The organism is Domibacillus indicus (assembly GCF_023715895.1).
In the GTDB taxonomy this organism is placed as follows: domain Bacteria; phylum Bacillota; class Bacilli; order Bacillales; family Domibacillaceae; genus Domibacillus; species Domibacillus indicus_A.
On sequence record NZ_JAMBOO010000033.1, the window covers coordinates 1 to 45146 of the forward strand.

A 45146-nucleotide genomic window follows, 5' to 3' on the forward strand; every position below is an offset into this window, starting at 1 on the left:
CACCCTTAGCAGGGGCGCCTCTTCAGCCTCTTGAGTACTTCCCCAGATTGGCTCCGCAGGCAAGACTCGAACTTGCGACCGATCGGTTAACAGCCGATTGCTCTACCACTGAGCTACTGCGGAATAATCTGCACTAGCGACAGATTTAAAATCTTATCATACTTAAAATCTAAAATCAATACTTTTTTAAAAATATTTATTACCAGCTTTCTTTTATCAGCATTTCCGCCTTCTAGCAGAGTGAGACACACACCTTTGGAAATCACCGTGTAAAGCCTTGACTTTATCTCGAAGGGTGGCACTTATCAAAAGTAGAGGATATATGATCTGATTAAAGCAGAATATAGTGCCTATCTTCTTTTAACATACATCTGTTCCCTTATTAATTTAAATACAAATATTTATTTGTCAGAATACACAACATAGCAAAATTAGATTTTTGTTGCATTCATTCAGTAACTTTTAAATGATCTTTCGCCCATTCTGTCCTAGTGCAAAATAAATTCCATGTTGTAAGGTTTGAAAACAATCAAATTTAGAAAAATTCATGTCTGATTGAGATATAATGCTGCTTAATTCAGGAGAAATCCCAACAAGGATTATTTCAGTTCCAATAAGGCAAGCCGCAGAACCGATTTTCTCAATGAGACTTGCTGTATACTCACTTATACCTTTATCCAGTCCGGTTAAGTCCAGAATAAGATAGTTTGCCTTGTAGCTTGGAAGGTTATTTAGTGTTTTGACAACAAGTTCTACTGAACGCTCTTCATCATATTTTCCTATCAAGGGGACTACAACGATGCCATCAAGAACAGGAATAAGAGGTGACGAAAGCTCTCTCACCAGTTCATTTAGTTCTTTTGTTTTTTCTTCTGCAAGAGCTTCTAAACGGATAATCTCATCTGCTTCCTTTTTTCTAGCTAGCTGATAAATATTATTTGAAATCGTCACATCTGAAGGGAAATACTCAATGACACTGTATTCATGCCCTTCTAGTTGATGCTGAACTACTTTGTACCAAATATTTGTACCGAACAGTCCTGTGAATATTCCTGCGTAGTGGGCAGGGAGATAATTTCCACCCTTCGTCTTTCCTTGCGCCAGATGAATTTTATATTCCCAACTATCCTTAATATACGCTGTGAATGTTTTGGTTTCAGTGTTCAAATCTTCAATAGTGGTCCGTCCCCAGCCAGCTGAAGCATATGCATTGGTAATTAATTTTGCTATTTCAGATATATTGACATCCTTTAAATTCTTGAAGTACTGCCCTGCCACTAGTCCCTGCCGAAACCCTGTTGTTTCAAAAACCACGTTTGATGCTTCTTCGCCTGAAATTTCTTCAATCGTATCAAAGAACATTTTCATTGCAGAAGAAATCCAGAAAAGAACAGCATCCTCTCCTTCAAATAGAAATTTCCCTCCTTCTATGTCCCATTTAAATTCAAATCCACCTATATTGATGTTTGAATTTTCACCCATCAATTTACCCCACTTTCATCTTAAATATTTGTCCTCTAAAAAAACATTAATTCCATTATAGTCATTTTTCATCTTCAACTGTTTCATTATTTAAATCAACAGTAACGTCTAATAAAAAAGCCTTTTTCTAAAAAAATGCCCTCTTTGATTTTGTTACCAGTGTGAAGGGAGCAGAAACGACCCATACTGTTAAGGCAAGGCAAATCAAAAACCCATTAGGGAGTGATTGATCATGTCACGCAGCAATCGCAATCGTCTATTGGCTCCAGGTGCCCAGCAGGCTATTGACCAGATGAAGTACGAAATTGCTTCTGAATTTGGTGTTCAGCTAGGTGCGGATACAACAGCACGTGAAAACGGTTCTGTCGGCGGTGAAATCACGAAGCGTCTTGTAGAAATGGCGAAACAGCAATTGTCTAGCCGTTAGGAAACACACAAAACTGAATAGCAAGAAAAAAGATATCCCTTCATCCTGAAGGGGTGTCTTTTTAAAGGCTCTGTTAAAACCTGTTGTTATAAGAAAAGAGAGTTTGTTGCTTTACTATTTGTTAATAGTTCTTTTTGCTTCCCCTACGATATCTAAAATAAGAATAGCTCTTCTAAGGGAACTGCGATTTTCTGTGTATTTAAATTCATCTATTTTGTCGCTAATGTCCAGCCATGCTTCTAATTCTTCTGGGTTATCCAAGTCACATGCTATATGGAAAATAGTTTCTGCAGTTTCAATTGCATCTAATTCACAGGTAACTATTTTTCGGGCTAAGTAGCAAATATATTCAAGGGCCGCTTCTTTATAAGAAGGCTTTTGGATGTTCAGCTCCTTTAAGGTGCGATAAAAATAGTCTTCTACCTCAAATATATTGTTTGTGCTTTTGAAAGACGAAAGAATGCCAAGGGACACAGAATCCTTATCGTCCTCCAACATGTTAAACGCCCACGGTACATAATCTTCAGACGTAATGCAGCGGTTGAAAATTTTGTAAAATAAAGCATTTGTATTCATGCTTGAGTCCCCTTTTATGAACATTAAACTTTAACAGAGCCTTTTTAAAAGGATATGTTTAGAGCAGCTTAAAAAAATGAGCGCCGCATTCCTTTTTAAAATCTTTAATTTAGGTGGAGAGGTTCACATTTAGCAAACATAACAATTTAGGGATGAGTTCTTTAAAAAGATAACAAATTTGAGATAAAAAAGGATTGTGATTTGCTTATACCCTTGAAAGTAATAAGCAAGTGTTCTTTTACACGATGTTTGGGACTATTCACAAAGCATCCTGCCCTAAACACGTTAGGTTTTGGTTTGTCTATCCCAAAAGTGTTAGGTTAAATTTTATCCGTCCCAAAAATGTTAGGTTTAAGTTTATCCAGTTAAAAGAAAAACGCGGCCCAAATGAGCCGCGCAACGTTAAGATTTCTTTCTGACACGTGTTTTACTCCGCAATTTAATCATTTCACGAATCGAGTTCATTAATTCGTCTTTGTGATTCTTCCAATGCTTCCGGGCCTCTTTGTCTGAAATGTTTAAGTGTTCTTTAAAGATTTCAACTGCTTTATCTTCAACGAACCAATCAGGAACCATTTCTGCACTGTTTTGATACTCGGCTATAATTACATCCAGTGCATTTTGCAACATATCTTCTGGCGGGGCATCCTCTACTCTGGACAACTTATTTTGTTCTTCATACTTGGCCATTAGTACTTTTTCGATATACCGGACATGCTGTTTGATGTTTCGCCCTTTTATTTCATCCAGCACCTCTAACATCAATACATCTCCATACTTTTCCCACGCTGAGATGGTTTCCTCGTCCACAAAAATTCCTTGTTCTTTTAAAAGACGCTTGGTCCGACGAACAAATTCTCCATAAACAGCAGGTTTTTCTTGCCCTTCTTCATCTTGATCAGAGTCATTAAACAAAGCAAGCTGTTCCTGCTTATACTGGCTGTTAATCGTAAACTTGATTTTCTCTACTTTTTTTCCTTGCTTAATTTCCTCAAACTCAAAAGATAAATGCGTTTTTTCCTTCAATTCTTTCTGAGAATGTTTTAAAATCCTTTGCTTAAAGTTTCCGTACTCAGGATATTTCTCCGTTACACCAAGCATCAAGCGAAGTTCTTCCAACGCAATGGTCCGATGCCCAATTTTCTCATACTGTTTCAGCAGCTCAAAAAGCCTGACAGAATAACTGCTCTTAAGCGGCGCAATCACATCAAATGGATAATTGGTAAAGCGCTCTTCAAGCTGTAAAAGTAAATCTTTAATAAGAGTGTTAAAAACAATATGTACGGTTCCTTTTTCGTAAACAATCCCGGAAAACCACGGGAACCATCCAATTTTTTCTTTTGATTTGACTTTAATACGCCGTGTGGACAGTCCATCCGCTATTTTTTCTATTTCTTTATGATAATTATTTCCTTTGACTCCTGCTGCAGCAAGGAACTCACTTACTTCGAAGCTGTAATGAGGAAATTGTGTATCGTTAAGCTTAATTTTGCTGGCGGCATATCGAATTATTTTATGTTCAGACATTTTTAAATCCGCTTCGTAATATGCCTCAATAAGGTCATTGGACTGAACAACCAACCCTTTGTTTTCTTTCTTTTTGGCCATATTCACTTACCACCTTTTGGAACATTCCGGCTGATATTAATGGAATTATCTCACTTATTTGTTCCAAAAGAAAGCAATAAACCTAACATTTTTGAAAAATGTTAGGTTTCCTTATTTATCTGCTGTCTTAGCCTTCGCCTGTCCCAAATATGTTAGGTATAAACCGAATTTTCTTTATGCAAAATAAAGCCTGAAGTGAAGCCTTGAGAACCCTTGGCCATTGAAGTAATGGTGATCTGCAAAGAGAGGATTTTAGAGGTGTTATCCTAAAAGTGTTAGGGTTATCCCAAAAACGTTATGGACTATCCTAAATATGTTATGGTTTGTCCCAATTTTGTTATGGAAAACATCCCAATTCCGTTATGATTTATCCCAAAAATGTTATAGTTCATCCTAATTTTGTTATCTTTTATCCCAATAACGTTATGTATAGAAGGCTTCAATGCTTGGTACCATTGGTTTTTTCCAGGTCTAAAACAGTAAAACAATAAAAAACATAAAAAACCAATTATAGTTAAAACACTTAAAACATAGATCTTTGTTAGTTTATTCAACCCTTATCGATTACATGCTTTTACAAAAATAAAATAAAGCAGCTGATACATTTTAAGTTTTTCCCTAACGTTTTTGGGATGTTCTAATTTCTAAGCCTAACATTTTTGGGATGAGATGAAAAAGCAGTTATGTTTTGATTGTTGTTACGCATTACCTTCTTAGGCTTTTTTGCACTCCTCTTATTTTTAAGAATAAAGCGCAATTCCAACAAGTCCAGAAAATACAATGACATAAACCGAGTGCGTACACATCTTTGTTCGTTAACGTCTATAGCCGGTTTTTTCTTTAGGCTGGTCAATAAATGTCCGGCCTAAGACAGGGCCTGTTGCATCGATAACCGAACAAACGCAGAATTCGTCAGTCCGAGCTCTGCCGCACATCGCACACACTTTTTGCTCTTGAATAGCCGTTTTCGTTAAAGTGACTTTATTTTCATAGCAGATGGCAAGGAAGAATTTCTTTCCCCGCTTAATCAGCTTAGATTGTTCTCTTTCCAGTCCCAGACACCCCGTTTATAAAGGTTCTGCCCTTTAAATTCGACATCTATCCATACCCAGTCATTCTGTGGAACACCTTGATTTGTGCGAACGTATCAGATGTTCTGCTGAACATATTCCCTCGATAAAAACAGGGAACTTTTTACGCATCACTATTATGAAAAGTTTTTTTGTATGGTCGCTTCATCAACCACAAAAGTATACCTAGGCAAAAGTGTGCTTTTGCCTAGGTATACTTTTGCTTAGGTACACGCATGCTTAACAACTTTTTGATGCTCCTTCTATTGGAACCTTAAGTATATTTAAAATTAATTTCAAACTTTTCATGGGTATATTTAGAGGTCTTAACATCCGCAATCTAGTGAAAAACCGGAAAGTATCCAAATCGATTCATGATGCAGGCTGGGGATTCATATTGAACTACCGCCCACTTACCTGAGGGTTGAAGTGGGGGATTCCTGGGCAAGAGGATCTTCGACCCCCAGTAATCAGGCTAACCCCGTATTCCAACGGTTTTATGACCAAGATTAAATAGACTGAAGTGAAAGAAGCCGCAGGGCTTCTTTTTTAATATTCAGGCTCGCATTCAGGTCTCGATCGTGACGCACGCCGCAGGAAGGACACTCCCACACCCGGACAGCGAGATTTTTTGCATCCTTATGCTGGTGGCCACACCCGGAACAGAGCTGGCTTGATGGGAAGAACGGATCGACTTTTATAATCGTCCGTCCGTACCACTTCGCTTTGTAAGTGAGCATTTCGTTGAACCTGGACCATGACGCATCGTGAATCCCCTTGCTTAGTTTTTTGTTTTGGACGAGATTCTTCACTGACAAATTCTCCACTGCGATCACTTGGTTTTCATGAACGAGCCTGGTCGTCAGCTTGTGAAGAAAATCTTCTCTTGTGTGTTTGATTTTTTCGTGCAGTTTAGCAATCTGGGCTTTATTTTTTTCCCACGATTTCGAACCTTCTTTTTTACGTGCAAACGCACGCTGAAGAAAGGCTAATCGCTTTTCGTATTTTTGATAGTATTTAGGGTTGGCAATGGATTCACCGTTGGAGAGCACGGCAAACTCTTTTAATCCCAGATCAATGCCAACGGCATCGTTGGTGCTTGGTTTGTACGGGGAATAAGGCATCTCGCAAATGACCGAAATAGAATACCGGCCGGTGCTGCTTCGGCGCACGGTGACACGCTTAATGTCACCTTCAATGTTTCGGGACTTTGAAAAACGAATCCAGCCGAGTTTCGGCAGCTGAATGCGATGGTCCACGATTTTAATATTGTGATTTGTCATTTTGGTTGTGTAGCTTTGGACCGGTTTTTTCTTGCTTTTGAATGTCGGATGGCCCTTAAAGTCATACGCCGTTGGCGTATAGCCTTCTGCACATTTTTTAGCGGCTCGTTTTTTTAATTCTTTTTTCGGCTGTTCCTTATATTTTTTGAATCCTTCGTACTGATATTCGATGCTTGCCTGAAGAGCAATACTGTCAGAACCAGACAACCATTTGAACGTTTCTTTTAGCCCAGGGAGGAGCTTTTTAGCGGCTGTTTCTGTATACCGTTTTTTTGTTTTTTCGAAACTCTTGATATTTTCATTTAATATATAATTGTAGACAAACCGGCAGCAGCCGATCGTTTGGTTAATCAGTTGTTTTTGCTCGTCACTTGGATGGATTTTAAACCGAAAGGCTTTAAAATGAAGATTCTTTTTTTCATCTGTTTTGGTTTTTATCATTTTCCTCACCCCCCTGAACATTTGTTCTGCACCTAATTATACCATTTTAGCAATAGAGCGTTCAAGGAAAAAGAATGACTGAAAGAGCAACGATTCATCCCCCACTTAGCAAGCTTGAAGTGGGGGTGTTCTCGCCAAAGACGATAAAACCGATCTTATGCAAACTTTATCTTTCTGAAAACCCCGTTGTATCAACATTTTGACGACTATCTCAAAATAACCTTTATTCATTTTCTATACATCCGCATTAAATCAACGTTTTTCATCCTGTTTCACTTTTGATTAGTACAGTTTTATGCATAAATAATGTGCGCAATTTTACTCTGATCTTTTCCGAAGATCAGATATTTTTGGGTTACCCTTTTACTTTTCTTAAAACGCTGAAATCGGTTTACCATAGGCATTCGATAGGTAAACGGAACAAGCACCTAATGCTTAACTAGCATATTTATATTAGTAATCTATAAAAAAAGGGGGGATAACCATGCCGAAAATTTTTAATATTCACAAAGATAAAGATTGCTGTAACTGTGTTAAAGATATGGCCAAACAGCTCAAGGAACATGAAAGTGAATTTGCGCTTATTTTTGAAAAAAACGCTATTATATTGGCCAGAATAAAAGAAGTAAAAGGTGACATCGTTATTTTAGAACAAGTACTCAGCAAACAGATTTTCTTTAGTGGCGGTCAAACAATAGCGTTTGGTACTGCTGAATTAGTTGTAAGTATTTGCGAAATCACAGAGTTTGCTGCTCCGTTAGAACCAGGCCTGGTTGAAGTGGCGTTAAAAAATCTTAAAGTTTGACACTCCCACAGCTAAAGCCGCAAGCCCTTCACCTTGCGGTGAAACGGGTGGGATTCTGAAGTGCGAATGCGTTCACTGTCCATTTCTGTTTAGAACTCGCCTTCAGTTAAGGGCGGTGTCATCAGCCGTGGGAGTGTCAAATACCATTGTTAAATGAAAATTTGAGTACGCTTAAAAACGCCTAATAGCTGTATGAAAAAAAATGAAAAAAGTCAGGCATTCGACGATTGAATTGTCGAATGCCTGGCTTAGTTAAAACTATCTAGACTTTTTCAATGCCTCCATTATTTGAGGCGGGATGCTTGGAAATTAATGTATTACCTTTGGAATCCGTTTAATTGCTGTTCAGCCATACGTACTAAACGTTTTGTGATTTCTCCGCCAACTGAACCGTTAGCACGTGATGTAACGTCTGCGCCTAGTTGTACACCGAATTCTGATGCAATTTCATACTTCATTTGGTCGATGGCTTGCTGTGCTCCTGGTGCGACTAACTGATTATTGTTGTTGCTTGGCATAACTGTTCATCTCCCTTTTTTTAATTAGCCGGGTACTAACGGAGTTGCACCGTTGCGATTAAATCGTCTGGACTTCCAGATGAAGAACCCGATGTGATTATGTGACTAGTATGTATTGAATCTGGCACTTTATCCGCGTTATTCTTATTTCAAGAGAGTTTTTTCATTAAAATATTTTCCAATAATCTCACATTTTGTAACGCAATAGTGAAAAAACATATGAGGGGAACAAGTGAAAGCAAAGTAAATGTTAGCATCAGGCATATTATTGTTGGCTGGCTTTAAACGATAGTGTTGGTCCTTTTAATTATGAAAAGATTTTACCTGCTGAAATATCCACTCTATCATTTCCTCATTTTCATAAGCGAGGACCCAGGATGCATGGTCATAATTCATTTCTGTCCCGTATTCTGTATATATTGTCTTTCCTCCCGCGTTTTCAATAGCATTTATAATGTTTCTTGAATATGAAACAGGTATTACCGAATCATCTTCTGCATGAAATGCCCAGATCGGCTTGTGATCGATTAGATGGACCTTAGCTGGATCAGCTCCTCCCGCTATCGGAACCATCGCTGCAAATAGATCAGGGTGTTCCATATTCATATTGAACAAAAAATTAGCGCCGCACTCCCCTTCAAAATCTCCGATTTAGTGGGGGTTAGGCGCTAAGGTCTTAATTCTTCGCCTATTCTTCAATATATTTTTTCATTAGACCCATTGCCGCTTCTTATTTATCATCACTCACACTGATTTTCTTTTCGTTTTACAATTGATTTCCATTTTGATACGATCAACCTATTATAAGGACTAAAAAATGGAAAGGAGGGTTTGGTGATGAAAGTTGCGAAGTCGCTACTGCACAAAATTACAAATCAGACGGATATCTTCAATGCTACGCTGGATATTTACAATGATGCTCTGTCCTTCGTCATCGGGGTTATCGACAAAGAGTTTGATCATACCGACGGCCTGACAACCAAATCGATTGTATCGGCAGTAGAAAAACTGATTCACGCAACCAAATCAAACCCTCTTCCAAAATACAAAGAGTTTAACGAACGTTTTTACAAGTTTCCTTCCTATTTCCGCAGAAGTGCCATTGCCTCTGCTTTCGGAAAGGTAAAGAGCTTCCGCTCTAACTATCAAAACTGGGAAGAAGAGCAGAAGTATGCTCTTTCCGAAGGAAAAAAGTTTAAAAAACAGCCTCCGCGGCTACAGGAGGAACATAAAGAATTTCCTGTTTTTTATCGAGGGAACATGTTTAATAAAACATCCGATACATCTGCACAAATTAAGGTGTTCTATCAGAATGACTGGGTATGGATGGATATCGAATTCAAAGGACAAGACCACTACAAATGTGGTGTCTGGGAATGGAAAGAAAACAACCCTAAGCTGATTAAGCGGGGAAAGAAATTCTTCCTTTCCATCAGCTATGAAAGTAAAATTACTTTAACAAAAACACCTATTCAGGAACAAAAAGTGTGTGCAGTAGACCTTGGACTGACGAACTCTGCGGTTTGTTCAGTTATCGATGCAACAGGCACTGTCTTAGGCCGGACATTTATTGACCAGCCTAAAGAAAAAGACCGGCGGCAGATCAATGGGTACCAGCAGCATATTGTCCGCCATACTAGCCATGAAATTGTCAAATTCGCGGCAAAGCATGGCTGTGACGTTATCGTATTCGAATACCTGGGCAGAATGAAAATCCCAAAGGGGTTTTATGGAGCCAGGAAACTTCGTTTCAAGCTTCATAGGTGGCGGAAAATAGGCATCCAGAACAAAGTGGAAGAAATGGCGCACTGCCTGGGCATGCGCATTTCCCGGATTAATCCGCAGAACACCAGCGTCCTGGCGTTCGACGGCTCCGGAAAAGTAGAACGGAACCCGAAAAAAGACCTTGCCACGTTTTCAACGGGCAAAGTCTATCATGCGGATTTATCAGCTTCGTATAACATCGGCGCCCGTTATTTTATCCGGGCTTTTCAAAAATCCATCTCGGAAACGAAATGGTTGTCTCTTCAGGCAAAAGTTCCTGAGCTGACAATAAGGACATTCCAGACCTTGTCTTCGTTCATTAGTCTCCATCATGCACTCGGGCTTCCGCAGGAAGCTTAACCAGCTGGTGTTGTACCGTATTCAAGATAAGGGATGCTCCATCAAAATCTTTGATTTAGGTGGAGAGGTTCACCATAAAACAGTTAAGTCTTAAGCAGATCTTGTGGCCTGGGCCTCAATAGCTTGTGGTGTCCAATAGACGATGTATGGGTTCAGTTTCGGTTAAACCGGCCTTCTATAAACTAAAACATAGCCAGCTATGCTGCCCAGTAGTCTGCGTACTGCGTATGTATGATTAGCTTCTTCTTTCTTTAAGATGGCGTGCGCAGGTCTCTAACAAACAAAAGTGTACCTAATCAAAAGTATACATTTGATTAGGTACACTTTTGTTTAGGTATACTTTTGATTAGGTATACTTCTACTTACCATGTTTTCATTATTCTCCCTAAACAAATTCATTCATAAAGCTCTTGAACAAATTGTGAAAAAGTATGAAAAAATGCTGCTGGAAAATCCCGATGCAGATATTAAGCAAATTATAGACAGCCGCAAATCCTCTGCAATGTCTAAACTAGATAAAATAGAATCTGTTCGAAACCAGCAAAATCATCCCTCTTTGTCAGAAGCGGATATTTCGCACCAAACGGTAAAAGATATATTTAATGAGTGGAAAGCTCAAATCATAGATGTAGATGTGTACTAGAGAAAAGGATATCTTCCTTTCTCTTTAAAACATAAAAGGGAATTCTTTATACTTCACTATTAGGAAAATCATTTGGGTGCGAACACTTCATCCACAACAAATGTATACCTAACTAAAAGTGTACTTTTGACTAGGTATACTTTTAGTTAGGTATACGTATGCTTAATGACTTTTTTATTCTCCTTCTAAATGAATTTTCTTTTATAATATTTAGGGATACTCTCTGAAATGTATAAAATTTTCCACAAACGGACGATACTATATATGGGGAGGGGGGTTGGCCCCTCCTTTCATCTTGGTGTAATAAATCTTACTTTCTGCCAATTGATTATTTGCTTTTCATGACCACTTTCAGAGTTTCAGATGAAAATGTTTCAATCTCGAGATAAATATTCTATAATTTACCTAATATGTTTATTTAAGTACAGGAGGACTACCATGACTTACAATAAAGGTGCTTTTTGCGAATTAGCGGATCGTATTGAGCAAATACGACAGCTTATGATTACTGCTGGCCTCCAGTACGGTCTTGGCAGTCCTGAAACGCTGCGCTACAGCGAGCAATTAGACGAACTGATTCTTCAATATCAATTTCAAAATAGATGATTCGCCTTAAGCCGAAATGTGTTTTGCTCTAATAAGATTCCCATTTAAAATTAACAGTCCTTTTGTGTTGTGAAACCTTGGTTCCTATGCGCTCCTCTGTCTCACACAAATAGGCTTTCCGTTCTGCCCCATCTTTCCTTCAAGCCATATTCACTGGGCTTTTTTGTGAAAGCTGTTCTTCTACCCACTCGCTTCCGCTTTTAACATAAAAACCAGGCCTTTCCCGCGCAGAATGTACTTCTTGCTGCAAAACGGCTCTTATCCTTATATCCCCACAATGCAAAAGGCCCTCCAAATGCTTTAGTGATTCAGTCATCACGATCATCCGCTCACCGAACTCTTTCCACTTTAAAAACACCAGGAGATCTTGAATATCTTCCTTTGCAGAATAGATATAAAGCGGCTTGTTTTTATAAAAGATTACCCCTTCAAACGGATTGACGGCTGGAGAAATACGGGAGCCTGGAAACCACTCATACAGCTGGAAAAACAACAGCTTTCCCAGCATATCTCCCGCCTCATACTTCAGCCAGTAATTGTTTTCGTATCCCGGTATACCAGCCACTTTTGCCCCATTGATACCCAACGTATAAACAGGTATCATTTGCTTGTTCTTTTGAATGTCGTGACGAACCAGTTTTTTCTCCAGCACCATTTTCTTCTTCCGCTTTTTATCCAAAGAAAATAACCGGGAGAGCTGCAGCCCTCCGATTACGCCAATGCAGGCGAGCGCTTCAAGCGCCTGCCTTTCTTTTGGTGATTCACCGTTTACATGCTTGTCCGGCTTGATGTGCTCCGAAACCCTTGTCCAGTTAAGTTTCCAGTTATGTTGGAGTGAAAACGGGCTGATACTCATGGCTCTCCGCTCCTTACAGCACCCGCGTAATGCGCGAGCGGATTTGCTGCTTCTTTACATCAGTTTCGAGTACACGGACAAGCACACGGTCCCCTTTTTTCACATCCTGGAATTTTAAGTGCCTCGACAGGCTGTCCACACCCGGTTCTAAGTTGATAAACACACCGTATTCACGGACACCTGAGACGGTGCCTACGTATTCGTTCCCTTTCAGATAGCGGCCGGCACACAATGGCCACGGATTTCCCTCCGCTTCTTTTGAGCTGACTTTTACTCTCGTGTTTTCTTTATCAATCTCCATTACCTTTACCCTTAAGTGGTCACCAGGCTTTACCTTTTCCGTTAAGTCATCAATCCAGCCGTAGGAGATGTCTTCAATCGGAATCTTTACTTCAATCCCGCCAATATCTGCCCGGACCTGTGTCTGATTCACATGGCTGACCACCGCGACAATGATATCGCCCGGCTCAATTCTTTTAAGCGTGATGGACGCAGCCTGTTCAACCGCCGCTTTTCGGGAAGCAGTGAAGATGCCAGCATCACGGTCATAGTTCAGGACTTTAAACAGCACAGGCTGCCCTGTCATGCTGCGCAGCTGGCGAATGGTTTCAACACCGGTAAGCTCCATTGGAATGTAGCCACGGATGCTTCCGACTGAAACGACTGCACACTGTTTACCCAGCTGCTTTTCAATGCCTATGATCGGCGCCTGCAGAATCGTCTGGTTTTGATAAGCGCCGAATACTTTCTTCCAGTTTTCATCGACTTCCGTTGCCCGCACCTTTGACGGGTCGAATCCTTCAATCAGTACCTGTGCGAGATTTTCTGCTGCCATCATTCATCGCTCCTTCTTATTTTTAATAGGCTGTGAACCTGTTAATCCCAGAATCCATCAGATGACTGAGGGGGTGTGAACACTTTTTTCTTCGCCGTTACAGTGTCGGATTCAGGCGTTTCTGTATTCGGTGTCTCTGTATTTGTTTTTTCTTTTTTCAGCGTTTCCGGTGGGACCTCATCTTTGGTTTGAACAGCTTGCTGAACAACCGTTTTTTTCTCTTCAGCTGGCTTTTCAATGCTAGTTTTTTCTTTTGCTGTTTCAGCTTCTTCCTCTTGCCGTACCGCCAATTCTTTATGCTGTAAAGGATTTTCCTCCATAAGCAATTGCTCTTCTTCCATACCTGCTTCGGGAGGTTGAGGAGATTCAGACATAGACAGGGCTTTCTCTTTCTTCCTGCGCTTTTTTTGTATGAAGTGCAGTCTCCGCAAAAGCCACGACCGCTTTCCTTCCCACTCTCTTTTTTCTTTCCAGTCACGTGGCACAAAGGTTCCTTTTGCCATTGCCGGCGGCTGGGGAGTACCGTTTTGTAGCAATTTATGGACAAAATGAAAACGAGGAAGCCCGTCCATTAAGTCTGTGTAATAGAAGCGGTACTCCTCGTTTTCCGTATCCCGGTATGATTCCGGAAAGAATTTCGGGATCAGTATTCGGTTTTTAAAGGTGCCCTGCCGCATAATGACCCGGTCCCGGCCAAATTCTTCCGCAAATTCTTTTGCATCACCCGCAGACAGTCCGCCAAATGTGATTTTGTTGCGGCATGATGTTAAAATGGCCTGCTTCATCGCTTTTGGACCAATCTTCCCAGCTTCTACTTCCAGCTGGCCAAGTGACTGCGTAGCGAAAATACCGGATACCCGGTATTCCGCCGCCAAAGAAAGGAACATCTCGACATCCGGGTTAATGTAGCGGCTGTATTCATCGACAATCAGAAAATGTGGAATACGGGTCTGTTCTGTGCCGGGTCGCCGGAATGTGCCATTTTGCAAATGCATAATGATAAACTGGCCAAAGGCGTCACCTGCTTTTCGCAGTTTGCCAAGCGCCGTGTTCACCGCCAAGACCCCGCCTTCTTCAAAGTGCCGGTCAATGTTGATATCACTTTTGCCGGTCATGATCCTCTTCAGTGATTCATTGCTTGTGATGTTTTCCAGCTGGGCACGGAGCCCGATCACAAACTGCCGGTATTTTTCACGCATGCTGCCAAGGAGTTCCGATTCAAAAAAATGGACAAGATCCGTTAGACCATCCCGCTTCTTCAGCTCTTTCACTTTTTTCTCCAGCTCTTTTTCATCCCGGAGCGTATTCATCACATCGATAATATCCATCTTGTCGCCATGCAGGGCTTTCAGAAGCTTGGTGACATTGCGTGCGGACAGCTCCTGAACGGTTGCAAAAAAGGCATCCTGTTTGCCAAAAAGCCCTTTCAGTACAACAACGGTTGCTTCCGCCACATCATCCATACCGCCTTCCATCGGGTTAAAACCATGACTATGAGGAAGCTCCGGATCAATGTGGGTACAGGGAATGTCCATTTCCGTGCACATTTCATTCACCATCCGTGCGACATCGCCTTTGGGCTCTACCACCGATAACCCGAGAGGCACGCCCTGCTTTTTTTGAAGCAGGAGCTGATAGATCATCGGCTTTAAAATGGTAGCCGTCTTTCCGGAACGGGTGGGCCCCACAACAAGCATATGGGTGAAACAGTCGCTTCCCTGCCAGGTAATCGGGAGTCCGATTGGAATCACCTCTTTTTACATGGATTGTTTTGCGTGAACAGATTCGCCAAGAACAACTGTGACGGTCTTTTCTGCTGGTTTTCTTTTAAATAACTGCCTGACACTATTATTCTTCTCTCCTTTAGCCGTACGCTGGATATTGCGCTTTTTATGTGTTGCCCGGGAAATAAAATGAATGGTGTTCAATACTAAAGCGCCTGTGCCAAGAAGAATCATAGAAATTTTCATCATGCCAGCAGCGGAGAAGAAAGTTTCAAATGTCCAGATTTCATAGATCCAGGCTCCAGCCGTCTGCACTAAAAACAGGGACAGGGCGAGAAGCAGTAATGACGTTCTTTTTTTGCTTCCTGTACGACGCAAGACCGCTACCATATATACGATTCCCAGCATAACTGTGATAATCAAAAGGGCTTTGGAAGAGGGAATATACCATTCTTGGTACATTCCAATGAATCCGGTCACTCCTGCGGCAACAATAACAAATAAAAAAGCCGCTTGCTTCATTCACGGTTCATGCGCAGTTTACGCTTTTCCACTTCTATGACAAAGATCAATTCGTCTTTCATGATCTCTTTCATGAGTCCGTACATTCTTCTCTGAGATGTGCGCGGCATAACAGAAATTTCATCATGCAGCAGATGGCCATTGTCAATCAGCCCGGTAATGGTCTGAAATTCAGGTAGCAAGCTCATATACTCATTCCTTTCTGTGATGTAATCGTCCCGTCGGCTTGGATTTCACTTGGATGAACCTCTTCGTAGTCAAGATGGTGAACGTCCTTGAGCAGTTCCTGGTGAAACTCCTTCATATGTGTCAGTATCAAAATTCGCCTCTGATCCCGATCAAACGCTTCTTTCCGGTATCGCTTCAGGCTGTAAATCTTCATCAAATCTGTATCAAGCAGGCTGACCAGATACTTTTCTTCTCCATCGTGATGCACAATCCGGTCAAATGATGAATAAAGCGGCGGTTTTTCGGAAAGCGGTGTGATGTTATGCGCTGATAGTACACCCAGCATATGTTGTTCATTGGCCATAAACTGAAGATACGTTTTGCCGAATGTGTACGGCATGACTTTTAGCGAGCCGCCCGTAACCACTTCTTTCCCCGGGATTGCTGCTTCTGCAACAAAATCACTGAAGGAAGCCTGTCCTTTCGTGAAAATGATAAAGTTGTGCATGGCGGATTCTTTGATTTCTCTCACCACTTTCATGATGTATTTAGGAAGCGAGCGGCTCATGAAAATATAAAAGCCATACTCTATTCCTTCAGAGCTGGTAAGAGATCCGTGAATATTGTTTCCCCGGTTAAGACCGTACATAGATTTAATTTCCCTGCTGTCCCGCATTGTCCATCCAAAAGGTGCAAGGTCAATCATTAGATCGTTTGCCGAAAGCAAATAAGGCAAAAAACGGCGGGTTACTCGTAACTCCTCCGCTTTTTGCTCTGCTGTAATCCCCTGCTTTTTAATAAGAGAGATGCCGCCTTCTGTTAATGAATGATATGCGCCGACCTTTCTGCCTTTTTCCGAAAGAATAGGAAGCGATTTAATCCAATTCGAATTTCTCATAATGTGCGTTTTCTTATGCGCGTATTGGGAAGTCATCTGAAAATGGCGCATCAACTGCTGTGTGCTGAGCGCGCGGTATTGATAAAGCATGTGCAGCATTTCTATATCCCGCGGCTGAACTCTCTTCACCACCTGCTTTTCTTTCATTTTCTTCCCCCTTTTTTTGTGCTGGGCTGGGATTGTCTAGTCGAACCAATTCTCCATACTTCCGAATTGATTCAACTAGACCTCTTCTTTTGCACCAATACGGTAGAAAGGGCTCAAAACACGATTGTATCCAGTGTTTCCTGCTTTTTTTCGGGTAAGATCTTGACCTTTTCGATCTTTCTTTTTGAACCTCTATGTTACAGAGGCATCCGAAGACTTTTTCGGGTAAGAATGGGCAGGTAAGGTCTGGCTGTCTCTTTTTCGCCCGCTGTTCTTACCCGGAATCTCGCTTCACTTATATCGCAGATCTTACCCATTTTCAGTTCCAAATCCGCCGGTATTCTTCTGTCGTTTCATCAGAAATTTGTTTAGCCTCCTCTTTATCTCTTTTTTGTTTCTCGTATGCATTCTCTTCAAAAATAGCTGTTTTTAACGAACGGTCCGGCTTCATAATTTCATAACGATGATAAGTCTCCATATACGCAAGAAAATTCGCAAAGTTATCTCGGTCTAACACATACATCTGCACATGATTGCCATATGGATCATGAAACCCTTCCTCCATGATGGCTACCTCTCGCCAGCTGTCATCTTGTATGAGCCCGGTCTGGCGAACGGCATCTAATAAGAATTTACGGTTTCGGTTGTCCAGATCTCGGATAATCCGATCTTTAAAGTAATGAACGATAAAAATCGCCGCTTTATCAAATGTATCTTCCAAAGGGAGCTGCCCACACGCCTCGAAAGTGGCCTTGAAGTAATAGTGCCGGATAGCGGCTCGATACTTTCCGTCCTGCTGGTAAAGCGGGAGCTGCCCTTCATAAGCAAATTGATAAACAGGGTAGCCATTAACTCTAAGCGTTTGTGCTTTAGCACCAGGGAAAACTGTAGAGACAGGCGGAAGCAGCACATTGTCATCCAGTTCCAGTACCCGTTCCATTACATCACTCTTCAGCATTTCCATGTACCGCAGCAGCTCCTTTAAGTTCTCGACTTTCTCTTTTATGACACTCACCTCCTTTCATGACGTTAAACGGGCCCTCGTGACTGAAAGAATAAAGGATTCCAAATTAACGTCAGACATCAATTTTGCTCACACGCCGAAAGCCAATTACGTCTGACGTACCTATATGAAAACCTGTGTGAATAAAGGTTTGCTAGGGTAATCATGTCAGACGTCCAAAAATTTTGTGTCCGACGTTTTATGGATAATCCTTGCTGTATCAGCTTTTGTTTGTCTTCCAGCGTCATGAAGCAGTTACTCATTTACTTTTGGCGAGAAATCTTTTACATAGCCCATAGGATCAACCGCTTCTCCGTTTATCCTCACTTCAAAATGAAGGTGCACACCATAGGAATGTCCCGTGTTGCCCATAGTTCCGATTTGCTGGCCGGCTTCAACAGTGGTGCCGGCCGGGATGCCTTTTTTGCTTAAGTGCCCATAGCGGGTTGTGATCCCCTTTCCATGATCAATAATGACTAAGTAGCCGTACCCGCTTCCTTTTAGTGCACCATTCAACTCACTGACAATCACTTTGCCGGGCATAAAAGCTACAATCGGCTTGTCCAAATCGTTTCCCCCTGCAATGTCAATGCCGGCATGAAGCTTCCCCCACCGCTGGCCGTAAAGAGACGTCACGTTTTTGGTGTGGGGAACCGGCCAGGCTATATCTCCTTTTACTTCAACGGCTCCTGCGCTTACTTCAGTCACCCCGCCTGTATAGCTTTCAAAGAAACCCATAACATCTGCGACATATTTCTGGCTGTGGTTGTACGTAAAGACAGCTTTTCTCGGATCGGTTTTTGCACCCGACGCTGCCAGGTAGTGCGCTGTAGCATGAAGCGCATCATCAATGTTCATCGGATCCGCCACTCCGTCTCCATTGCCGTCTACTCCGTAACCGCCGTATTTCTTAATCTGGCTTACATCGAGCATGGTGCCTTTATCGATATTCCCTCGCCCAAGGCCTGAACAGGTTGGATGGCTCCAGCCTGTCCAGGTACATGGCATGAACTGCGTCGGGCCAATGGCGCCCGCGTAACTTTCCGACAGGTTGGAGCTAAAATGGGTTTCCACCCGGTGAATGGCGGCTAAAAGGGTCCAAGGCACGCCGTATGCTTCTCCTGCTTTCTGATAATGTTCTATAAACTGCTTAGGTACTTCATTTTCCCCCAGCTGGCTGAGCTGAACGGTCCCCGTCGTTCCCGTGAATTCAGTGGTTTCTTCTTGTACGTTTGTGATTAGGATAAGCGCAAAAATAAGCACCCCGATGACTGTTATGATCGGTGCGCTAAGGATCAAAGGAATAATAAGCAGCCATTTTTTCACCTCATCTCCCTCCCGGTAAAGTATCACTACTCAAGGTAATTAACCAAAAAATCGACGACCTTATATTCACCTTCCACCTTTTCAAGTTTCAGTTTGTATAGATCCGTTTCTGCTCTTTTCACTCCCTCCGCATCTGTTACTACGCCATTTACTTTTGCATTCCATGTCATCACTTCAGCCGCTGGCGCAAACGGTTCAATAGTTTCCAGTGAAACCAGCTCTCTTTCTACCGTCATAGAAGTGGGCCGCTCTGGACTTTCCATTAACAGTTCATAGAGATCCCTACTGACAGTGCTTTTGCTGTTTCGGATATTTTGAAGCGGATCTTTTCCATCGTAAGGATAAAAATCTGTAATAAATTTTTCAGCCACGGCTTTGGACTCGGCTATTTCTTCTTTTGAGAAAAACTCTTCAAGCGGCGGCGGCTGTTCTGATTCATTAACAGGTGTTGGAGGGATTTCCCCCATATCGCCGTAATCGTCCGCATAGTACTGCTCTATCGTTTCCGGTTCGGCTTTGCTGTCATGGCTTATGGCTTCCTTATTTTCTTGTTGCCTGTTCACTTCTGTTTCAGCAGGCGGCGGCTGGCCGTCCTGTTTTTCTCCTGTAAAAAAGCCCAACACTAATAGCGCAATGGCTACACCCATCACGCTGTTTACAATCCACTGTTTAATGTGACTGTCTAGTTGCTGAAACACGGTTACTCATCCTTTTTTGCATCCGTTTTTAGATGGTAAAGTTCTTCTGCCTGGTCCTCCTGCTCCGTAAGATCATAATCACTGTGTTCGTTGCGTACATCATCTGTCCACTCTCCCGCTTCAACGTTCTCTTTTTGATTTTCTTCTCTTTCAAGCGGATAAAGGACTGACCTCCCTGCAGGTTCTTCTGTTGGCACATAGGTATTATCATTCACATAGATCTCAGCATCTTTAATATCTTCTGCAGGTTCTGCATGTTCTTTTCCTTTAAAAGAAGAAGCTGCTTCTTCTTTTGCCTCATTAAGTTCGTTCTGTGCTGGCGGTATGTGATACTGCAGACTGGCTAAATTCTCATAAGAACCATCGCTGCCAGCAAAAGAAGCATCTATTGCTGATTCTTTCGGCATTTGGTTGTCATCTGGTTTTTCTACAGGTTCATTTTGTTGAGGTTCACTCCAATTTGTGTAATCCATCTCTGCAGCCGGCTCATCACGGTGTGCAGGCTGCTCGGTTGGTAGTGAATGATCTTCGTGTTGATTCGCTTTACCTGTGGGAGAAACTTGTTCTTCAACCGGGACGTCTTGAATAGCCTGCTGTGGATCTGATGCAGGGCGTGGTTCTGGTTCATTTAACTGCCTTTTTCTTTCGTGTTTCTCCTGCAGGTGTGTGAGAACTTGTATTTGGCCAATACCTGACGTTACAGTCTGTATGCTGCCTTCACCTGTGGCAATTTCGCCGACCTTGCTGCCTATGTTTGCACCTGCTGCAATCCCAGTCCCACCTGTCATCACACCGCCGACTACTGCACCTGCTACTGTAGCTGTATTCTGTACGCCTGTTTTAACGGGCCTGGTGACTGCTTCTTGAAGAGATCCAACTTCAGCCCGTAACGCCTGAAATTCTTTAGAACCTGCGGAAAAGATGTTTTTAATCCGGTTTCTAAGAAGAAACATAAGCGCCAGCAAAATGAACTGCAGGACGCAGACGATAATATATTCGGATGCTCCGCCAACTGCAATATTGTTCAAACTGTACACAATTTCTGATATCGCAAAAACCACAATTGCCCCGAAAGAGACAACAATTTTTAAAACCAGCGGAAGGCCTAGCTCAACAAAATATTTCTTTAACACACCGAATTGACCCGGAATCGCCGCAAACAACAATGCAAAGGGTGCGACAGCAGCAATTCCCATAAACCAAAATTGAAATACTAAAAGCAGAAGCGCTAATAAAAAGATAGGGATTGAGCATAGTGCATTTACCAGTAAATATAAAGGTGTGAAAACCGCCCGCTCCATTACAGACCCGTAAGTCATCATATTATTACTCTCAGTCCGTACTTCCTTGTCAGTTACGTAGTCTTGCCTTCCTTGACCTGGAGACAGTGTGAGCAGTTCTTGAATTCTTTCACTACCAATTTCATCTACTTTATCTGTGCCGTACTGCATAAATAAATATGGACGATCTATAAACAAGGTCCATATATTATCCATCATCTTTTCTCTTAACGTTACCTCTTTGGCGCCATCAGAAGTATTGTCTAACTCATCTACAGACGTATCGTTCACAGAGCCAGACAAGACAAGTTGGCTTGCCTCACTAGTAACTTCGTTAATACCTGATAAGAATGCGCTGTAATTAGAGAAAAACAATAGCGCAACTGCAAATGTTAGTACCGTTTTCATCATTTCACCGATTGATTCTACAGCTGCACGTTTCCATACATAGAGGTAACAAGCATACGCAACAGCAAGCACAGCAATAACACCGGCAAAACTTCCGAATAACCCAGATGTTCCTAGCGTAGTCCCTGATATACCAGTAATGTCTAACATTAGAGCCTGAAGTTTTGCGATCAGCTGATCAATTAAATTAAATTCGTACGCAAGGTTTAAAGTCGAGAGCATGAATTGTGTAAGACGTATATTCAACTGAAATAAAAAGTTGTTTACCATATTAACCAATTCATATATTTGACTTATTACTTCATTCTTCAAAGCAGAGCCATTAACAAAACTCCATCCTCTTTGCCACCAACTTTTATTTTCTTCAGCCTCCATTTGTTCTTTATCAAGTGGAACAATGTCTAGCAAGTAGTGACTGTTTTCTTTACTCAAACTTCCGTATCGGACTGAATACAATGTTGAGAAAATCCCACTTTCCTCTACCTCAGAGCTGCTTGTGGTTTCTTCTTTTTTCTGTTCATCAGGACTTTCTTCTGCTAATGCTTTTGTAATTGGATGGATGGCTATTAGCAAAAACAATAGAAACAAGAAGATTCTTTTCTTAACACAGAACATATTTTTGGCATAAAAAATAACCCCTCTTATCAAAATAAGGAGTTATCTAGCCTCGTCCCTCCCTCCATTAAATCAATTCTTAAAGGAGTTATTTATTCACTTTTTTTGTGTTCATGTACTATAGTGCCGTTTTCCTTATCTTCTTCAGATGCGAAGACATCAGCTTTTTCCTCGTTGGAGATTCCCACTGGCTTAGTAATTTTCCATCTGTCCTCACTATCTTTAACCATCTCTATATATTCTGTAGTGTTTTCAGAGAGGTCATTATTTGTAAGTTCATACTTCACTCGATAGTAAAGTGTGTTTTCCCCACCGATATCTTCATAGCGTATGATTTCATAACGGTCTTTCATTTCATCTTCTTTGCCCGGATATAAATGCTCGCCGTCTTTCAATAAACTTGCATTTTCTGCATACTGTATACCTTCATCTGTTAAAAGTTTTTTCATACGGTCATCGTCTCGTTCTACCTTCGATGCAATATACTCATACGCCACTTTATCCGCTGCTTCAAAATTCTCCTTTTCCCCACATCCCGCCATCATTAATAAAATCAACAGCATCACACCAACCAGTAACCAGTTTTTCCGTTTTTTCACATAAACACCTCCGCTTAAACCAATACCCGTTCTTTTTCACGTTTACGCTCTTCTTCTGTAGAAGTAGAAGAATCAAAGGCATCCAGAAGGTCTTTGAAAACTGGATTGATTTTCACGATGGCCGAGCGGCCGTAAATATCCTGAAACAGCGCCTCCCCGCGGTTCAGTCCTTTCAACGTTTCAATGTTTGCTGTTGTCTGCGGCAGGTTTAAGTAATCCAGCATTTCTGCTGCTTCACTCGTCTTTTTCATCCCAAAGCTGAACTTCATGCCGATATTTGCGACATCGTCCCCATAATCCGAGGCATTCTGTGATCCTTTTATCAGGGTGGTATTATAATAGCGCCCCTGTCGGATAATGAAATTCATTAATTCAGCGCCCACAGCACTCCGGTCCACACTTCTAGCTTCATCCTGCAGAATAATTTTATGCCGGGATCGGTCCTGGTTGAACATATACTGCTTTGTAAAAGCGGTCAGCGAAATCATAATAGCCTCTGATATTTTGTGTGCCGGGCGCGGCTGCTTTGTAGAGGCATCCGGCAGCGTCAGGTTCTGCACCATCATCACTTGAAGCGGCTTATCTACTGTCAGCACTCTGTAGTCCTGTCCAACTTCGCCAAACAGAAGCTTGGCCAGCTGATTGCGCCGCAATGTTTCCAACGTGCCTTTCAGCCGCTCAATCGATTCATGCCGGCTTTTTGACATATTTTCGGGTCGCTTCTTGTACAGTTCCTGAAGGTAGGAGATGACAGCACCAATGCATGGATCCTTCACCCGCGATACTTCTTCCACCGCTTCACTTAAGATGGTGTACTGGTCATCCTGAATATGGATGCCCGCCAAATAAGAGAGAATGTCCATGCACACATCTTTGGCTTCTTCCATATTGGTACTTGTGCGGAATGGATCCAGGCACCCGGCATCTTCCTGGCTGCGGCCAAGTGTCCAAAGCGAAATATGCTCTTTCGGAATAAACGGCAGTCCAGCTTCCCATCCTTTCCTGTCTCCCTTTGGATCCAGAATCAATGCCTGGGAGCCGCTTAGTACCGACAAATACGTAAACAGGTTCATAAAAACCGATTTTCCTTTGCCTGTCATACCTGCCACCAGAACAGAAATGGAATCCACCACATTATGGACTCCTTCAAATGCTTTGGCAGCAAGATCCGGCTTAATAAATACGGGCCGCTTAAACTGTTTGGTGTAGCCGATAAACAGCCCGCGGTTATCGCCAATGTTAGTAGTGGCACCAAACATGGCCCCGGCAAGTATGCCTGGGGCCGCTTCAATTTTATAATCGTTATTGTACTGCTTGGATCCCGGTATAGTTTCCATCGCCAGCCGAATCTGTTCTCCGTAAGGCGCCAGAATACTTACGCCAAACCGCGAGAGTTCATTCTGCAGCATATCCGCCCGGGACTTCAAGGTTTTCTGGTCTTTCGCATTTACTCTGAATACGAATGAACAATTGTAAGCAGGCAGGCCGCTTTTTTTGAAGTAGTTTTCCATCTGGATGGCACCCTGTTCCGAAGTAGACACACTTAAGTCCACACCTGTGCCTCCTTTTATCGCTTCCTGCCTTTGGTCCTCAAATTCAAGCCGTGCGTTGCTCAGCTTTTTCCGGACCTGTGTGTTGTGCTGATGGTAGGCGCGAATAGAAACACCTACCGGAAACGGCATTTTGGCTTGAATTTTGTACAGCCACTCAAAACCCGGGTGATGATTCACTTCATCCATCGAGTCACAGACAAGGTACTGCACATACATTTCTTCTACTTCATTTTCAATAATCTTCTTCATCAGCAGTGTTTTCGGGCCTATTTCTTCTATGCTTGCACTCTGCAAATCCAAAAAGGCCTGCTCGTCAGGCCTTACCGCTGTGTGAACAGTGCCGTTTTCTTCAGACCCTTCCACGTATTCACCCGGTACGAAACCGGGCCGGTGCTTTACATCATGATTGGAATTGGTTACCGTAAACACTTTGTCCGCCAGGTATACGGCTTCCTTGGCACTCAGCGGTTTGACTGCCGAAGAAAATCCGCCTGACACAGAGGTTACCAGAGCTTCTGCCTGCTCTTTCCAGGCATCAATTTCTTCCTGCAAAATATCATAAGGCTCCAGCCCAACCGCCCGGTACACAGGCGACTTAAAACCAAGGAAAAATTTCTGCAGGGCATCCAGGGCATTGGTCCCCGCATTTCCCTCTTTGTATTTGTTTTTTTCCGGATTCAGCTGGATGCCTATATAATGAAAGTACTCGCTTGTTTCATTGATCTGGCGCTGCTTCCCTAACACTTCTTTGAGCTGTTCCATAAATGCCGTACCGTTTTCTTTCAGCGGATAGCTAAGGCGCTCCATATCCTGAATGGTCTCATCTATGACCCCGACTGTGTCGGTCGGAGAAGGGGAAACGACAAAATGAAGGTCATGCCCATTATTAGCTAGAAAAGACAGCTGCTGCTGAAAGGGTATCATCTTTTCTTCTGTTTCCCTGAAGTCGTAGCCAAAGCCTTCAACCCGGTAGTAAGCCCATACTGTGCCGTCCCGCCCAAACAGCAGATTCCCTTCAATGTGCTTAATCGGAAATTCCACTATGCTTTTCATCGAGGTTCAACACTCCTTTGCCACTCATTTGTATGTCATATATCCTTTAAAGGAATAGACTGCAGATTTAAACTGGCTTTTGGTTTTTCTCCGCTCCTTAAACGTACAGGATCCCTGGACCGCAAATGTTTTTGGTTTTTCTATCTTTCTTCCTTTATAATAAGTAACCTGCTCCAGCTTCCGGCGATGAAAGCTGATGAAAGAACGAAAATAGGAAATCGGAGAGCGGTTTTCAGTTCCGATATCAGACACCAGCCAGGCAAGCGTTACAGGGATCGCTAATAAAATACCGGCTGGGATCCAGTGCAGAAGCCCTCCAAGGAACGGTGTAAAGTACCATAACAGCTCGACTGCCCCAAAAAGAAAAAAGTAAAAGATAGATTTTAAACGGATCGGCCTTCCCAGCTGCAAGCCAAACAGCTGATAAATTTTCCGGTCAAACGTTAAAAAGTTGTTGATCACATACAGCGGCACCCGGTTCATCACATCACCCTCTTTACGTGTTTCTTCTATAATATTAAAAAAGCTATACGCCCAAGTTCAGCTGTCCGCTCAGCCATTCCGACAAGTTCAGCAAGACTTCCGGATTGACCACGAAAATACCAATGAACGCAAGTCCAATCAGGCTGCCAATCATCGTCAGCCATGCACGTTTGTAAGCCGCGGCTAAAAGGACAATAAACAGCACAAACAAAAGAATGTATTGTACCTGCTCGGAAAACCATTGGAAAATTCCTTCTAAGCTCATTGCTTATCCCCCTCACTTTCATTCATAGCGGACACGACAAAACGCTCGCCATCTTTTTTGACGGCCAGCTCATAGTCCGTATGAAACTGCATCTTTGATTCCGGGTCCTGCATGATCACTTCACTCTGTACAATATATTCGCCTTTCTTTTGGCCTTCGTATATGTCTGCTGAGGCTACCTTGACAAACTCCATTGATTTATTCAGACCGGCAATATGGGTTCCATCATCTAATATATAAGCAAGCTTATCCGTTGAATCTTCGGTGTAGCTTTTGAAAAACGTATCGAGGAATCGGCGGACTGCTGTTGTTTCAGGTGATGAAGAAGCTTTTTGCAGGCCGTTTTGGTAATCCGCTTGTACCGTTGTTTTCTCATCCAGGTGCGTGAATTTAGGCAATTCATAAATTCCGTATGAGGTTCCATCATAAGCAACTGGCACTACAAAATATTTAGAGACTGGCTTTGTTTCCAGCTCATCCCCAATTGTTTCACGTGAAAAAATTGTCGTTACATAAAAGACAATAAGCGACTTATTGTTTCCCAAATCCTCTACTTTTTTTAACGTTGACCCCTTATAAGTCGAATTCCACGTTACCTTGTCCATGCCCAGTCCAGCCTGAGGATCCAGTCCTTCAGCCAGGAATGCACTCAGCTTTTCTTCACGCTGTTTCTTTTCTTCCTCACTGTTTCCCCAATTAAAGTAATGTGCGGTAAAACTCTCTGCAAACTGAACAGCTTCTGGCTTTACCGCTGGATTTTCCAAATGTTCAACCGTTGTTGCTTTAGGTGCAGTGGTTTTTTCCGTCTTGGAAAATAGCGTGACAGCGACGATTAAAAACATAAAGCTGAACAGCACCCAAAAAGCAGCAGCTCCTGCCTTTCTCGCCATGTAGCCTCTGGGCCGGTTCTGTTTTTCTTTTTTCCGGGCTGCCTGCGGCGGACTGAGCATTTTTTTCAGCATATCCAAACGCCTGGATGTTCTTTTTACACTGCTTGTCATGTATAAGCACGCTCCTTTAAAACTTCCTGCTTGTTCCGGCCAGGAAGCAGATTGCAATAATCAGCAGTACGGTTCCCGTTGCTCCAAACTTCCCAAGAGAGGCTTCATACAAAGAGGAAGCCTGTACCTTGCTTTCATTCCATAGTGGCTGCGCACCTGGGAATTCCTCAAGCATTACGCTGCCAATGGCGAAAATCAAAAACATCATTAACAAGACTCCCAGCAGCATTTTCAGCATATATGTCCATCCTTTCGTCCGTTAGAATTATAGGCTTTTAAATGGGCATCACCACCTTTAAGAAGAAATACAAAAAACACGCTGCTGAGCGTGTTGTATCCTGCTGTGTCCCTAGACCTTTCTGTCGCACAGTTCCTTCTTGTCATTCGATGATGCCAAAGGATGTAATCATGGCTGCTGCACTGTCGTTTAAGGCTTTTTCGGTCAACCGATTTTCACTTTCTTCATTTAGTACAGGAACCTCTTTCTGCGAAAAAACTGTTTGTTCATTTGGCAGCTGTTTAAGGAGCTCTTGATGATGTTTTTCTGCCATTTCCCGCATTACCTGCAGCTCTTTCCAGACAGCTTCATAATCATTCAATTGTTGCTTTTCTTCCGCAATGGTCCGGCAGGCAAACAGCAGCATCTGTCGGATGGCTTCGCTTCTTTTAGAATCAGCAAGGCTTTCAAGCAGTTCATACAGCTCATCATCGCCTGCCTTCAGCCGAAAGCTATAGCGTTTTTTCCACTTCTGTTCCATCTGATCACATCAGGGTCCAGGCAGATTGTTGGCTGAACAATGCTTTTCCTAAACGCAAATAACCAATTGCATTCGCAAATTGGCTTTCATGAATCGTGATTAGTCTGTAGTCAAATGATGGCTGAAGGTACAATTCAAACAGCTCACCGCCCCCGCCTGCAAGAAAAATGCCTTCATATAAGTCTGACTCTTCTGCCCAGACCCCTTTCAGGCGGTCTGTAATGTTTGCGGCTATGGACTGCTTGCTTTTTTCGATTACATCGGCAAAATCAATTCGCTTGCCTTTATAGCTTAGCTCGTTATCTTTTAGTATCCGTCCAATAAAGAATTCATTTAAATCAGCACCGCCTGTTTCTGCTTTAAAAGCCTGGCGAATGTCCCGATGAAGATTGATCACTCCTTCATCAGCTGTTCCTGATAAACGGGCAATTGGCGCAAAAGAACCGCCGGCCTGCATCTCTACTACGACAAAGTCAGTCGTTCTGAACCCAATATCGATTAAAGCAATCACCGCTCCTTCCCTCATCAGCTGAGGATACGCAAAGCTGCCTTCATGATTGATCAGCGCAGAAAAAATAGCGGAAGCACCCTGCGGAAACACAAGTGCCTGCTCAATGTGAACGGCTCTGCTTACGTTGCTGAAAGGCCCCGTCTTCCATTCCAGTTTCGGCTGTATGCCGGTAATGGACTGTTGAAATTCTTTTGCCTGGGCGTGATAGAAATCCAGTGGAAGCCCTGTAGCCAGCTGTACATTTTTAATCGATATATCCGTCACAGCCTGAATAGCTGCATTAAGCAGGATATGTGTATACGCATGGCTGAATCGTTCCCTCTCAAAAATTCTCGAAGCGGACCGTGACTCTTTGGCCAGCTCACCAATAAAATAATCCTCTCCCTGATAGACGACCTGCATGTTGGAAAGTATTCTATTTTTCTGGCCAAACAAATCCGTAAGGGCCCGCTCATAGCCTTTGCCTACAAGAGAAGGAAACAGCGCTCTTTTCCCGGATGAAGAAATGGCTTTGACGAATCCATAACCTAGGTCTACAGCTACCTTTTCCATCGAATCACTCATTTCGTTTTATTTTTTTCGAAAAAAGACATGGCTCCGCCATCCTGTCCAGGGATCGAAAAGATCCTTTCCGGGCTTGTTCCACTATTTAATTCAACAAATGAAATACTAAACAAGACACTTACGTTCGAATCTGCCGCTTTTCTTCATACATAAATACTTAAAAGTCACAGGCATCAATGGACTGCTGCCTACCCGCTCATCTCCAGCCTCATATACCCTGAAACAGACAGAAAGATTAACAGTTTTCCAGTAGAAAGAGCGCAGGTGAAGTCTTTGTTTTTTTGTAAATACTTAAATAACGGAAAAGGGATGCGGATTTTTTTCTTCTTTTCATACAGAAACAGGCGGCACGCTTCGATCCATTTTTGAACAGGCGGCTCCCCATCTGGCGATTCCGGATCGTTCTCTTGCACGTCGTTTTGTGTCTGCTCCAGCTCAACACACTCTTTCTCATGATCAAAATCCTCTTGGACAGTTGCAGATTCTTCCGCTTGTGGCAGATTTGCTTCTTCTTGAATGACGTTCATTTCTACGCTTGGTGTCAGGTCTATCGTTTCAAAGAACTGTTCCATTTCTTCTTCTGGAATAGAATAGCGACCGACAATGCCGCGTACTTTTGGCACCCTCTTCACCAACTGCCATAGTTCTTTCGGGAGCTCGAATAATTCTTCTTTCAGCTCCAGCAGAATATAGCCTTTCATGACCGTATAAATCTTCTTTGAAAGCTGCATATCTTTCAGGTCTCTTGACTGCTGGCGGATCTCTTTCTGGTAAGAACGCCGAAGCGCTTCTATTTCTTCACTGCTGTCTGAGGGAATTTCAGCGTGCACCATACGCAGTGTGCTGAGATTATTTTTAATACGCTTTGTCTCAAGATATTGAGCAATATCTATTTCGTCTAAATATTCCGACACTTCACTGTGTAAAGAATCATCTTTCAGTACATGTGTAAAAGATTCAAGCGCATAAACAGCCTTTACTTTTACATCTTGAACAGCTGCCAAAACAGATTTCAGCATTTCTTTGGCTTCAATTTCCTGTCCGCTTTTTACCTCCACTGCAAAAAATGACATCTTCTACACTCCCTTCGTTTTAAAAACAAGGATGTTGTAAAACGCCTTTGGCTGGGGTGTTAGTAGATTACTTATTTACCTTTTTATTTGACACTCCCACGGCTAAAGCCGCAAGCCCTTCACCTTACGGTGAGACGGGTGGGATTCTGAAGTGCGAACGCGTTCACTGTCCATTTCTGTTTAGAACTCGCCTTCAGTTAAGGGCGGTGTCATCAGCCCGTCCTGCTTCGTTTTATATGCCTTCGGCATACATGTACCTAACAGGCGGTCCTGCTGTTACCACAGGACTAGGTTAAGCTGCTTGCTTGTTTTTCTTTTTTGAAAGGCCGCTGATGGCTTTCGAAATATTAATGGACGCGTTAGCATCAGCATGAAGTGTATATTGACATTTGGCACACGAAAACGTGTGCCTTTTTCGATTCTTTTTATCAATATGACCACATTTACACGTTTGGAAAGTGTGATGTGGATTCACGTACTCGACTTGAATACCAGCCATTTTTGCTTTGTATTCAATAAACATTTGAAGCTGATAGTGAGACCAGGAGTGCAGATTTCTTCCAGCTTCTTTTTTTGATTTTGCTTTACGGCGAATACCCGTCAAATCTTCCATTCGAATGCAGTGAACACCGTTCTCTGCAGCAAAATTCACGATTTGCCGGCTAATTTTATGATTTAGATTTTTCATCCACTGTGATTCTTTGTTTTTGGATTTTTTAATAACGGAGAGAAGCTTTAGCTTTCCTAACTTTTTTCTTCTTGAAGAAAATGTTCTGCGAATGAAAGCAGCCTCGTTTCCGCGAAAGAAGAGCGTTTTCGTACCAACCGAGGCAACAGCTAAATAGTTCAGCCCTACATCGATGCCCATCACTTTTGATGAAGAAGTAGCTCGTTTTGGCTCAAATGAAATAGAAAGTGAGATATACCATTTTCCTTTTTTCTCATACAGCTCAGCGGCTCCTTGTTTTGCCTGCCCGGAAAGAATTTTATCCAGCCAGTGCTGCTGATACACTTCTGCGATAACCGGCACACCAATTCTCTTTTCTAACGTAGGGAAAGACAACTTATATAAACCATTTTCTTTTTCGATAGCGAGATTTTGATTGTTAAAACCACACCAAAAACGGCGAAACGTTTTTGCTTTTTGATTCTTTTTCTTGGATTTCACTTCACGGATGGTTTGATTTACCACTGCCGAAGGTAGTTTTTCTTGAGAAAAAAGCTTGTAGACCTTAGACGTTGCTTTAGATAGTTTTTCATAACTTAGCAGCCAGTTTGAAAAAGAAGTGTTTAATTCGGTCATTTTTTGATACATCAGTTTCTTTGTTTCCGTTGGTTTCTTCAGCTCTAATCTCAATGAAATAGTTTCCACTCTTGCTCCTCCTTTCCAATTCACTTTATAGAGCAAACATACCAAACAAGTGTTCGTAATCCGAAAACTAAAATTGAAAAAATTTAATAAATTCGAACCTTTGACACGTCTGAAGACATGCCCGGTTCGACCTCGCTATCATCCCACACCTGAAGGAGTGGGCTTTCTCGCTCGTAAGGTCTGTAAAACGCCTTTGGCTGGGGTGTTATTAGATTACTTATTTACCTTTTTATGTCACCTATTATATTTCCACATTTTGTGGCAGTCAAGTTTTTTATCAAAAAAAGGAAAGTTTTCGCTTTTTGTGGCAATGTGGTATGCTTTTCTTAATATTGCGGGGGGCAAGGTGATGACATATGTCGAGTCTAGGCGAAAAATTATATCAATGCAGGGTTAGAAAGGGGCTGTCGCAAACTCAGGTTGCTAACTTATTAGGTATTTCAACTTCCAGCATGTCTGGCTACGAAAAAAATGTAAGGAAACCAACCAACAAAAAGCTCGCTCGTTTTGCAGAACTGTATGAGGTGCCGATTTCATGGCTGCTTGGCATTCAGGAAAGCAGCCACTACAGTACAAGCGACAAGGAACTGCATTCCTTTATCAAAGATCCTGAGCTTGAGAGGTGGTATCGGGAACTTCCTACATCCAATGAAGAAGATTTGCGGAAACTGAAAAAGATATGGGAAACGATTAAAAATGAAGATACAAGCGTATAAGGATTGTTTATGGACCCGGCTTTAAGACAACTAACATGGTAACAAAAATCTATTCGAACGGGGGATTCTATGAATTATACTCAGCTAGAAGAATATATTGATCAGCTGTATTCTTCAGCGGCCATCCGAACTCCTGAAAAGATTAACATGTTTGATATTGCCCAAAAGCTAGATATTCGCCTGTACTTATGGGATGAATCCAGTGAGTCCAGCCATTATAAAGGTGTATATCGAATCTTTTTGGACAAGCGTCTCGAAACCTGTAAGCAATGGCGTGAGTTTGCACATCAGTTATGCTGTGTGCTAAAAAAAGCAGGGGATCAATTAGAGGCTCCTCCCTTGTGCCAAGTGCTGGATCAAATCAGCTCTAACCACTTTACGTTTCATTTTTGTGTCCCGACTTTTATGCTCAAAAGGTTACCGCTCCCTGCTGATAAACAAAAAGCAGTCGCATATGTTTCCGAGATGTTTAATGTGGATATAGAATTGGCGGAAAGAAGGATAAGCCAGTTGATGTAATGAGTTCCGTGGTATCCTTAACTAGACCGCCTTATAAGAACTTCTGCTTATTTTAGCTTATTCAAAGCAGGGTTCTTTTTTGTTGTTTTCCAAGCAATGAGCTGTAAAATAATTGGAATCTCCCAACAGCAAAACCGGGTTTGTAAGTGTATTAGAAAGTGATGAAAGAACCTATGTCTAAACCTGTACCTGAACTTGTAGATGCATCTACCCCTGTATTCGCATCTACATCTGAACATAAGTCTGAACTTGTACGTCAACTTAGTCTAAAACTTTAGTCTAGAGAAGGAAATCAAAATGCCGGCTTTTAAAAAGATAAGGCAGGGAAAAAGCTTCAACAAAAAGTTAGTGCCTACCCCCCTTCAAAATTTCTATTTAATGGGGTTAGGCGCTAAAGTCTTCATTCTCCCTTTAGGAAAATGATGAAGTCTGTTAATTAACCATTGGTGTAGAAAAGGCTAGATACTAAGTGATGGAGAATGGGAAAGCTTTATGTTTCCTTTGTAATATGGCTTAATGATCTTAAAATGGCTTCCTGCTTACATTACCACCACGAAAGTATACCTATAGATGAAGCCGGAAAGTCAATGAAGTTAGGGCATGTTTTTTAATGTCTCTGGCAAAGATGCTCCATCAAATTGCGCAGCAATTAGTTGGAGAGGTTCACTTAAAAAATTCGTATTCCAGGGAAAAGCCAAAAAGAAAAAGGTCTGTCGCTGACAGTCCAAAATAATCGGGTACGGATGACGGGGCTATGGTGAATAATATAAAAAAAGAAAAGCTTCACAAATAGCACAGTCAAGAACATGACACTGAGCATTTCTAAAAATGAAACCTTTGTCTTTAATATCAATAAGCTAAATTAGCTGAGGAAAAAAGGAGAGATTCATTTTGCGCAGTGAACCTTGGAGAAGCGTAAAGTTAGACCATATTATCGATTTTTCACACCGTGCGGAAAAACTACTGGTAAACCTGGGAGATACAATGACAACTGTCGGTCAAAACATAGCGTTAGAACAAGCGATCAAGGAACAAGGGACAAGCGGCAGGAAGAGAGATGAGTTTTCGCTTGCTTTACAGCGTGCAGGAACCTTATCAGTTACTATAGGAGAATTGCTAAAGTCTGTTAACCAAGCATTTGGTGTGGAGAAGGCTAGATACTAAGTGGTGAGAAACACGGAAGTTTCTTATGTAAAATCACTATAACAAAAGTGTACCTAATCAAAAGTATACTTTATGTTAGGTACACGTTCTTGTAGGTATACTTTTGTCTAGGTACACTTTTATTTACTATCTATTACTGCTTTACTATTGTAAAGAAATATAAAAAGCATCATTCCAAAAAGGAATCATGCTTTCTTAGAACTTAGATGCAGCCGAAGGTGCATTTAGCTTTAGATAATCTGATCTTTTAAAAAGATCGCTTACCTAACTTTAATTTCTCGAGTGGATTTCTTGCCAAAACAAGCTTACCGATTGCAGCTGCTTGATTAGCGTGAATTAAACGAATAATACGAAGAAAAACCGCAGGCAGAAAGTTACTTTGATAAACAAGATAACGAGACTCCCATTCAGGCTGAAATTTATTTTTGTATTGGTAAAGCCCTTTAAAGTTGTAAAAGTGATTCACTTTATCAAAAATGATCTGGCCCACAGTCTCATACATTCCATTTTGATCGGGGTCTTTCATATTAGCTAAAGGAGAGATACCCATACTGCACCATTCATAGCCATTTTCTCTACACCAGTTGAAGATAGAGATAAACAAAAAGTCCATAGTTGCATTTGGGCTTTTTTCGGGCTGGTAACGCATCAAATCGATGACAAGTGTACGGTCGATTTTAGGCTGATTATACGCAAGTGTCGCAAAAGCAATAATGTCTCCATCTTGATTTTTGATAATAGCAACGGGAAATCTGGCTACATAGTCATCATAAAAATAGCCGACTGAAAACCCTTTTTCTTTCCTGCTCCCTAACCAGGCATTCGAAACTTCCTTTATTTCTTCCAGCAATTCTTTTGCGTGAGGCGGAGATAAAACAGAAAATTCATAGCCCTCCCGTTCAAACTTGTTTCGGCAGGTACGCAGCCGTTTCCGAGTGTTTCCCGAAAGCGAAAAACCCGGCAGATAGACTTTCGCTTCTTCTCCTATTTTAAGAGAAGCATACCCCAGTTCTTGATAAGCCGCCATATAGCGGGCAGATACCTGATAAAAGACAGGGCTCATGTTTATTTGCCGGCAATATTCGTGAAATTCCTGAATAGCTCCGAAAATGAGAGATTCTTTCCCAATGGGGTCTCCCAGCACAACAAATGTATTTCCTGCCTTTTGGTAAATAATCAAAACTCGCTTTTGTTGTGACCAATAAAATCGTTTGTCGTTCAAAAAACTTAAGTGGGATGCATGATTTCCACCGTTTCTTTGTAAAAATAACCACACTTCATTCAGGTCATTTTCATATTCAAGAAGCATAATAGGAAAAATCCCCTCCAAATCATTATTTCGAATGCCGACCTTGTTCTGGATATGCAACATTTTCCTTTTCTTTTTTTAACGGAAGTTTCAATAAAAACTCTCTCTCTTATCCATACTAACTTTTTGCCTCTATACTTCCTTGAAGAAGTTTGACAATTTCATGAACAATGGCAACACTTAAATCGGTTTCCCCACATTTCTCTTGATCGCGATTTCTCAACATGGTGAAATCGATCGAAGACAAAGGAAAGATGCTTCTCCTCTTAAATAGAGTCGATCATTAAAATAACGTGACCTGATTTGTCTCGAAATTCATTTTATAAATTCTTTCTGGTTTATTGATTCACAGCGGACCAGTAAACAAGAAGGCAGCTTATGTTAATCAGCAGCATAATCATGGTCTTTTGTGAGTTTGCCATGCAAATGTTTAACGGTAAATCATTTTGTATTCATCATCATTCTTAATGTATGTTTAGTGATTAGTTTTGTATTCGCAGCAACTACATCCTCTTCTTTGATGTATTCACTTATGTATGTCGAAAAATCTTTACTACTTTTTCGTTAGCAGCTATTTCGGACTCTATAAAAAATATATATTTTCCATAATGGCAAGCTAACGTCTTATATTAAACTTTAACGCCTCTTACGGTTTTTTTGAACAAAAATTAGCACCGTATTCCGTTCAATACCTTCTATTTAGTGGGGATTAGGCGCTAAGGTCTTTGTCTCCTCTTTAGGAGAAATGATGAATTTCGTTAACCAAACATTGGTGTGGAAAAGGCTAGATACTAAGTGATAGCGAATAGGGGTTTCCTTTGTAGCAGGGCTTAATGATTTTAAAATGGCTTCTTGCCCATAACTACCATCACAAAAGTGTACCTAATCAAAAGTATACTTTGTGTTAGATACACTTTTGTGCATGTATACCTACAAATATAGTCGTAGTAGATATGAACAGCGGAATGTCAGATCATTGCCGTCCATCCAACTTCCTTCGAGTAAATTCGTAGAGCTTTGGGCGAGGTGAACCTTTCCAACTAATTAGAAAGCAATTTGAAGGATTCTTTTGGGGATGGTAATGCGATAAACAATAAGAGGTTCATGGCTACCAGTAAGGTAACCATGGGCCTCTTGGGTTTATATCCCAAATGTATTTTGTAGTGAATCATTTCGTATTTGTCTTTGTTTCTATCGTATGTTTAACGACATGGTTTGTATTCACATCAACTACACCCTTTTCTTTTAACGACAAGTGAAGTTTTGTGTATACAAAAATAATACAAACGAATACAAACAAATAGAAGTTTAACCAAATAGATATTAATTTAACGAAGGTCTTCATTTAAAAAATTCGTATTCTAAGGAAGAGCCAAAAAGAAAAGCTTCACAAATAGCCCAATCAAGAACATGACACTGAGCATTTCTAAAAATGAAACCTTTGTCTTTAATATGAATAAGCTAAATTAGCTGAGGAAAAAAGGATAGATTCATTTTGCGCAGCGAACCTTGGAGAAGCGTAAAGTTGGACCATATTATCAATTTTTCACACCGTGTGGAAAAACTACTGCTAAACCTGGGAGATACAATGACAACTGTGGGTCAAAACATAGCCTTAGAAGAAGCGATCAAGGAACAAGGGACAAGCAACGGGAAGAAAGCAGACTTTTCGCTTGCTTTACAGCACGCTGGCAACTTATCAGTTACTTTAGGAGAATTACTGAGATCTGTTAACCAAACATTTGGTGTAGAGAAGGCTAGATACTAAGCTGTGACGAATAGGAAAGTTTCATGTGTAAAACTATCATAAACAAAAGTGTACCTAGTCAAAAGTATACTTTTGACTAGGTACACTTTTTTGTATTAATTTATATGTAGTAAGATGTCTGAAGAAGAGAGAGGAGAAGCTCCTATAGAGGAGTCCGTGAACGATTATGTAGGAACCCGTTTGGCTGCACGGCAGTGAAAATAATTTACCTCATGAGTGATTTCATATAAGAAGATAAATAAAAACTAAGTACTCAGAAGTGTATCTATACAAAAGTTTACTTAAACACAAGTGTACCTTTGTATACATACACCTTTGTGTAGGTGCACTTTTACCTGTGTATCCTTTCGTTTCCTATCTACTATTGTTTTACATTGAAAATGAAATCTAAAAAAGCAAGTATCCTTTCTGGAATCACACAACAAGAAAGGAATTCATGTTAATCAGCAGTATAACCAGGGCCTTTTGTGAGTTTGCCATGTAAATGTTTTACAGTAAATCATTTTGCATTCATCATCATTATTACTGTACGTTTAGTGATTAGTTTTGTATTCGCAACAACTACATCCACTTCTTTGGTGTATTCATTTGTATTCGTATACAGTTTTACTGTTTTTTGTGGGTGTTAATCCGCGCCCGAGGAAAGAATAAATTAGCTTCATTAATCGAAAGACCCCAACTATTAAAATGTGCTTTAAATCAATATAAAAATTTTCTGAAAACCAAACCTCAAGGATGATTAAAGGCTTCTATCTTTTTTGCTTCTTATGCATCGTTTCAGATATCTCTATTATCTATTCTACCTTTTGTCGTCATGTGTATGTTTAGTGCATACAACATGACGACAATTGTAATTTCATGCATACAGAGCCATACAGACGAATACACATAAAAACTCCTAAGCGGAAAGGGCGTTCACTGATTTCCTTTCTTCACAGCTTCGCGAGTTAAACGTGCATTGTTTAAGCCTTTGTCGCTAAATATGTTATTGCTATTTAAATGATCGAAGCTTAACAAGCTGACACTGTGCCATATTCAAAATAAGGGATGCTTCATCAAAACCTTCGATTTAAGTGGAAAAGTTCACAAAGGTGTAATTAATGTAATAAGTGAAGACTGAAGGCTAAGCTAAGTGTAAACAAATGTGCTGACCATGTGGCCAAATATCGTAGACGCAGCCATTAGGCTTTGTGTAAACCCACCTGCTGTATCAACACGTTTTCCTATGCACATTTCTTTAACAAGATTGCTGAAAAAGGTTGAGAAAACTGCTGACTCTACAGTAACAGTGAATACAGCCTGCCACAAATCCAATAACACAAGTTGGGGTATTGCTAACATGGATGGACATCACACTTGGCCTATTATCTAACACAGACGTTTTTTAGGCTCCTGGCGGTCAAGTACTTAAGCGCCGTAAGCAATGAGACTGCAGTTGGATCATTATCAGCCTGGTTTATATTCCAGCTTGCTGCAACAAATCGGCACTTGTAACAATCAGAAAGGCCTTGTTCCTTAGAGCTGATCCAATACACATACCTTTCTGATGTTCATTCGAGGCTGTAATTTACTGTTTGGTTAGCCATGGCGGCAGCCGGAATGACGACAGTAAATCCAATACCATCTCTATTATAGAAAGAGAAAGGACCTTGCCAAACAAACTTATACCAGTCACTGGCACCACCAACGCGTTTACATCAGCTTTTTGATGACAGCCAAATCTATAACTTGGCCGCCTGGAATATTGACGGTTTTTAATGTTAAACAAGAAGAATCATAAAACAATCTGTGTGCAAAGCAAATAAATTGGCTATGCCCGGTTACACCATTAGGGCGGTTATTAGATGTGATCTAAAACATCTTGTTTCAACGCCAGAATGTATGATAAGAAGGGGCACGGTATCTTGTGTTTTTTCACACTAATATGGCAAATAAGCTTCTTCTTGCATAGAAAGTGCTTGTTCATCCCTTCGCATCAATCTCTGAATTTCATCACGCCAGCTGTCACTTTTTCTCGCTAGAGAGGTATTTTCATCCTGTTCTGTACTTTCCTCCAGCCAGTTATAAAGAACAGGATGATCTTCAAACGTTTCTTTGGCTTTTTGCTGGCTGAACTTGTTCTTCAAGATGCCATAAAAGTAGCCAGCGAAATCTTTTCTAATTAAACGGTTTTTATAGGCGAAAACGGCCTGTTTAAAGCTTTCAATCGCTTTCTCCTTGTAAAACTCTACTGGATTCTTCAAGCTGTACTGCTTGTAGCTGATCAATACACGCCCCCATAAGTGGTAAACCTCTTCAGCGGTACCGAAGAATGGTTTTACAGCACTAATAAATTCTTGTGGAACATTTTCCGGGATATATGTTTCATCCAGACGGTTTTTCTTACGTAAGATCTTTAAAAGATTTTTAGAAATTGATAAATTCTTGGTAGAAACTTTTTTCGGCTCTTCATCCTTACTCTTGCAAGGGATTTCAGAATTTTCAGCTTGGCATTCGGCTTGGCATTTAACAAGTTCAAATGCGTCATTCCAGATATGAAAGTAGGGATGGTCAATAAAAATATGTATGGCAGCTCCCAGGCCGTTCTGAGTTGTAGACTGGCGGTGTACGGTGATGATAACCCCGGCATCACGAAGCTGTTTGAAAATGTTTCTGACCGTTCTTGGAGCAAGACCAAACCGATCTGAGAAGTAATCTTCTTTTGCAAAGCAGTAACCTTTCTCTGCAGAAAACCAGCAAATCATTTCAATGACCTGGCGGGTTTTATCTTTTAAGTTGTAGTAAGTGGCTCCATATGCAGCTATGACCTTGGCTAAAAGATCCAGCTTCTGCTTTTGCTGCTGGCTACGGTTTTGCGTATAGGGTTCATAGCTGTATAGAAAGTGAAACTCCTGGATCGACAGCTTTCTATTTTTACCCATTCCTGCTCATCTCCTTTCAGAAAAGATAAAAGGCATATTTATCGCTGTACGATAAACACGCCCTTAGGTTTCCACAAAGGATCTATAAATGGGTTGTTCCACCATGGAGAAGGCATAGCTCTTCCCGTATAATGAAAACATAAAGTTTTCAGGTGAAAGCAGGTGTTTATCGTGGTCTATTTACGATGAACGGTTGATAGAGTGCTGCCAACACTCCTCAACACGCTTTTGCCTTTTTATGTTGAATAAATTAGTTTTTGATATGAATCTTTCAGACACTGCTTTTATTGCCCCCTACATTACACCACCTATTATCCCTTGTAAATCCCTCTAGAATGCGTTTTCAGTCCTATTAAAATAGCATAAGTAGAAATTTCTACCTGTGCGAGAAAGTGGGTGATTTCTGCGCGGGTGGAAAAGTAGAAATTTCTACCTGTGCGAGAAAGTGGGTGATTTCTGCGCGGGTGGAAAAGTAGAAATTTCTACCTGTGCGAGAAAGTGGGTGACTCCTGCGCAGGTGGAAAAGTAGAAATTTCTACTTATGCGAGAAAGTCAGTGATTTCTGCACAGGTAGAAAAGTAGAAATTTCTACTTGTGTGAGATTAGTAGATAAAAAAGATATTTTAGAAGTACCAATATAAAAGGGTTTAACAGCTTTATATAAGAAACATAAGTAGAAATTTCTACTTATGCGAGAAAGTAGGCAATTCCTGTATGGGTGGAAAAGTAGAAATTTCTACTTATGCGAGAAAGTAGGTAATTCCTGTACAGGTGGAAAAGTAGAAATTTCTACTTATGCGAGAAAGTAGGCGATTCCTGTATGGGTGGAAAAGTAGAAATTTCTACTTATGCGAGAAAGTAGGTAATTCCTGCGCGGGTGGAAAAGTAGAAATTTCTACTTATGCGAGAAAGTAGGTAATTCCTGCGCGGGTGGAAAAGTAGAAATTTCTACTTATGTGAGAAAGTTGACTATTCTTGCGCGGGTGGAAAAGTAGAAATTTCTACTTGTGCGAGGAAGAAGGTGTCAATAGCGCGAAATATTACATTTATGTTACAAATTATTTGGCCGTAGAAATACCAAATTTGGACATTATTTTTAAAAGGTGCTTCTCGCAAATTTCCACTTATGTTAAGATATGAATAAGTAGAAATTTGTTAAGGTATACTTTTGCAAACAGCACTCGTTAGGAGGAGAAGATAAGATGACAGCAAAAACGATAGTAGTAGGTAACTTTAAAGGCGGGGTTGGGAAAACAAAAGTGGCCGTTATGGCTTCATGGGAATTATCGAAAGCGATGAATAAAAAAGTTCTTTTGATTGATATGGACCCGCAGGCGAATGCAACAACCCTTATTGCCAGATCAGCAGGAATTTCAGAAATCAAGTCTTCTATTTTTGAAGGGTTTGAGAATGGAGATTTGGCTCCTTCTGTTATGCAGGTAAATGACAACTTGGACCTCATTCCAGCCACTGTGTCATTTAAAAACCTTCCAAAGTTTTTATATAGTAAGTTTTCGGAAGATCTTGACCAGGTTTCCTATTTAAGCCGTTTATTGAAGCCGTTAAAAGATAACTATGATTATATTTTAATAGATGTACCACCTACAATCAGTGATTACTCTGACAATGCGATGATGGCTGCCGACTACGTCTTAATTATTCTTCAAGCACAGGAGCTTTCACTTGAAGGTGCTGAAACTTATATCTCTTATCTTCAATTTATGATAGATGAATATGAAGCTTATATCCAAGTAGCAGGGGTGCTTCCGGTTTTATTGCGTCCAGGAGGGCGGGTAGACCATGCGACTGTAGAAAGAGCGAAAGAAATGTTTGGTGACGATAACGTATTTGAAAATTACGTGAAACATTTAGAACGGCTAAAAGCCTGGGATATCACCGGAATTACATATAATGATCATCATGACAATCGAGCGCATCAAGTGTTCATTGATGTCGTTCAGGAAATGCTTGAAAAAGTAGAGAAGATTGAAGGCGGTGTAAAAGTCGGTGAGTGAGAAAAACATAAAAGGGCAGTTACTGAAAGTCCCAAAAAGGGATAATTTAAGAGCGCAGCCCGTTAAGTTTAACGACAAAGATCCTTTTAAATATAATGCAAAAAGTTCAGCATCCACTGCTCAAGTAAAGAATAGGGAAGAAGAAGCGAAAAAAGAAGAGCCAAAAGCAGAGGAAGCAGCGACGAAATCGGAAGTAAAAACAACTGGTACTCGATCTATAAAAGAAGAGACGGTTGTGCCGCAGAAGAAAAACCACGATAGAGTGCCTGTGTCGGCGGAACCTCCAAAAGAGACAAAAAAACGCAAAGCGGTTGTTGGAAAAAATAACTCGACCAAAACGCTTAAAGTTCCTTCCTTGCTTCATACGCAGATTAATATCCTTGGGAAGTTTATGGATGAGACGAAAACATACGCTATCTTGAATGAGTTAGTAGATAATTATGTAGAAAACCGTTTAACTGAGCGGCAGCAGAAACAATTTTACTTTATGAGTGAGTTCGTTCAAGAAGACAAATAAAAACTTAGTAATCAGAAGTGTACCTAAACAAAAGTATACCTTTGTATAGGTATACTTTTGTTTATAAAGAAGTATGTGTAAGTAAATTATTCAATAGAAGGGGGTAGGGCGTCATAGGCGAGCAGAAAAGATTATGTAAGACCTGTTTGACTGTACAGCAGTGAAAACAATTTTACTTGGTGAGGGATGTTGGACTAGAAAGAGCCATAAAGGGCTAGTCAACATGAGTATACATTTACATAAGTACACCTAAACAAAAGTATACTTATATAAATGTATACTTTTGTTTAGGTGGAAGTTACATAAGTAAAATATCTAATAGAAGAGAGCAGAAAACAATTTACGGGAACCTGTTTGGCAGCACGGCAGTGAAAACAATTTTACTTAGTGAGAGATGTTCGACTAGGAAGAAGAATGAAGACTTAATCAGCACAAGTGTACTTATACAAAAGTGTACCTATACAAAGATGTATTTTTGTATAGTGGATTTGAGTCAATAATTTGGACACAAAAAAGTTAAGTATTAAGCGGTTCTTCTAATCTGATCCTCCATAGCTTGAGGTGTTTGATAGCCGATGCTGCTGTGAATTCTGTTTCTGTTGTACCAGCCCTCTATAAACTGAAACATGGCCAGCTTCGCTGCCCGGTAGTTTGTGTACTGGGTATGATAGACTTCTTCTTTCTTTAATATGGCGTGAAATGACTCTATACAGGCATTGTCATAAGGACAGCCTTTCTGACTGAAAGACTGCCTGATTCCGTATTTTTGGACATGCTGAGTAAACTCACTGCTGGTATATTGTGAGCCAAGATCGGTATGAAGAATTAAGCCCTTTCGGGGCTTTTGAGAAAAACAGGCGTTTTGAAGTGCTTCGATCACTAATTCCGAAGTCATAGAACGAGAAAAAGAATAGCCAACAATTTTTTTCGAATGCAGATCCAATACAGAGGCCAGATAGCACCAGCCGTCTTTTACCGTAGGAATATACGTAATATCCGCCACCCATTTCTCATTGATCGTGCAGGTAGAGAAGTCTCGTTTTAAAAGATTACCCAGCTGCACAACCTTTTCTTTTGAGGGGAAAGGACGGTATTTTTTCCTGGTAATCGAACGGATGCCTGCCTTTCTCATTAAGCGCTGGACACGCTTCAGGCTTAAACAAACCCCGTTGTTTAATAAGGTCTTATGGATTTTCGGAGCGCCATAACGCGCCTTACTTTCCAGGTGAATCCGTTGGATTTCCTGCGTAAGTTCCTGGTTTTCCAGTTCGCGTTTTGACGTCGTTTTTTCAAGGGAGCCATAGTAGCTGCTTCTTGGCACGGCCAGTACTTCGCACATTTTCTGGACGGGATATTGATCCTTGTGTTCCTCGATAAAATCGTTGAGCTCTGATTCGGTTACTTTTTCGCGAATATGGCCATAGCCTTTTTTAGGATTTCTACCTCCTGTTTTAACCGAAGGTTTTCTTTCTGAATCTCAGCTAACTCTTTTGGTGTCAGCGCCTCTTTCTCTGAACCAATAGGGGTAAAGTCTTTCACCCATTTATAAATCGTTACTTCTGATACGCCATATTCGCTGCTTAATTCTTTAACCGGGCTGCCGGAATGATACAAATCCACAATCGTTTTCTTAAAATCATCGTTATATTTTTTGCCTGCAGGTTTACGTTTCAATTCGGACACATCCTCTCAAAATAATTGTAAGGACTTAATTAAATTGTGTCCATGAAACTATACTAACTCCATAGGTACACTTTTATTTACATGGAAGTATGTATAAGCAAGATATCTAAGAAAAGAGGGCAGAGTGCCATAGGAGAAAAATGATGATACAGGAACCTGTTTGGCTACATGGCAGTAAAAAGAATTTTGCTTTGTGAGCGAAGTTCAATTAGGAAGAACAATAAAGACTTAGTTAGCGGAAGTATACCTACACAAAAGTATATCTAGGCAAAAGTATACCTTTGTGGAGGTGGAAAGTATACAAGTAAAATATCTAACAGAAGTGAGGGGGGATCATAGGTGAGGAGAAAACAATTATGCAGGAACCTGTTTGGCTGAACGGCAATGAAAACATTTTACTTTGTGAGCGAGGTTTAATCAGAAAGATAAATAAAGACTTAGTCAGCAAAAGTGTACATATGCAAAGGTGTATATGTGCAAAAGTATTCATCTGATTAGGGACACCATTTTTTATATAGAAGATACATAAGTAAAATACCAAGTAGAAGAGAGAAGGATATCCAAGGCGAGGACAAAACAATTATGCAGGAACCTGCTTGGCTGAACGGCAGTGAAAACACTTTTACTTTGTGAGCGATGTTCGATCAGGAAGAAGAATAAAGACTTAGTCAGCGTAAGTGTACCTGATCATAAGTATACATTTACATAGGTACACTTGTTTATATATGAAAGTATACATAAGTAAAATATCTAATAGAAGGGAGAGGTATCATAGGCGAGGAGAAAACGATTAAGCAGGAACTTGTTTGGCTGCATGGCAGGGAAAATAATTTTACTTTATGAGTGAGTTCAAACAGGAAGATAAATAAAGACTAAGTAAGTAGAAGTATACCTAATCGAAAGTATACATTTGCTTAGGTACACTTTTATTTATATGGAAGTAAGCTGGAGCGTCTACACTTATCTGGACAGAAAAATTAAGGTCACGTACACTTGTAAACTGTACCCTATAGAGTAGACACTAAAAAAGTCTGCCTTATGGGGTACTTTTATATATAATGAATCAAAATGGGGAAATCGGAGAATAAACAAATGCCAAAAAAGTTCTTTACTGAAATGGAAATGAAAAAACTATCCAATAATCCTTATGTCAAGTCTATAAGTTCAAAGAGTATTACGTACACGGATGAGTTTAAAAGGATTTTTATAGCTGAAAATGAGAATGGAAAATTACCAAGA

General features: G+C 41.0%; 41 protein-coding genes and 1 tRNA gene. 12 read left to right on the top strand and 30 right to left on the bottom strand.

Annotation, left to right across the window (positions count from 1 at the left end):
* Nucleotides 1-48 precede the first annotated feature (48 nt).
* Nucleotides 49-123: transfer RNA gene (locus tag M3221_RS23215), tRNA-Asn, on the bottom strand.
* Between the two features lie 339 nt (nucleotides 124-462).
* Entirely contained in the window at nucleotides 463-1482 is a 1020-nt protein-coding gene (locus M3221_RS23220; RefSeq protein ID WP_251274338.1) for an STAS domain-containing protein, read from the bottom strand.
* Between the two features lie 232 nt (nucleotides 1483-1714).
* Between M3221_RS23220 and M3221_RS23225 the strand changes: the two genes are divergently transcribed.
* Nucleotides 1715-1909 carry an alpha/beta-type small acid-soluble spore protein gene (locus M3221_RS23225; protein WP_050184201.1) on the top strand — a complete coding sequence of 65 codons (195 nt, stop codon included), beginning with the start codon at nucleotides 1715-1717 and terminating at the stop codon, nucleotides 1907-1909.
* 114 nt (nucleotides 1910-2023) lie between these two features.
* Here M3221_RS23225 and M3221_RS23230 read toward each other — a convergent pair whose 3' ends face one another.
* From M3221_RS23230 to tnpB, 3 genes are all read right to left on the bottom strand, one after another.
* On the bottom strand, nucleotides 2024-2485 hold the full coding sequence (locus M3221_RS23230) for a hypothetical protein (protein ID WP_251274346.1): 462 nt from the start codon (nucleotides 2483-2485) through the stop codon (nucleotides 2024-2026).
* 402 nt (nucleotides 2486-2887) lie between these two features.
* Nucleotides 2888-4093: a replication initiation protein gene (locus tag M3221_RS23235; RefSeq protein ID WP_251274349.1), complete on the bottom strand. Its 1206-nt coding sequence runs from the start codon at nucleotides 4091-4093 to the stop codon at nucleotides 2888-2890.
* A 1579-nt stretch (nucleotides 4094-5672) separates the two neighbouring features.
* Nucleotides 5673-6887, bottom strand: a complete 1215-nt coding sequence (gene tnpB, locus M3221_RS23240) for an IS200/IS605 family element RNA-guided endonuclease TnpB (RefSeq protein WP_251274351.1) — start codon at nucleotides 6885-6887, stop codon at nucleotides 5673-5675.
* 484 nt (nucleotides 6888-7371) lie between these two features.
* Here tnpB and M3221_RS23245 point away from each other — a divergent pair, with 484 nt between their 5' ends.
* Complete coding sequence (locus M3221_RS23245; protein ID WP_251274353.1) at nucleotides 7372-7692, top strand: hypothetical protein; 321 nt, start codon at nucleotides 7372-7374, stop codon at nucleotides 7690-7692.
* A gap of 317 nt (nucleotides 7693-8009) precedes the next feature.
* On the opposite strand, the gene M3221_RS23250 is transcribed toward M3221_RS23245, so the two are convergent.
* Both M3221_RS23250 and M3221_RS23255 read right to left on the bottom strand, forming a co-directional pair.
* Nucleotides 8010-8210, bottom strand: a complete 201-nt coding sequence (locus tag M3221_RS23250) for an alpha/beta-type small acid-soluble spore protein (RefSeq protein WP_251274355.1) — start codon at nucleotides 8208-8210, stop codon at nucleotides 8010-8012.
* Nucleotides 8211-8513: 303 nt separating this feature from the next.
* Nucleotides 8514-8825 (bottom strand): carboxylesterase family protein, encoded by a 312-nt coding sequence (locus tag M3221_RS23255; RefSeq protein ID WP_251274357.1) that lies wholly within the window; start codon nucleotides 8823-8825, stop codon nucleotides 8514-8516.
* A gap of 222 nt (nucleotides 8826-9047) precedes the next feature.
* On the opposite strand from M3221_RS23255, the gene M3221_RS23260 reads away from it, so the two are divergent.
* The 3 genes from M3221_RS23260 (at nucleotide 9048) to M3221_RS23270 (ending at nucleotide 11583) form a co-directional block, all read left to right on the top strand.
* Entirely contained in the window at nucleotides 9048-10334 is a 1287-nt protein-coding gene (locus M3221_RS23260; RefSeq protein ID WP_251274359.1) for a transposase, read from the top strand.
* 439 nt (nucleotides 10335-10773) lie between these two features.
* The gene (locus tag M3221_RS23265; protein ID WP_251274362.1) at nucleotides 10774-10977 is read left to right on the top strand and encodes a hypothetical protein; all 204 of its coding nucleotides are present in this window, start codon (nucleotides 10774-10776) and stop codon (nucleotides 10975-10977) included.
* Between the two features lie 438 nt (nucleotides 10978-11415).
* Nucleotides 11416-11583, top strand: coding sequence for an aspartyl-phosphate phosphatase Spo0E family protein (locus tag M3221_RS23270; protein ID WP_251274364.1), 168 nt, complete (start codon nucleotides 11416-11418; stop codon nucleotides 11581-11583).
* Nucleotides 11584-11722: 139 nt separating this feature from the next.
* Here M3221_RS23270 and M3221_RS23275 read toward each other — a convergent pair whose 3' ends face one another.
* From M3221_RS23275 to M3221_RS23370, 20 genes are all read right to left on the bottom strand, one after another.
* Nucleotides 11723-12439 carry a hypothetical protein gene (locus M3221_RS23275; RefSeq protein ID WP_251274366.1) on the bottom strand — a complete coding sequence of 239 codons (717 nt, stop codon included), beginning with the start codon at nucleotides 12437-12439 and terminating at the stop codon, nucleotides 11723-11725.
* Between the two features lie 13 nt (nucleotides 12440-12452).
* Nucleotides 12453-13274 carry a S1 RNA-binding domain-containing protein gene (locus tag M3221_RS23280; RefSeq protein WP_251274368.1) on the bottom strand — a complete coding sequence of 274 codons (822 nt, stop codon included), beginning with the start codon at nucleotides 13272-13274 and terminating at the stop codon, nucleotides 12453-12455.
* A 41-nt stretch (nucleotides 13275-13315) separates the two neighbouring features.
* Nucleotides 13316-15025: a type IV secretory system conjugative DNA transfer family protein gene (locus tag M3221_RS23285; protein ID WP_251274370.1), complete on the bottom strand. Its 1710-nt coding sequence runs from the start codon at nucleotides 15023-15025 to the stop codon at nucleotides 13316-13318.
* 6 nt (nucleotides 15026-15031) lie between these two features.
* Complete coding sequence (locus M3221_RS23290) at nucleotides 15032-15520, bottom strand: hypothetical protein (protein WP_251274372.1); 489 nt, start codon at nucleotides 15518-15520, stop codon at nucleotides 15032-15034.
* Complete coding sequence (locus M3221_RS23295; protein WP_251274375.1) at nucleotides 15517-15708, bottom strand: hypothetical protein; 192 nt, start codon at nucleotides 15706-15708, stop codon at nucleotides 15517-15519. The genes M3221_RS23290 and M3221_RS23295 overlap by 4 nt, the downstream gene beginning before the upstream one ends.
* Nucleotides 15705-16733, bottom strand: a complete 1029-nt coding sequence (locus tag M3221_RS23300; RefSeq protein WP_251274377.1) for a replication-relaxation family protein — start codon at nucleotides 16731-16733, stop codon at nucleotides 15705-15707. Before M3221_RS23300 ends, M3221_RS23295 begins: the two co-directional genes overlap by 4 nt.
* A gap of 319 nt (nucleotides 16734-17052) precedes the next feature.
* On the bottom strand, nucleotides 17053-17697 hold the full coding sequence (locus M3221_RS23305) for a hypothetical protein (protein WP_251274379.1): 645 nt from the start codon (nucleotides 17695-17697) through the stop codon (nucleotides 17053-17055).
* 294 nt (nucleotides 17698-17991) lie between these two features.
* Nucleotides 17992-19062: a peptidoglycan DD-metalloendopeptidase family protein gene (locus M3221_RS26650; protein ID WP_251274384.1), complete on the bottom strand. Its 1071-nt coding sequence runs from the start codon at nucleotides 19060-19062 to the stop codon at nucleotides 17992-17994.
* 26 nt (nucleotides 19063-19088) lie between these two features.
* The gene (locus tag M3221_RS23315; RefSeq protein WP_251274385.1) at nucleotides 19089-19760 is read right to left on the bottom strand and encodes a hypothetical protein; all 672 of its coding nucleotides are present in this window, start codon (nucleotides 19758-19760) and stop codon (nucleotides 19089-19091) included.
* A 2-nt stretch (nucleotides 19761-19762) separates the two neighbouring features.
* Complete coding sequence (locus M3221_RS23320; protein WP_251274386.1) at nucleotides 19763-22096, bottom strand: CD3337/EF1877 family mobilome membrane protein; 2334 nt, start codon at nucleotides 22094-22096, stop codon at nucleotides 19763-19765.
* A gap of 59 nt (nucleotides 22097-22155) precedes the next feature.
* A complete protein-coding gene (locus tag M3221_RS23325) occupies nucleotides 22156-22662 on the bottom strand; it encodes a hypothetical protein (protein WP_251274388.1) in 507 nt (168 codons plus the stop codon).
* A gap of 14 nt (nucleotides 22663-22676) precedes the next feature.
* Nucleotides 22677-25268: an ATP-binding protein gene (locus M3221_RS23330; protein WP_251274390.1), complete on the bottom strand. Its 2592-nt coding sequence runs from the start codon at nucleotides 25266-25268 to the stop codon at nucleotides 22677-22679.
* A 24-nt stretch (nucleotides 25269-25292) separates the two neighbouring features.
* Entirely contained in the window at nucleotides 25293-25751 is a 459-nt protein-coding gene (locus tag M3221_RS23335) for a TcpE family conjugal transfer membrane protein (RefSeq protein ID WP_251274392.1), read from the bottom strand.
* A gap of 43 nt (nucleotides 25752-25794) precedes the next feature.
* On the bottom strand, nucleotides 25795-26016 hold the full coding sequence (locus M3221_RS23340; protein ID WP_251274394.1) for a TcpD family membrane protein: 222 nt from the start codon (nucleotides 26014-26016) through the stop codon (nucleotides 25795-25797).
* Entirely contained in the window at nucleotides 26013-27017 is a 1005-nt protein-coding gene (locus tag M3221_RS23345) for a conjugal transfer protein (RefSeq protein WP_251274397.1), read from the bottom strand. The genes M3221_RS23340 and M3221_RS23345 overlap by 4 nt, the downstream gene beginning before the upstream one ends.
* A gap of 16 nt (nucleotides 27018-27033) precedes the next feature.
* Entirely contained in the window at nucleotides 27034-27255 is a 222-nt protein-coding gene (locus M3221_RS23350; protein ID WP_251274406.1) for a hypothetical protein, read from the bottom strand.
* 142 nt (nucleotides 27256-27397) lie between these two features.
* Nucleotides 27398-27775: a hypothetical protein gene (locus M3221_RS23355; protein WP_251274408.1), complete on the bottom strand. Its 378-nt coding sequence runs from the start codon at nucleotides 27773-27775 to the stop codon at nucleotides 27398-27400.
* A 4-nt stretch (nucleotides 27776-27779) separates the two neighbouring features.
* The gene (locus M3221_RS23360; protein ID WP_251274410.1) at nucleotides 27780-28838 is read right to left on the bottom strand and encodes a ParM/StbA family protein; all 1059 of its coding nucleotides are present in this window, start codon (nucleotides 28836-28838) and stop codon (nucleotides 27780-27782) included.
* 200 nt (nucleotides 28839-29038) lie between these two features.
* Nucleotides 29039-29923 carry a transcription termination/antitermination NusG family protein gene (locus M3221_RS23365; RefSeq protein ID WP_251274418.1) on the bottom strand — a complete coding sequence of 295 codons (885 nt, stop codon included), beginning with the start codon at nucleotides 29921-29923 and terminating at the stop codon, nucleotides 29039-29041.
* A gap of 292 nt (nucleotides 29924-30215) precedes the next feature.
* Nucleotides 30216-31295 carry an RNA-guided endonuclease InsQ/TnpB family protein gene (locus M3221_RS23370; RefSeq protein WP_251274420.1) on the bottom strand — a complete coding sequence of 360 codons (1080 nt, stop codon included), beginning with the start codon at nucleotides 31293-31295 and terminating at the stop codon, nucleotides 30216-30218.
* 356 nt (nucleotides 31296-31651) lie between these two features.
* On the opposite strand from M3221_RS23370, the gene M3221_RS23375 reads away from it, so the two are divergent.
* From M3221_RS23375 to M3221_RS23385, 3 genes are all read left to right on the top strand, one after another.
* On the top strand, nucleotides 31652-32011 hold the full coding sequence (locus tag M3221_RS23375; RefSeq protein ID WP_251274422.1) for a helix-turn-helix domain-containing protein: 360 nt from the start codon (nucleotides 31652-31654) through the stop codon (nucleotides 32009-32011).
* Nucleotides 32012-32080: 69 nt separating this feature from the next.
* A complete protein-coding gene (locus tag M3221_RS23380) occupies nucleotides 32081-32530 on the top strand; it encodes an ImmA/IrrE family metallo-endopeptidase (protein WP_251274424.1) in 450 nt (149 codons plus the stop codon).
* A gap of 891 nt (nucleotides 32531-33421) precedes the next feature.
* Nucleotides 33422-33694 (top strand): hypothetical protein, encoded by a 273-nt coding sequence (locus M3221_RS23385; protein WP_251274426.1) that lies wholly within the window; start codon nucleotides 33422-33424, stop codon nucleotides 33692-33694.
* A 247-nt stretch (nucleotides 33695-33941) separates the two neighbouring features.
* Here the strand turns inward: M3221_RS23385 and M3221_RS23390 are convergent, their stop codons facing one another.
* A complete protein-coding gene (locus M3221_RS23390) occupies nucleotides 33942-35066 on the bottom strand; it encodes a phosphatidylglycerol lysyltransferase domain-containing protein (RefSeq protein WP_251274428.1) in 1125 nt (374 codons plus the stop codon).
* Between the two features lie 1462 nt (nucleotides 35067-36528).
* On the opposite strand from M3221_RS23390, the gene M3221_RS23395 reads away from it, so the two are divergent.
* Nucleotides 36529-36771 carry a hypothetical protein gene (locus M3221_RS23395; RefSeq protein ID WP_251274430.1) on the top strand — a complete coding sequence of 81 codons (243 nt, stop codon included), beginning with the start codon at nucleotides 36529-36531 and terminating at the stop codon, nucleotides 36769-36771.
* A 1919-nt stretch (nucleotides 36772-38690) separates the two neighbouring features.
* On the opposite strand, the gene M3221_RS23400 is transcribed toward M3221_RS23395, so the two are convergent.
* The gene (locus M3221_RS23400; RefSeq protein WP_251274432.1) at nucleotides 38691-39692 is read right to left on the bottom strand and encodes a helix-turn-helix domain-containing protein; all 1002 of its coding nucleotides are present in this window, start codon (nucleotides 39690-39692) and stop codon (nucleotides 38691-38693) included.
* A 1202-nt stretch (nucleotides 39693-40894) separates the two neighbouring features.
* Between M3221_RS23400 and M3221_RS23405 the strand changes: the two genes are divergently transcribed.
* Both M3221_RS23405 and M3221_RS23410 read left to right on the top strand, forming a co-directional pair.
* Nucleotides 40895-41707: a ParA family protein gene (locus M3221_RS23405; protein WP_251274434.1), complete on the top strand. Its 813-nt coding sequence runs from the start codon at nucleotides 40895-40897 to the stop codon at nucleotides 41705-41707.
* Nucleotides 41700-42224, top strand: coding sequence for a hypothetical protein (locus M3221_RS23410; protein ID WP_251274436.1), 525 nt, complete (start codon nucleotides 41700-41702; stop codon nucleotides 42222-42224). The genes M3221_RS23405 and M3221_RS23410 overlap by 8 nt, the downstream gene beginning before the upstream one ends.
* A gap of 523 nt (nucleotides 42225-42747) precedes the next feature.
* Here M3221_RS23410 and M3221_RS23415 read toward each other — a convergent pair.
* Nucleotides 42748-43898 (bottom strand): IS3 family transposase gene (locus M3221_RS23415; RefSeq protein ID WP_251274438.1). Its coding sequence is split into 2 segments (ribosomal slippage): nucleotides 42748-43649 and nucleotides 43649-43898, totalling 1152 coding nucleotides; the frame shifts between segments, so codons are not numbered across the junction.
* A gap of 1101 nt (nucleotides 43899-44999) precedes the next feature.
* Here M3221_RS23415 and M3221_RS23420 point away from each other — a divergent pair.
* Nucleotides 45000-45146, top strand: a 147-nt coding sequence (locus M3221_RS23420) for an HTH domain-containing protein (protein WP_396395361.1), incomplete at its 3' end; no start/stop codon positions are given.

Excerpts from the sequence above, each read along its gene's own strand:
- M3221_RS23245 (WP_251274353.1), top strand. The coding sequence starts at position 7,372 with ATGCCGAAAATTTTTAATATTCACAAAGATAAAGATTGCTGTAACTGT.
- M3221_RS23235 (WP_251274349.1), bottom strand. The coding sequence starts at position 4,093 with ATGGCCAAAAAGAAAGAAAACAAAGGGTTGGTTGTTCAGTCCAATGAC.
- M3221_RS23335 (WP_251274392.1), bottom strand. The coding sequence starts at position 25,751 with ATGAACCGGGTGCCGCTGTATGTGATCAACAACTTTTTAACGTTTGAC.
- M3221_RS23360 (WP_251274410.1), bottom strand. The coding sequence starts at position 28,838 with ATGGAAAAGGTAGCTGTAGACCTAGGTTATGGATTCGTCAAAGCCATT.
- M3221_RS23350 (WP_251274406.1), bottom strand. The coding sequence starts at position 27,255 with ATGCTGAAAATGCTGCTGGGAGTCTTGTTAATGATGTTTTTGATTTTC.
- M3221_RS23355 (WP_251274408.1), bottom strand. The coding sequence starts at position 27,775 with ATGGAACAGAAGTGGAAAAAACGCTATAGCTTTCGGCTGAAGGCAGGC.
- M3221_RS23405 (WP_251274434.1), top strand. The coding sequence starts at position 40,895 with ATGACAGCAAAAACGATAGTAGTAGGTAACTTTAAAGGCGGGGTTGGG.
- M3221_RS23380 (WP_251274424.1), top strand. The coding sequence starts at position 32,081 with ATGAATTATACTCAGCTAGAAGAATATATTGATCAGCTGTATTCTTCA.
- M3221_RS23295 (WP_251274375.1), bottom strand. The coding sequence starts at position 15,708 with ATGAGCTTGCTACCTGAATTTCAGACCATTACCGGGCTGATTGACAAT.
- M3221_RS23265 (WP_251274362.1), top strand. The coding sequence starts at position 10,774 with ATGCTGCTGGAAAATCCCGATGCAGATATTAAGCAAATTATAGACAGC.
- M3221_RS23260 (WP_251274359.1), top strand. The coding sequence starts at position 9,048 with ATGAAAGTTGCGAAGTCGCTACTGCACAAAATTACAAATCAGACGGAT.
- M3221_RS23305 (WP_251274379.1), bottom strand. The coding sequence starts at position 17,697 with ATGGAAATGCTGAAGAGTGATGTAATGGAACGGGTACTGGAACTGGAT.
- M3221_RS23220 (WP_251274338.1), bottom strand. The coding sequence starts at position 1,482 with ATGGGTGAAAATTCAAACATCAATATAGGTGGATTTGAATTTAAATGG.
- M3221_RS23225 (WP_050184201.1), top strand. The coding sequence starts at position 1,715 with ATGTCACGCAGCAATCGCAATCGTCTATTGGCTCCAGGTGCCCAGCAG.
- M3221_RS23270 (WP_251274364.1), top strand. The coding sequence starts at position 11,416 with ATGACTTACAATAAAGGTGCTTTTTGCGAATTAGCGGATCGTATTGAG.
- M3221_RS23340 (WP_251274394.1), bottom strand. The coding sequence starts at position 26,016 with ATGAGCTTAGAAGGAATTTTCCAATGGTTTTCCGAGCAGGTACAATAC.
- M3221_RS23300 (WP_251274377.1), bottom strand. The coding sequence starts at position 16,733 with ATGAAAGAAAAGCAGGTGGTGAAGAGAGTTCAGCCGCGGGATATAGAA.
- M3221_RS23400 (WP_251274432.1), bottom strand. The coding sequence starts at position 39,692 with ATGGGTAAAAATAGAAAGCTGTCGATCCAGGAGTTTCACTTTCTATAC.
- M3221_RS23230 (WP_251274346.1), bottom strand. The coding sequence starts at position 2,485 with ATGAATACAAATGCTTTATTTTACAAAATTTTCAACCGCTGCATTACG.
- M3221_RS23375 (WP_251274422.1), top strand. The coding sequence starts at position 31,652 with ATGTCGAGTCTAGGCGAAAAATTATATCAATGCAGGGTTAGAAAGGGG.
- M3221_RS23250 (WP_251274355.1), bottom strand. The coding sequence starts at position 8,210 with ATGCCAAGCAACAACAATAATCAGTTAGTCGCACCAGGAGCACAGCAA.
- M3221_RS23345 (WP_251274397.1), bottom strand. The coding sequence starts at position 27,017 with ATGACAAGCAGTGTAAAAAGAACATCCAGGCGTTTGGATATGCTGAAA.
- M3221_RS23275 (WP_251274366.1), bottom strand. The coding sequence starts at position 12,439 with ATGAGTATCAGCCCGTTTTCACTCCAACATAACTGGAAACTTAACTGG.
- M3221_RS23330 (WP_251274390.1), bottom strand. The coding sequence starts at position 25,268 with ATGAAAAGCATAGTGGAATTTCCGATTAAGCACATTGAAGGGAATCTG.
- M3221_RS23365 (WP_251274418.1), bottom strand. The coding sequence starts at position 29,923 with ATGTCATTTTTTGCAGTGGAGGTAAAAAGCGGACAGGAAATTGAAGCC.
- M3221_RS23390 (WP_251274428.1), bottom strand. The coding sequence starts at position 35,066 with ATGTTGCATATCCAGAACAAGGTCGGCATTCGAAATAATGATTTGGAG.
- tnpB (WP_251274351.1), bottom strand. The coding sequence starts at position 6,887 with ATGATAAAAACCAAAACAGATGAAAAAAAGAATCTTCATTTTAAAGCC.
- M3221_RS23290 (WP_251274372.1), bottom strand. The coding sequence starts at position 15,520 with ATGAAGCAAGCGGCTTTTTTATTTGTTATTGTTGCCGCAGGAGTGACC.
- M3221_RS23280 (WP_251274368.1), bottom strand. The coding sequence starts at position 13,274 with ATGGCAGCAGAAAATCTCGCACAGGTACTGATTGAAGGATTCGACCCG.